Origin of the sequence: Stutzerimonas stutzeri (assembly GCF_002890915.1) — a bacterium.
GTDB classification, from domain to species: domain Bacteria; phylum Pseudomonadota; class Gammaproteobacteria; order Pseudomonadales; family Pseudomonadaceae; genus Stutzerimonas; species Stutzerimonas stutzeri_AF.
Genome location: NZ_POUT01000009.1, coordinates 166,143 through 221,905, shown reverse-complemented (window position 1 = coordinate 221,905; position 55,763 = coordinate 166,143). Strand labels below are relative to the sequence as shown.

56 protein-coding genes (2 of these 56 cut by a window edge) are annotated in these 55,763 nt (G+C 64.6%); 37 read left to right on the top strand and 19 right to left on the bottom strand.

Annotated features, from left to right (window positions below; genetic code table 11):
- The 6 genes in view from CXK94_RS16790 to CXK94_RS16765 are tightly spaced (at most 16 nt apart) and all read right to left on the bottom strand, a layout consistent with a single transcriptional unit that may run on beyond the window.
- A protein-coding gene (locus CXK94_RS16790) for a DUF58 domain-containing protein (RefSeq protein ID WP_102895183.1) crosses the window boundary here: on the bottom strand, positions 1-244 show its 5' portion. It extends 1,088 nt beyond the left edge of the window; only the first 244 of its 1,332 coding nucleotides appear in the window; the start codon lies at positions 242-244; its stop codon lies beyond the left edge, outside the window.
- A 16-nt stretch (positions 245-260) separates the two neighbouring features.
- The gene (locus tag CXK94_RS16785; protein ID WP_102895182.1) at positions 261-1,274 is read right to left on the bottom strand and encodes an AAA family ATPase; all 1,014 of its coding nucleotides are present in this window, start codon (positions 1,272-1,274) and stop codon (positions 261-263) included.
- On the bottom strand, positions 1,271-2,443 hold the full coding sequence (locus tag CXK94_RS16780; protein WP_102895181.1) for a DUF4350 domain-containing protein: 1,173 nt from the start codon (positions 2,441-2,443) through the stop codon (positions 1,271-1,273). Before CXK94_RS16780 ends, CXK94_RS16785 begins: the two co-directional genes overlap by 4 nt.
- On the bottom strand, positions 2,440-3,993 hold the full coding sequence (locus CXK94_RS16775; protein WP_102895180.1) for a DUF4129 domain-containing protein: 1,554 nt from the start codon (positions 3,991-3,993) through the stop codon (positions 2,440-2,442). The genes CXK94_RS16780 and CXK94_RS16775 overlap by 4 nt, the downstream gene beginning before the upstream one ends.
- Positions 3,980-4,960, bottom strand: coding sequence for a stage II sporulation protein M (locus tag CXK94_RS16770; protein ID WP_037043036.1), 981 nt, complete (start codon positions 4,958-4,960; stop codon positions 3,980-3,982). The genes CXK94_RS16775 and CXK94_RS16770 overlap by 14 nt, the downstream gene beginning before the upstream one ends.
- Positions 4,957-5,664, bottom strand: a complete 708-nt coding sequence (locus CXK94_RS16765; protein WP_102895179.1) for an RDD family protein — start codon at positions 5,662-5,664, stop codon at positions 4,957-4,959. Before CXK94_RS16765 ends, CXK94_RS16770 begins: the two co-directional genes overlap by 4 nt.
- 244 nt (positions 5,665-5,908) lie before the next feature.
- On the opposite strand from CXK94_RS16765, the gene sbcB reads away from it, so the two are divergent.
- Positions 5,909-7,339 carry an exodeoxyribonuclease I gene (gene sbcB / locus CXK94_RS16760; protein ID WP_102895178.1) on the top strand — a complete coding sequence of 477 codons (1,431 nt, stop codon included), beginning with the start codon at positions 5,909-5,911 and terminating at the stop codon, positions 7,337-7,339.
- Positions 7,340-7,540: 201 nt separating this feature from the next.
- On the opposite strand, the gene mvaT is transcribed toward sbcB, so the two are convergent.
- Positions 7,541-7,921 (bottom strand): histone-like nucleoid-structuring protein MvaT, encoded by a 381-nt coding sequence (gene mvaT, locus CXK94_RS16755; protein ID WP_037043032.1) that lies wholly within the window; start codon positions 7,919-7,921, stop codon positions 7,541-7,543.
- Between the two features lie 379 nt (positions 7,922-8,300).
- On the opposite strand from mvaT, the gene purU reads away from it, so the two are divergent.
- From purU to CXK94_RS16740, 3 genes are read left to right on the top strand one after another with little or no spacing between them, the layout of a single operon-like run.
- Positions 8,301-9,152, top strand: coding sequence for a formyltetrahydrofolate deformylase (gene purU / locus CXK94_RS16750; RefSeq protein ID WP_037043030.1), 852 nt, complete (start codon positions 8,301-8,303; stop codon positions 9,150-9,152).
- A gap of 12 nt (positions 9,153-9,164) precedes the next feature.
- A complete protein-coding gene (locus CXK94_RS16745; RefSeq protein ID WP_037043028.1) occupies positions 9,165-9,365 on the top strand; it encodes a hypothetical protein in 201 nt (66 codons plus the stop codon).
- Positions 9,366-9,390: 25 nt separating this feature from the next.
- The gene (locus tag CXK94_RS16740; RefSeq protein ID WP_102895177.1) at positions 9,391-10,863 is read left to right on the top strand and encodes a helicase HerA-like domain-containing protein; all 1,473 of its coding nucleotides are present in this window, start codon (positions 9,391-9,393) and stop codon (positions 10,861-10,863) included.
- Between the two features lie 152 nt (positions 10,864-11,015).
- Here CXK94_RS16740 and CXK94_RS16735 read toward each other — a convergent pair whose 3' ends face one another.
- The 3 genes from CXK94_RS16735 to yaaA all read right to left on the bottom strand — a co-directional run bounded on the left by CXK94_RS16735 (position 11,016) and on the right by yaaA (position 14,598).
- On the bottom strand, positions 11,016-11,234 hold the full coding sequence (locus tag CXK94_RS16735; protein WP_102895176.1) for a hypothetical protein: 219 nt from the start codon (positions 11,232-11,234) through the stop codon (positions 11,016-11,018).
- 370 nt (positions 11,235-11,604) lie between these two features.
- Positions 11,605-13,047: a mannose-1-phosphate guanylyltransferase/mannose-6-phosphate isomerase gene (locus CXK94_RS16730; RefSeq protein ID WP_102895175.1), complete on the bottom strand. Its 1,443-nt coding sequence runs from the start codon at positions 13,045-13,047 to the stop codon at positions 11,605-11,607.
- A 762-nt stretch (positions 13,048-13,809) separates the two neighbouring features.
- Complete coding sequence (yaaA, locus tag CXK94_RS16725; RefSeq protein ID WP_037043022.1) at positions 13,810-14,598, bottom strand: peroxide stress protein YaaA; 789 nt, start codon at positions 14,596-14,598, stop codon at positions 13,810-13,812.
- Positions 14,599-14,735: 137 nt separating this feature from the next.
- Between yaaA and dmeF the strand changes: the two genes are divergently transcribed.
- The 5 genes from dmeF (at position 14,736) to moaE (ending at position 18,647) form a co-directional block, all read left to right on the top strand.
- Positions 14,736-15,719 carry a CDF family Co(II)/Ni(II) efflux transporter DmeF gene (gene dmeF, locus CXK94_RS16720; protein ID WP_102895174.1) on the top strand — a complete coding sequence of 328 codons (984 nt, stop codon included), beginning with the start codon at positions 14,736-14,738 and terminating at the stop codon, positions 15,717-15,719.
- A gap of 257 nt (positions 15,720-15,976) precedes the next feature.
- Positions 15,977-17,365, top strand: coding sequence for a PhoH family protein (locus CXK94_RS16715; RefSeq protein ID WP_037043018.1), 1,389 nt, complete (start codon positions 15,977-15,979; stop codon positions 17,363-17,365).
- 105 nt (positions 17,366-17,470) lie between these two features.
- Entirely contained in the window at positions 17,471-17,941 is a 471-nt protein-coding gene (gene moaC, locus CXK94_RS16710) for a cyclic pyranopterin monophosphate synthase MoaC (protein WP_037043016.1), read from the top strand.
- Positions 17,938-18,186 carry a MoaD/ThiS family protein gene (locus tag CXK94_RS16705; protein WP_102895173.1) on the top strand — a complete coding sequence of 83 codons (249 nt, stop codon included), beginning with the start codon at positions 17,938-17,940 and terminating at the stop codon, positions 18,184-18,186. Before moaC ends, CXK94_RS16705 begins: the two co-directional genes overlap by 4 nt.
- A 2-nt stretch (positions 18,187-18,188) precedes the next feature.
- Positions 18,189-18,647: a molybdopterin synthase catalytic subunit MoaE gene (gene moaE / locus CXK94_RS16700; protein ID WP_102895172.1), complete on the top strand. Its 459-nt coding sequence runs from the start codon at positions 18,189-18,191 to the stop codon at positions 18,645-18,647.
- A 4-nt stretch (positions 18,648-18,651) separates the two neighbouring features.
- Here moaE and CXK94_RS22460 read toward each other — a convergent pair whose 3' ends face one another.
- From CXK94_RS22460 to CXK94_RS16685, 4 genes are all read right to left on the bottom strand, one after another.
- Complete coding sequence (locus CXK94_RS22460) at positions 18,652-18,816, bottom strand: hypothetical protein (RefSeq protein WP_180984442.1); 165 nt, start codon at positions 18,814-18,816, stop codon at positions 18,652-18,654.
- A gap of 121 nt (positions 18,817-18,937) precedes the next feature.
- Entirely contained in the window at positions 18,938-20,383 is a 1,446-nt protein-coding gene (gene rhlB, locus CXK94_RS16695) for an ATP-dependent RNA helicase RhlB (protein ID WP_102895171.1), read from the bottom strand.
- A gap of 91 nt (positions 20,384-20,474) precedes the next feature.
- Positions 20,475-21,410: a GGDEF domain-containing protein gene (locus CXK94_RS16690; protein ID WP_102895170.1), complete on the bottom strand. Its 936-nt coding sequence runs from the start codon at positions 21,408-21,410 to the stop codon at positions 20,475-20,477.
- 161 nt (positions 21,411-21,571) lie between these two features.
- Complete coding sequence (locus CXK94_RS16685) at positions 21,572-22,231, bottom strand: alpha/beta hydrolase (RefSeq protein ID WP_102895169.1); 660 nt, start codon at positions 22,229-22,231, stop codon at positions 21,572-21,574.
- A gap of 332 nt (positions 22,232-22,563) precedes the next feature.
- Here CXK94_RS16685 and CXK94_RS16680 point away from each other — a divergent pair, with 332 nt between their 5' ends.
- The 6 genes from CXK94_RS16680 (at position 22,564) to CXK94_RS16655 (ending at position 31,507) form a co-directional block, all read left to right on the top strand.
- Positions 22,564-23,592, top strand: a complete 1,029-nt coding sequence (locus tag CXK94_RS16680) for an amino acid ABC transporter substrate-binding protein (RefSeq protein WP_037043005.1) — start codon at positions 22,564-22,566, stop codon at positions 23,590-23,592.
- A 92-nt stretch (positions 23,593-23,684) separates the two neighbouring features.
- A complete protein-coding gene (locus CXK94_RS16675; RefSeq protein ID WP_102895168.1) occupies positions 23,685-24,869 on the top strand; it encodes an amino acid ABC transporter permease in 1,185 nt (394 codons plus the stop codon).
- Positions 24,870-24,873: 4 nt separating this feature from the next.
- The gene (locus CXK94_RS16670) at positions 24,874-25,971 is read left to right on the top strand and encodes an amino acid ABC transporter permease (protein ID WP_037038598.1); all 1,098 of its coding nucleotides are present in this window, start codon (positions 24,874-24,876) and stop codon (positions 25,969-25,971) included.
- A gap of 9 nt (positions 25,972-25,980) precedes the next feature.
- Positions 25,981-26,748 carry an amino acid ABC transporter ATP-binding protein gene (locus tag CXK94_RS16665; protein ID WP_037038601.1) on the top strand — a complete coding sequence of 256 codons (768 nt, stop codon included), beginning with the start codon at positions 25,981-25,983 and terminating at the stop codon, positions 26,746-26,748.
- A gap of 331 nt (positions 26,749-27,079) precedes the next feature.
- Entirely contained in the window at positions 27,080-30,976 is a 3,897-nt protein-coding gene (gene purL / locus CXK94_RS16660) for a phosphoribosylformylglycinamidine synthase (protein WP_102895167.1), read from the top strand.
- Between the two features lie 213 nt (positions 30,977-31,189).
- Entirely contained in the window at positions 31,190-31,507 is a 318-nt protein-coding gene (locus CXK94_RS16655; protein ID WP_037038603.1) for a YqfO family protein, read from the top strand.
- 174 nt (positions 31,508-31,681) lie between these two features.
- Here the strand turns inward: CXK94_RS16655 and CXK94_RS16650 are convergent, their stop codons facing one another.
- Both CXK94_RS16650 and CXK94_RS16645 read right to left on the bottom strand, forming a co-directional pair.
- On the bottom strand, positions 31,682-32,185 hold the full coding sequence (locus CXK94_RS16650; protein ID WP_037038605.1) for a L,D-transpeptidase family protein: 504 nt from the start codon (positions 32,183-32,185) through the stop codon (positions 31,682-31,684).
- 26 nt (positions 32,186-32,211) lie between these two features.
- Positions 32,212-32,760: an NUDIX hydrolase gene (locus CXK94_RS16645; protein ID WP_037038607.1), complete on the bottom strand. Its 549-nt coding sequence runs from the start codon at positions 32,758-32,760 to the stop codon at positions 32,212-32,214.
- Between the two features lie 175 nt (positions 32,761-32,935).
- Between CXK94_RS16645 and CXK94_RS16640 the strand changes: the two genes are divergently transcribed.
- From CXK94_RS16640 to purT, 4 genes are all read left to right on the top strand, one after another.
- Positions 32,936-33,553: a CoA pyrophosphatase gene (locus CXK94_RS16640; protein WP_037038611.1), complete on the top strand. Its 618-nt coding sequence runs from the start codon at positions 32,936-32,938 to the stop codon at positions 33,551-33,553.
- A gap of 67 nt (positions 33,554-33,620) precedes the next feature.
- A complete protein-coding gene (locus tag CXK94_RS16635) occupies positions 33,621-34,142 on the top strand; it encodes a gamma carbonic anhydrase family protein (RefSeq protein WP_102895166.1) in 522 nt (173 codons plus the stop codon).
- On the top strand, positions 34,139-34,330 hold the full coding sequence (locus CXK94_RS16630) for a DUF1289 domain-containing protein (protein ID WP_102895165.1): 192 nt from the start codon (positions 34,139-34,141) through the stop codon (positions 34,328-34,330). The genes CXK94_RS16635 and CXK94_RS16630 overlap by 4 nt, the downstream gene beginning before the upstream one ends.
- 44 nt (positions 34,331-34,374) lie before the next feature.
- The gene (purT, locus tag CXK94_RS16625; protein WP_102895164.1) at positions 34,375-35,556 is read left to right on the top strand and encodes a formate-dependent phosphoribosylglycinamide formyltransferase; all 1,182 of its coding nucleotides are present in this window, start codon (positions 34,375-34,377) and stop codon (positions 35,554-35,556) included.
- A gap of 34 nt (positions 35,557-35,590) precedes the next feature.
- Here the strand turns inward: purT and CXK94_RS16620 are convergent, their stop codons facing one another.
- Positions 35,591-36,877 (bottom strand): HlyC/CorC family transporter, encoded by a 1,287-nt coding sequence (locus CXK94_RS16620; RefSeq protein WP_102895163.1) that lies wholly within the window; start codon positions 36,875-36,877, stop codon positions 35,591-35,593.
- A 17-nt stretch (positions 36,878-36,894) separates the two neighbouring features.
- Positions 36,895-37,695, bottom strand: coding sequence for a cytochrome C assembly family protein (locus CXK94_RS16615; protein ID WP_037038620.1), 801 nt, complete (start codon positions 37,693-37,695; stop codon positions 36,895-36,897).
- 236 nt (positions 37,696-37,931) lie between these two features.
- Here CXK94_RS16615 and ffh point away from each other — a divergent pair, with 236 nt between their 5' ends.
- The 10 genes from ffh (at position 37,932) to thrC (ending at position 46,972) form a co-directional block, all read left to right on the top strand.
- A complete protein-coding gene (gene ffh, locus CXK94_RS16610) occupies positions 37,932-39,308 on the top strand; it encodes a signal recognition particle protein (protein WP_102895162.1) in 1,377 nt (458 codons plus the stop codon).
- Positions 39,309-39,509: 201 nt separating this feature from the next.
- Entirely contained in the window at positions 39,510-39,761 is a 252-nt protein-coding gene (gene rpsP / locus CXK94_RS16605) for a 30S ribosomal protein S16 (RefSeq protein WP_102895161.1), read from the top strand.
- 5 nt (positions 39,762-39,766) lie between these two features.
- The gene (gene rimM, locus CXK94_RS16600) at positions 39,767-40,303 is read left to right on the top strand and encodes a ribosome maturation factor RimM (protein WP_102895160.1); all 537 of its coding nucleotides are present in this window, start codon (positions 39,767-39,769) and stop codon (positions 40,301-40,303) included.
- A 4-nt stretch (positions 40,304-40,307) separates the two neighbouring features.
- Entirely contained in the window at positions 40,308-41,060 is a 753-nt protein-coding gene (trmD, locus tag CXK94_RS16595; RefSeq protein WP_102895159.1) for a tRNA (guanosine(37)-N1)-methyltransferase TrmD, read from the top strand.
- Between the two features lie 42 nt (positions 41,061-41,102).
- Entirely contained in the window at positions 41,103-41,453 is a 351-nt protein-coding gene (gene rplS / locus CXK94_RS16590; RefSeq protein WP_102895158.1) for a 50S ribosomal protein L19, read from the top strand.
- 177 nt (positions 41,454-41,630) lie between these two features.
- Positions 41,631-42,527 (top strand): site-specific tyrosine recombinase XerD, encoded by an 897-nt coding sequence (gene xerD, locus CXK94_RS16585; protein ID WP_102895157.1) that lies wholly within the window; start codon positions 41,631-41,633, stop codon positions 42,525-42,527.
- 112 nt (positions 42,528-42,639) lie between these two features.
- On the top strand, positions 42,640-43,368 hold the full coding sequence (locus tag CXK94_RS16580) for a thioredoxin fold domain-containing protein (RefSeq protein ID WP_037038631.1): 729 nt from the start codon (positions 42,640-42,642) through the stop codon (positions 43,366-43,368).
- A 108-nt stretch (positions 43,369-43,476) separates the two neighbouring features.
- Positions 43,477-43,968, top strand: coding sequence for a GFA family protein (locus CXK94_RS16575; RefSeq protein ID WP_037038633.1), 492 nt, complete (start codon positions 43,477-43,479; stop codon positions 43,966-43,968).
- A 105-nt stretch (positions 43,969-44,073) separates the two neighbouring features.
- Entirely contained in the window at positions 44,074-45,378 is a 1,305-nt protein-coding gene (locus CXK94_RS16570; RefSeq protein ID WP_102895156.1) for a homoserine dehydrogenase, read from the top strand.
- 184 nt (positions 45,379-45,562) lie between these two features.
- Positions 45,563-46,972 (top strand): threonine synthase, encoded by a 1,410-nt coding sequence (thrC, locus tag CXK94_RS16565; RefSeq protein WP_102895155.1) that lies wholly within the window; start codon positions 45,563-45,565, stop codon positions 46,970-46,972.
- Positions 46,973-47,168: 196 nt separating this feature from the next.
- Here thrC and CXK94_RS16560 read toward each other — a convergent pair whose 3' ends face one another.
- The gene (locus tag CXK94_RS16560; protein ID WP_102895154.1) at positions 47,169-47,855 is read right to left on the bottom strand and encodes a GntR family transcriptional regulator; all 687 of its coding nucleotides are present in this window, start codon (positions 47,853-47,855) and stop codon (positions 47,169-47,171) included.
- Between the two features lie 208 nt (positions 47,856-48,063).
- Here CXK94_RS16560 and CXK94_RS16555 point away from each other — a divergent pair, with 208 nt between their 5' ends.
- The 8 genes from CXK94_RS16555 to CXK94_RS16520 all read left to right on the top strand — a co-directional run.
- Positions 48,064-48,525 (top strand): GlcG/HbpS family heme-binding protein, encoded by a 462-nt coding sequence (locus tag CXK94_RS16555; protein ID WP_102895153.1) that lies wholly within the window; start codon positions 48,064-48,066, stop codon positions 48,523-48,525.
- A 340-nt stretch (positions 48,526-48,865) separates the two neighbouring features.
- The gene (locus CXK94_RS16550) at positions 48,866-49,843 is read left to right on the top strand and encodes a TRAP transporter substrate-binding protein (RefSeq protein WP_037038650.1); all 978 of its coding nucleotides are present in this window, start codon (positions 48,866-48,868) and stop codon (positions 49,841-49,843) included.
- A gap of 70 nt (positions 49,844-49,913) precedes the next feature.
- Positions 49,914-50,447, top strand: a complete 534-nt coding sequence (locus CXK94_RS16545) for a TRAP transporter small permease (RefSeq protein ID WP_102895152.1) — start codon at positions 49,914-49,916, stop codon at positions 50,445-50,447.
- A gap of 49 nt (positions 50,448-50,496) precedes the next feature.
- Positions 50,497-51,780 (top strand): TRAP transporter large permease, encoded by a 1,284-nt coding sequence (locus CXK94_RS16540; RefSeq protein WP_180984441.1) that lies wholly within the window; start codon positions 50,497-50,499, stop codon positions 51,778-51,780.
- A gap of 22 nt (positions 51,781-51,802) precedes the next feature.
- Positions 51,803-52,597: an enoyl-CoA hydratase/isomerase family protein gene (locus CXK94_RS16535; RefSeq protein ID WP_102895201.1), complete on the top strand. Its 795-nt coding sequence runs from the start codon at positions 51,803-51,805 to the stop codon at positions 52,595-52,597.
- 29 nt (positions 52,598-52,626) lie between these two features.
- Positions 52,627-53,814, top strand: coding sequence for a CaiB/BaiF CoA transferase family protein (locus tag CXK94_RS16530; protein ID WP_102895151.1), 1,188 nt, complete (start codon positions 52,627-52,629; stop codon positions 53,812-53,814).
- A gap of 75 nt (positions 53,815-53,889) precedes the next feature.
- The gene (locus CXK94_RS16525; RefSeq protein WP_102895150.1) at positions 53,890-55,098 is read left to right on the top strand and encodes a pyridoxal-phosphate-dependent aminotransferase family protein; all 1,209 of its coding nucleotides are present in this window, start codon (positions 53,890-53,892) and stop codon (positions 55,096-55,098) included.
- A 33-nt stretch (positions 55,099-55,131) separates the two neighbouring features.
- Positions 55,132-55,763: the 5' end (the start) of an FAD-binding and (Fe-S)-binding domain-containing protein gene (locus tag CXK94_RS16520; protein WP_102895149.1), read on the top strand. Its footprint extends 2,368 nt past the window's final position; only the first 632 of its 3,000 coding nucleotides appear in the window; its start codon is at positions 55,132-55,134; its stop codon lies off the right edge, out of view.

Genomic DNA, 55,763 nt, shown 5'->3' with positions numbered 1-55,763 from the left:
GCACCGTGCTCCAGCGCCCCAGCGGCAGGCTGCCGGAAAGGCGGCGCTGCAGCGGCGGGGTGGGCAGGCGCCGCAGCCAGAATGCGTCGATCAGCGCCACTATGCCCAGGGCCAGCAGCAGCCCCCACCAGATGGGGTGCCAGGCAGCGGCACGACCGCCATCGAGCACGCTGAGCGCGCCGAGCGGCAAGGCCAGCAGCAACAGCGTGGCGAGCGCGACGAGCAGGCGGAAGGATGGCGTCATGTGCAGGCGGCTCTGGTCATAGCCGCGGCGCTGCGACCTGGTCGAGCAGTTGCTGCAGCACCTGGTCGACCGACAGGCCTTCGATGTCCAGTTCCGGCGACAGTCGTACCCGGTGCCGCAACACCGCCAGCGCGCAGGCCTTGATGTCGTCCGGGGTGACGAATTCACCGCCGCGCAACAATGCGTGGGCGCGCCCGCCGCGGACCAGGGCGATCGATGCCCGTGGCCCGGCGCCCAGCGCCAGGCCCGGCCAGCCACGGGTGGCGCGTGCCAGCCGCACGGCGTAGTCCAGCACCTGTTCATCCAGTGGCAGGTCGCTGGCGATCTTCTGCAGGGCCAGCACGTCCTTGGCCTGGACCAGCTGGCGCAGGGCGCTGACGTCGAGCATGTCGGCGCGGGCCGAGCGGGTCACCTGGCGCACCAGTGTCAGTTCCTCGTCGGCCTGCGGATAGTCCATGCGCAGCATCAGCATGAAGCGGTCGAGTTCTGCCTCCGGCAGCGGGTAGGTGCCTTCCTGCTCGATGGGGTTCTGCGTGGCCATCACCAGGAACGGCTGCGGCACCGGCAGGGCGCGCCCTTCGAGCGTGACCTGGCGTTCCTGCATGACTTCCAGCAACGCCGCCTGGGTCTTGGCCGGCGCGCGGTTGATCTCGTCGGCCAGCAGCAGGTTGGTGAACACCGGACCCTTGCGCAGCTTGAACTGCTCGCTCTGCAGGTCGTAGACGGCGTGGCCGGTGACATCGCTGGGCATCAGGTCGGGGGTGAACTGGATGCGCGAGAAATCGCCGCCGAAGCAGCGCGCCAGGGCGCGTACCAGCAGGGTCTTGCCGAGCCCGGGCACGCCTTCGACCAGCACGTGGCCGCCGCCGATCAGCGCGACCAGCACGCCGTCGATGACCTCGTCCTGGCCGATCACGGCCTTGTGCAGTTCGTCGCGCAAGGCCTGGGCCAGCTGGCTGGCACGCTGGCGCTGGCTCGCCGGATTGACGGCCGGTGCGGGGCTGTTCGGTTCTGGCATCTGTTCGCTCATAGGGCGTTCCTGAGGCTTTGCAGGCGGGCTACCTGGCGGGTGAATTCGGTGGCGGGCATGCGGCGTGGAGGCAGGGCGCGCATGGCTTGTTCGACGCTCGCCACCGGCAGGCGGGCAAGTTGGGCGAGTATCTGCAACTGGCTGTCGGCCGGGAGCTGCTCGAAGCCGGGCTGGCGGTGGCCGGCCCGGCGCTGGATGTCGTGTTGCAAGCGCAGCATCAGGCTGCGCTGGCCGCCCTGGCGCAGGAGGAATTCCGCCGCGCCGCGCAGATGCTCGCGTAGTTGGCGGCGCGCCGCACTGGTGGGAGCCTGCCGGGGGCCGAAACGCTGTCCGGCATGCCAGAGCCCCAGCAGTGCGAACAGCGCCAGCGCGGTCAGCGCCTCGGGGAAATGGCTCCGCAGCAGCGTGAACAGCCCTGGCCGATCGTTGCGGTGCACCAGGGTTACGGCGCTGTCCTGGGTCAGGTACCAGAGCAGCCAGGCGTGGTCGTAGGCATCGATATGCGAGGTCTGCCAGATCCAGGCGTCGGTCAGTGCGGTGATCAGGCCGTCGCCGTGCTGCAGTTGCAACATGTGCGTGGCGCCGGCGCTGTTCGCCCAGGCATGGGCGCGATTGTCGGCGTCGTAGAGGTGGAAGGCGGTATCGAAGGCCAGATAGGCCGGCGCGCTTTCATTCTCAAGGTACAGCTTGGTCAACTGCGGGTGCTGCTCGGCGGAGGTCGCTGTCGCCGCGGCATCGCCGTGATCCCGTTCGTCGGTCGCGAACTGTTGCAGGTTCAGGCGATCCAGCAGCAGGTCTCCGCTTTTTCCGGCTTCTTCGTCCCACAAGCGTTCCGCGACGAAAACCAGGTGGCCACCGGCAGCGGCCCATTGCAACAGCCGATCGCTCTGGCGCGGCGACAGCTGGCTGCGATCGCCAAGCAGCAGCAAGGTCTGGCCGTGGCTGGGCAGCGCTTGCAGTCCGGCGAGACCTTCATGGTGGGCTACCTGCAGGCCGAGCCCGCGTAGAAACAGCTCCGCGGCCAGGTAGGGGTTGGCCCGTGCCTCTGGCGCGGGGCCGTGGTCGACGACGTCCGCGTAGGGATGCAGCTTGCCGGCCAGCCAGTAGCCCAGGCTGGCCGTCAGCAGTGCGGCGAGGGCCGCGAGGAGCAGTGAGCGGCGCCGGGTCATGCGTGGCGCTCCTGCGCGAACAGCGCGCGCCAGCCGGCGCACAGTTCAGCACCTGTCGCCGCGGCCGCGTTCCGGTGCCCGTAGGCCTGGGCCTGCCAGTGGCGGGTCAGTGTTTCCGTGAAGCGGGTAAGTTCGGCACGTTCGAGCCTACGCACCTGCCGCAGGACTTCCCCTTCGGTATGCGCGGCCTTCAACGGTAGCTGGAATTCGTGCAGCAGCCGGCTGAGCAGGGCGCGGTAGAGCAGGCCGAGCGCTTCGCGCGGATGCTCCTGCCAGAGCCGTTCGGCTTCGGAGGCGACATCGAGCGGCAGGTTCTCGGGTGCAACGTCCAGGCCGAACAGCTGGTTGGTTGCCGACTTCGGACGAATGCGCGGCCGCGGCAGGCGGACGCCGAAGGTGCGTAGCCAGTCGCGATAACGCCACAGCAACAGGGCGACCAGCAGCGCGAGCGCCGTCCACAGCAGTATTTCCAGCACCTGCGCCAGCCTTTCCAGGCCTTGCCAGAGCTTGCCGCCCTGCAGCAGGGATTCCAGCAGGCGCGCCAGTGCGCCGGGCTCCTGTTCGCCGGCGGTGTTGCCGAAGCGCCAGCGGGTGACCGTTTCGCGATGCTGGAACGGCGGCTGCTCCAGCAGTTCGCCGATCCGCTGGCGCGCCGCCTCGCTGGTCAAGGGCTGATTGAGCAGGCGCCGGGTCTCGGGGCCGGCCTGTGCTGCGTCTGGTGCAGGCGCGGGTGCTGCCCAGGCCGCGTCGTCCGACGACCACAGGGCCAGGCCGCAGACGAGCAGCAGGACGGGCACGGCATCCGACAGACGTTGGCGTAGGCGGCGGAAGGCCAGTTCGATATCCCAGGCCTCCAGTTGGGTGCGCCGGTTGAGGTAGAGACTGAAGCCGCAGGCGACATAGATCGGCTCCCAGACGACCAGCACCAGCGCATAGAGCAGGTTGGACAGGTGTTCCAGCCAGAGCCATTCACTGCCGAGCCCGAGCAGCTCCTGCCAGTTCCAACTCTGCACCAGTTGTGCCGGCAGCATGAGGTAGAGCAAGCCGAGCAGACCGAGCCAGAGTGCGCCTTCCAGATGCACGCCGACCACGGTCAGCCAGCTGGCGGCACGCCCGCTGCGCAGGCCCAGCGTCACCAGGCGTTGACGGCGTGTCGTGCCGCCGAGCCCTTCGAGTTGCTGCACCGGCAGATCGAAGCTGCGCGTGGTGCTCAGTCGGCGCCAGGTCAGGCTGGCGAACCATTGCGGGCGCAACAGGCCGGGCACCGCTCTCAGGCTTTCGCCCAGGGTGGGGATGTCGCCGAACAAAGCGCGCGAGAGAATATGCAGTGGCAGCCGTTCGTACAGCGGTTTGAGCCACCAGAACAGCAGCAGCGCCAGACTCGGATAGCGCCAGAGCAGCAGGCTGAGGGCGGCGAAGAGCGGCAGGGTGGCGAGCGCCCAGCTCGCCATCAGCAGGCCGGCATGGCGCTGGGCGAGCAGAATGCCGAGGTCCAGTGCTTCCCAGGGGCTGCGCGGGCGAATCGACACGCTGGCGTCAGTCAGCTGCATGGTGGCTCCGGCCGGTGAGGGCGAAATAGCCGGCGACGAGCAGCCAGAGCAGGGCGCCGACGATGTACTTGGTCGTGGGCGAGACCGTCGTCATGGACGACCAGTAGGCCTCGACGAAAGCCGCGATCAGCAGCAGCCCGATGGCCCCGCAGACCAGACGGATGCCGAGGGCGGCGGCCCGACGCAGTGCCGCGCCGCGCGTCAGCCGCCCGGGGGCGACCAGTGCGCAGCCGAGCCTCAGGCCTGCCGCGCCGGCCAGGGTGATGGCCGTCAGTTCGAAGGCGCCATGGCCGATGACGAACGACCAGAACGGCTGGTCATAGCCGATTTCGGTGAGGTGGCCGGCCACGGCGCCGATCGTCAGGCCATTGAACAGGAGAAAGAACAGGCTGCCGAGCCCCAGCAGCAAGCCGCTGGCGAATGTCTGGAAGGCGATGCCGATGTTGTTCATCACGTAGTAGCCGAACATCAGCCAGTCGTCTCCGGAGCCGCGTTCGGCGAAGCGGCCGAGGCGGCTGGCATCCGGGTCGTACATCTGTTCCATCTGTGCCACCTGCTCGGCTGGCAGCAGGCTGTAGACCAGTTCGGGAAACGCATGGACCAGTACCGCCGTGCCGATCAGGCTGCCATAGAACAGCAGGCTGGCCGCCAGCACATAGCGCCATTGGGTCCTTGCCGAACGGGCGAAACCGCCCAGGACGAAACCCAGCAGCCGTCCGAGCAGCGGGCTGCGGTGCCGGTAGAACTGCTGATGGCCGCGCAGAGCCAGCTGCTGCAACCGTTCGACCAGGTGGCTGCTGTAGCCGCGCGACTCGGCCAGGGCCAGTTGCTGGCAGATCTGTCGATAAGCCGCGGGAAAGGCGTCGGCCTGCATCGGTGCCGCTTTGCCGCGCTCGAGTGCATCGAGCTGCGCGGCGAAGGCGAGCCATGCGGGTTGATTCTGGCGTTCGAAGGCGGCCTGTTTCATGGCGGCCCCAGCAAGCCACGGGCGATGCCATGGATTCTGGCCTCGGCATCCTCGCGGGTGGTTCGCAGCGGCTCGGCGAGAATCGCAGCCAGTTCGAGGCGCCGCTCGGCGGAAAGGCTCGACTGGCGTTCGGCGAAGCCGATCAGCGCGCGCTGCTCGGCCAGGCTGAGACCGAACGGCGGTCGCTGAGCCGCGACTGGCGGCAGCTCCGGACGCGGCTGTGGTCTTTCCCGGTAGACCACCAGGGTGCCGGCGGCGAGATCGCCCAGGCGTTTGAAGCTCGGGTGGGCCAGGCAACTGAGCGCGCCGAGGAAATAGCCGAACGGCAGCATGTCGACGAAGCGCAGCAGGTTGCGGGTCAGCGACGAGGTCCAGCCGACCGGGGTGCCATCGTCATGCACTACGCACAGCCCCAGCCATTGCTTGCCCGGCGTGCGGCCCTGGTTCAGCACCTCGAACAGCACCATGTACCACCACTGCACGAGAAACAGCAGCAGGGCGGCGAGCCCCATGCCGAACGTGCCCAGCAGGCCGAGGCCGATGAACAGCGCAAGCAGGATCGCCGCGCGAATCACCAGGTCCAGGGTAAAGGCGAGGGCGCGCGGCACGAGCCCGGCCGGCCGCAGGAGCAGGTCGATGCCTTCGGGCGTTTCCACCCGGTGGCAGTTGTCCAGCGGTGGCTGGTGAGCGAATGCTGAGGGCAATGGTGAAGTCGTCTGGGTTCGAGCAAAGGCCGATGCTATGCGCCAACGGCGCCTGGGGCAATGTGCCAGGGCAAGTCCGCCATGGCGGTCTGAATGCGATTATGGCGAAATGCTGGCGTCGTGGTGGGACCCGGCGCGCAAAGGCCGTGTCTGGGATGCTGTGCTGTGAGGTGCTTCATATTCGCCCGGACCGGTGTGAGACATGGCTGCTAGACTGGCCGCCGCTATCGAGAAGGATCTTTACGTGACTCCGAGCATTTTCTGGTACGACTTCGAGACCACCGGCATATCCCCGGGCCGTGATCGCCCCTTGCAGGTCGCCGGCATTCGCACCAACGAGGCGCTTGAGGAAATAGGCGAGCCGCTGAACATATATTGTCGTCTTGCGGACGACATCCTGCCCCATCCGGCGGCTTGCCTGGTCACCGGCATCACACCGGCGACCCTGCAACAGCAGGGCCTTTGCGAGGCCGAGTTCATCCAGCGCCTGCATCAGGAGCTGGCCGCACCCGGGACCTGTGGTGCCGGCTACAACAGCCTGCGTTTCGACGACGAAGTGACCCGTTACACCCTGTACCGCAATTTCTTCGATCCTTACGCACGGGAATGGCAGGGCGGCAACAGCCGCTGGGACCTGATCGACCTGGTGCGCACCGCCTATGCGCTACGCCCCGAAGGGCTGGTCTGGCCGGAGGAGGACGGGCGGGTCACGCTCAAGCTCGAACGCCTGAGCGCCGCCAATGGGCTGGAGCACCTGCAGGCTCACGATGCGTTGTCCGACGTGCGCGCCACCATCGCCCTGGCGAAGCTCATTCGCAGCCGCCAGCCCCGGCTGTACGACTATCTCTACAACCTGCGGCGCAAACATGCGGTGCTCGAGCAGATCGCGTTGCTCGAGCCGCTGGTCCATGTATCCGGACGCTTCTCGGCGGCCCGGCATTTTCTTTCCATCGTCCTGCCACTGGCATGGCACCCGCGCAACCGCAATGCGCTGATCGTCTGCGACCTGCAGGCCGACCCCGGGCCATTGTGGCAGGAAACCGCCGAGACCCTGCGCCAGCGTCTCTATACCCGTCGTGAGGAACTCGCCGAGGGTACGTTGCCGGTGCCGCTGAAGCTGGTGCACGTCAATCGCTGTCCGGTCCTGGCGCCGCTCAAGGTGTTGCGTCAAACCGATGTCCAGCGCCTGGGGCTGGACCTGGATGGTTGCCAGTCGCGCGCCGCGACATTGCGTGAAAACCGCCAGGGTTGGAGTGACAAGCTGGAAGAAATCTACCGGGAGGAGGGCTTCGCCGCGAGCGAAGATCCCGAGCAGCAGTTGTACGACGGCTTTCTCGGTGAGCGGGACAGGCGTTTGTGCGAGCGTATCCGCAGCCTGTCCCCGGCAGAACTGGCTAGGCAAACATGGGCGTTCGACGATGCCCGCCTGGCCGAGTTGCTGTTTCGCTACCGTGCGCGCAATTTCCCGGAAGCATTATCCGAGCAAGAACAGTTACGTTGGCATCAGTTCTGCCAGCGTCGGTTGAGCGAGCCCGGATGGGGCGCGCCTAATACCCTGGTGCAGTTCGAACAGGAAATGCAGCAATTCTTGGCCAGTGCCACTGCGGAGCAACAGGAACTCTTGCAACAGTGGCTTCACCATGGGCAGCGTCTGCGTACGCGTTATGCGACCTGAGCATTAGCGGTTGGCTGTCAAGTGTGCGGCTCACCTGGTCTTTTTAACGCAGGTGGCCTGCCGCATCGAAGAGGGGGTGCCTGGCCTTGGCCCGGTTGCTTTTTCAATTGCTGCAAATGGCTGATACAAAAAAACGCCGTTTCTCGACGCACGTGCTGAACGTCGAGAAACGGCGTTTCGTTATAAAACGAGCGGTGTCGCTTAGCCGAGCAGGGTGGCCCAGCTTTCCACGGTTTCAGAGCCCCACTGAGCTTTCCACTCTTTCAGCGTCTTGTGATTGCCGCCTTTGGTTTCAATCACTTCGCCGGTGTGCGGGTTCTTGTACTGCTTGACGCGACGGGCACGTTTGCTGGCAACCGGGGCTTTGGCCGAACGCGGTGCTTTACCGCTGCGCGAGGCATCCGGGTCGAGCAGGGCAATGATGTCACGCAGCGACTTCTGGTATTCGCCCATGAGTTCGCGCAGTTTACCTTCGAACTCCAGTTCTTTTTTCAGCTTGTCATCTTCGGAGAGCGACTTCAGCCGCTCCTGAAGTTCCTTGATGGCCTCTTCAGTGGCGCGATATTCATTGATCAGTGACATGTGACTTCCTTGGGGATAGGTTTTGAACGCAAGTGTCAGCAATCATAGTCCTGCGTAATGCGCAAGTAAATATAGGGCAGTAAAAAACCATGGCAAGTATTTAACGGGATAAATCCGCAGCCGGTCGCTGCGCAGCGTCGTGTGCGAACTAATACCGTGGACGATATCTGGTTTATTGGACAAGTTTTAGCGCACGCCTCCCCATCCACATGAAAACAATGGTTTTTAGCGTGATCGCCCGTTTGGCTGGCCCCGGACGGACTGCTTCCGCCTTTATTGCTTGCCGTGAGTTGCCGCGGCTGCGTTCAAGTCGATGGCTGTGCTTTTGTTTGCTGGGCTAGAATGCGGCGTCCTATTTTTTGAGCCGGAGCAACCTTTAATGCGCACTTTCAGGCTGGTCATCGCCTGTCCCGATGGCGTTGGCATCGTCGCCAAGGTCAGTAATTTCCTCGCTACCTATAATGGCTGGATCACTGAAGCCAACCATCACTCCGATCACCAGAGTGGCTGGTTCTTCATGCGCCACGAGATTCGTGCGGACTCGCTGCCCTTCGATCTGGATGGCTTCCGCCAGGCCTTCGCGCCGATCGCTCGCGAGTTTTCGATGGAGTGGCGCATTACCGACTCCGAGCAGCGCAAGCGCGTGGTGCTGATGGCCAGCCGCGAATCGCATTGCCTGGCCGATCTGCTGCACCGCTGGCACAGCGGGGAGCTGGATTGCGATATTCCCTGTGTGATTTCCAACCACGACGACCTGCGCAGCATGGTCGAATGGCACGGCATTCCCTATTTCCACGTCCCGGTCGACCCGGCGCACAAGCAGGAGGCTTTTGCGCAAGTCACCCGCCTGGTGCGTGAGCAGCGTGCGGATGTGATCGTGCTGGCGCGCTACATGCAAATCCTGCCGTCGGAGCTGTGCGACGAGTTCGCCCAGCGCGTCATCAATATCCATCACAGCTTCCTGCCGTCCTTCGTTGGCGCCAAGCCCTACCATCAGGCCTCGCTGCGTGGTGTGAAGCTGATCGGCGCGACCTGCCACTATGTCACCGAAGAGCTGGACGCCGGGCCGATCATCGAGCAGGACGTGGTTCGCGTCAGCCATCGCGACAGCGTCGAGGACATGGTTCGCCTCGGCAAGGATGTGGAGAAGATGGTGCTTTCCCGCGGGCTGCGCTATCACTTGCAGGACCGCGTGCTGGTGCACAGCAACAAGACGCTGGTATTCAACTGAGTAGGAGCCGTCATGGGCGATCCCCGCGAGCGAGCCGTTTCGAAAGCGCTGCCAGTCATCGGCGACGGTTGTACGCGGCGTTACGATCCCGCTGCGCTGACGGCGGAACACGGCGCCGCGTTCGCCGATGCCGCGGCGCTCTGGGCCCGCCTGCAGAGCGCGCGGGAAAGAGCCGAGCCTGCGTTAACTGACGGTACTGGCGATACGCGCTGACGCTGTACGACATGGAGAGGGGCTGATGAAGGCATTGATCGACCGCCTGGTGCTCGGCGCCGAGGCCAGTGGCGAACCCAACACCCAGTCCCTGCGTCTGACCAACCGGCACGGGTTGATCGCCGGTGCCACCGGCACCGGCAAGACGGTGACCCTGCAGCGCCTGGCCGAGCAGTTCAGCGATGCTGGCGTTGCGGTATTCGCCGCCGACATCAAGGGGGACCTCTGCGGCCTGGGTGCCGTGGGCGAACCGCAAGGCAAGATTGCCGAGCGCATCGCCAGCATGCCCTGGCTGGAGCATCGGCCGCAGGCCTACCCGGTTACCCTGTGGGATGTGCACGGTCGCAGCGGTCATCCCTTGCGCACCACCCTGAGCGAAATGGGGCCGCTGCTGCTGGGTAACCTGCTCGAACTGACCGATAGCCAGCAGGCAGCGCTCTATGCCGCATTCAAGGTGGCTGACCGGGAAGGCCTGCTGTTGCTCGACCTCAAGGATCTCAAGGCGCTGCTCGCCCATCTCAAGGCCGATCCGCGGATGCTCGGCGAGGACGGCGCGCTGTTTACCAGTGCATCGGCCCAGGCGTTGCTGCGGCGCCTGGCGACGCTGGAGCAGCAGGGCGCCGAGGCCTTGTTCGGCGAGCCGGCGCTGCAGCTCGAGGATCTGTTGCATCCGGACAGTGACGGCAGGGGCCGTATCCACCTGCTCGATGCCAGCGTGCTGGTGCACGAGGCGCCGAAGGTTTACGCCACGTTCCTGTTGTGGCTGCTGGCCGAGCTGTTCGAGCAGTTGCCGGAGCGCGGCGATGCCGATAAGCCACTGCTGGTGCTGTTTTTCGATGAGGCGCACCTGCTGTTCGGCGATACGCCCAAGGCGCTGCAGGAACGCCTGGTGCAGGTAGTGCGGCTGATTCGCTCGAAGGGCGTGGGAGTCTATTTCGTGACCCAGTCGCCGGCCGATCTGCCGGATGTGGTCCTGGCGCAGCTTGGGCTGCGTATCCAGCACGGCCTGCGGGCCTATACGGTCAAGGAGCAGAAGGCGCTGCGTTCGGTCGCCGACGGCTTTCGCGCCAATCCCGCGTTCTCCACGCTCGACGTGCTGACTCAGTTGGGTATCGGCGAGGCTCTGGTCGGTGGATTGGAGGAGAAGGGGACGCCGGCGATGGTCCAGCGCGTGGCGATTGCGCCGCCGCAGTCGCGCGTGGGGCCATTGAGCGAAGGCGAGCGTGCAGGCCTCGTCGCCCAGTCGGGGCTGCGCGGCCGCTACGACAAGCCCATCGATCGCGAGTCGGCTTACGAGCTGCTCAATGCCAGGGCCGAACAAGCAACAGAGCGTAGTGCCGAGGCGCCCGCGAAGGCTACGCGCGGCCAGGACAGCGATGGCGGTCTGGGGGAACTGGCCGGGCGAGTGGTGAAAAGTGCGTTGAATCAGGCTGCCAGCCAACTGGGGCGACAGTTGGTCAGGGGCTTGCTGGGTTCTCTGCTGGGCGGGAAGCGCTGATCGGTACTTCGGCAACTGCTGCCTGAACTCGGCGGCTACCGTGAGCGCATCGATTATTTAATGCGCGAGGGCGGTCGAGTTCAGGCCTGTAATGCTTATGTCACTTGTTACGGGGCGCTAACCATATGGATCGCCTGTTGGGGCAGGCGCGGTCAGGCTTGTTCCGAGGCGGGACTATCCAGGTCGGAGCGTTCCTTTTCCATTTTCTGCAGTTCTTGTTGGAACACTTGATCCTGTAGCGATGGTTTCTTGCGCCATGGCTTGCGCTCGGGTTCCCGCTCGGCTGCGTAAGTCGTTATCTCCCCACCGTAAACAGTGGTGAAGCGCTGCGCCTGGCGCTCAAGTTCGGCGCGCAGTTCGTCTTTCGTCACGTAGTTGACCTGTATTGATGGTTCGCGATGGGCGTTTGCAGTGCGAGTCACGCGCTCGCAGCAAATCGAAGTTTGCAAGAATCCGGCTAAGGCGTTGTGGTTATACGACGCGATTAGAATGAAAAAGGTTTATGCGCGCTGGCACAAGCTGAAACACGCAGGAAACGGGTAGTGGTTCAAAAGCACAGGCCAATGCAATGCATTTTCCTGCGGCTTGTGTGGGCAGGCGAAGCCTGGCATTGCGGCAATGCAACAAGTTGCACAAGTATGCGCCGCCCGGCTGTATGAGGCAAAGACCCGGCCTGTTCCATATAAAGAAAAACCCGCGACGAAGCGGGTTTTCTTAATGCAGGTCCCGGTTCGTGCCGGTTCAGCGAGCTATCTTGGCTTCATTGGCATGTTCGGCGCGGCCGTAAACATCATCGAATCGCTCGATATCGTCTTCGCCCAGGTAGCTGCCGGATTGCACTTCGATGATTTCCAGCGGGATCTTGCCGGGGTTGGCCAGGCGGTGCACCGAGGTGATCGGAATGTAGGTCGACTGGTTTTCCGTGAGCAGGAAGGTTTTTTCGTTGCAGGTGACCTGTGCCGTGCCGGAGACCACGATCCAGTGCTCTGCGCGGTGGTGGTGCATCTGCAGCGAGAGGCTGGCCCCGGGGTTCACGCAGATGCGCTTGACCTGGAAGCGGCCGCCCATGTCCACCGAGTCGTACCAGCCCCATGGGCGGTATACGGCGCAATGGTTCTTCGTTTCGCTGCGGCCTTGCGCATCGAGTTCGTTGACCAGCTTCTTGACGTCCTGGACCTTGTCCTTGTGCGCCACCATCATGGCGTCCTTGGTTTCCACCACCACGATGTCTTCCAGGCCGAGCACGGTGACCAGCTTGCCGTTGCCGTGTACCAGGCAGTTACGCGAGTCTTCGGCGATCACATCACCCTTGAGGACGTTACCGTTCTGGTCCTTCTTGTGCACGTCCCAGATCGAAGCCCAGGAGCCAACGTCGCTCCAGCCGGCGGACATCGGTACCACGCAGGCCAGCTGGGTCTTTTCCATGACCGCATAGTCGATGGAGTTGTCCGGGCAGCAGGCGAAGGTAGCTGGATCGATGAGCACCTCCTCGCCATTCTTGATGCTGCGTTCGAGGGCGAGCCAGCAGGTATCGTAGATGTCCGGGTCGTGCTTCTTCAGCTCGTCCAGGAAGACGCTGGCACGGAACAGGAACATGCCGCTGTTCCAGTAGTAATCACCCGATTCGACGTAGCTCTGCGCGCGGGCCTCGTCCGGTTTTTCGACGAACTGGGCCACTCGCTTGATGCCTTCCGGCAGGTCCATGTCGCTGAGATCGCATTTGATGTAGCCGTAACCGGTTTCGGGGCGGGTGGGTGGTACGCCGAAGAGCACCATCTCGCCGTTCTCGGCGGCATTGGTAGCCAGTGCCAGAGAACGCTGGAATGCTTTCTGGTCTTCGATCACATGGTCGGCCGGCAGTACCAGCAGCAGTTCGTCGCGCCCTTCTTCGATGAGTTGCATGGCGGCAATGGCGATGGCCGGTGCGGTATTGCGGCCGAAGGGTTCGAGGAGCAGGCCCTGGACGCCGAGTTTGCGCGCCGCCAGTTGCTCCTTGACGATGAAGCGATGTTCCTTGTTGCACACCAGCAATGGCTGTTGCATGCCTTCGAAGGCCAGGCGTTCGAGGGTTTGCTGGAACAGGGTCTGCTCGCCGGTGAGCGCAAGGAACTGCTTGGGAAACAGCTTGCGGGACAGGGGCCAAAGCCGGGAGCCGCTACCACCTGAAAGAATAACCGGGATCATATGGGGTTCTCCTGAATCGTTTCGAAGATCGTTCTACTTGTCTGTTGGCGCCAGCGCTGTATCGCGCCTCGATTTGTCCTGTTCGGAGCGGGGAGCCCGGTTGGCTGCAACGAAAACCCGCTCCCTCGCGAGGCAGGCCTCGAGAGTGAAAACTGCTGTCGGAATCGGTTAGCCGTGCATGGCTCGCTCGGCGCTATGCCCGGTTTGTGGCCATGGATGAAGGGGGGCTGGGCACGTCGGCGATACGTCGCTCCATCGTCGTTGTGGGCCCGCTGCCGTGCGCTTCGTGTGCGCCTCTGGCTGGGCAAGGACAGTGCCTTCGCATGGCCGGAGTCCTCCGTTGGTGCCTTGCGCGGTGCCGGTCATCGGACCGTATGCCGTGCGGGTTGTGGCTGGCGCCCCGGCTGCTGATCGCCGGCGCTGCAGTGTCATCGCCCGAGCTTGCGGTGCCCCGGCGGTGGCTTTCCGGCTGGGGGCGGAGTGGTTTGCAGCATCCATCGAAATCCAATGCACGTTCATGTGCGACGTCCCTTTCCAACTGGAATTGTCGGTACGCGCCTTATGATTGCGACGGTTGCGCGATAGTTCCCGCGCCGGCTGCCGTTGATCGGCGAGTTTTTTCGAAAGGCATTCTGTGCCGGATGGGCGTGGCGCTCGGGTTGATCGAAGCGCCGCTCCGGCGTGATGGGCGGAACCCGCATGGGCTCCGCGTCGGCCGTTGCGCTGGATGCGCGTCGCCGAGGGCGGTTCAGCGCATGGGCTTCACGATGAGGCCGAACCGCTGCTGTCGCGCAGGAACACCAGGCGCTGCGCCGAAGAGTCGGCGGGGCTGTAGCGATAGCCGTCGTAGTCGAACGCCGGCAGTCGATCGGGCGTTTCGATGCGCTCCTTGATGATCCAGCGTGCCATCAGGCCCCGGGCCTTCTTCGCATAGAAGCTGATGATCTTGTACTGGCCGTTCTTCAGGTCCTTGAAGTCGACGTCGATGACATGGGCATTCAGCGCCTTGCGCTGGACGGCGCCGAAATATTCGTTGGAGGCGAGGTTGAGCAGCACCTGGTCGCCCTGTTCGGCGAGTGCTTCGTTCAGCCAGTTGCTGATGCGTGGGCCCCAGAAGGCGTAGAGGTCCTTGCCGCGCGGATTGGCCAGCTTGGTGCCCATCTCCAGACGATAGGGTTGCATCAGGTCGAGTGGGCGCAATATCCCGTAAAGCCCGGACAGCATGCGCAGGTGGCGCTGGGCGAAGTCCAGGTCGGCCTCGGAAAAGTCCTCGGCATTGAGGCCGGTATAGACGTCACCCTTGAAGGCGAGCAGGGCCTGCTTGGCATTCTGCGGCGTGAATTCGGGCGTCCAACTGCCGTAACGGGCGACGTTGAGCGCCGCCAGTTTGTCCGACAGGTGCATCAGCTCGCTGATCCGTGCCGGCGAGAAGGTGCGCAATTGTTCGATCAATAGCTGCGAATGCTCGAGGTGCTGCGGTTGGGTAAAGCGTGGGGTAATCGGTGGCGTGTCGTAATCGAGGGTCTTGGCTGGGGAAATCACCATCAGCATGTGCTGGTCTCCTTTGTGATGGCGCGATTGTAGGCGTCATCCATGAGCGGGCTCCAGCTATGGGGGCGATTGATCAAGGGTGTTGACCTTGCCCCGGCAGACAGGCACAAGGTGTCCTTTCGACGAAAGGAGTTCCCATGCCCGACTGCAACCACGCGCAGTGGCAACCGCCCCACGATTATCGACCGCTCGAACACGGCGCGGAGCGCCAGACCTGGATGGTGGCGATCCTGACGGGGCTGACGATGGTGGTGGAAATCATCGCCGGCTACTGGTTCAACTCGATGGCCTTGCTGGCAGACGGTTGGCACATGGCCTCGCACATGGTCGCCATCGGCCTCGCTGCCCTGGCCTATCTGTTGGCGCGACGCTATGCGGCGGACCACCGCTTCGCCTTCGGTACCTGGAAGATCGAGGTGCTGGCCGGATTCGCCAGCGCGCTGCTGCTGGTCGTCGTGGCGCTGACGATGATCGGCGAGTCGCTGCTGCGTTTCTGGTCGCCAGCGGCGATCGGATTCGACGAGGCGTTGCTGGTCGCCCTGCTCGGCCTGATGGTCAACCTGATATCCGCCTGGCTGCTGCGCGATCAGCATGGCCACAGCCACAGCCACAGCCACAGCCACAGCCATGGCCATGGCGAGCCGCACGGCCACCACCACGCCGGCGGCGGGCGGGACCTGAATCGGCATGCGGCATTCATACATGTGCTGACCGATGCCTTGACCTCGGTCGCGGCGATCCTGGCCCTGCTGGGCGGCAAGCTGTTCGGCTGGAGCTGGCTGGACCCGACCATGGGGATCGTCGGTGCCGTGGTCATTCTCGTCTGGGCCCGCGGCCTGCTATGGGATACGGGCAAGGCGCTGCTGGATCGGGAGATGGACGATCCGCTGGTGCAGAAGATTCGCGAGGCGCTGGAAGACGTGCCGGATACCGAGGTCACGGACCTGCACCTGTGGCGCGTAGGACGTGCGCAATACAGCTGCATCCTGAGCGTTGTGACGCATCAGACCTATAACGCAGACCACTACAAGGCAGTGTTGCAGCGCTTCCCGCAACTGGTGCATGTCACCGCCGAGGTGAACCGCTGCGACGAAAGCGCACACCCCGAATGCGGACTGTAGCTTGCGTGAAACGTGCATGCCAAGGCCGTTCTGTCGATTTGCAAAAATAATCCGCATCCAACAGAAAAGTCTTTTGTCTGTCATAAGTTTTACGGTATTACCGAATCCAGACCGCCGAATCCTGCGACACAGGTGGCGGCTCCTGGGCAGCCCCGAAGCCACCGGCTGCCCTCGTCCGCTCACCTCGCTGCACGGCGGTTCTCTGCGGCGGAGTGCCATCGGCACTTCGTTTCTGGCCCTAGAAGAAGGTGATCGGTATGGATGACTATGGCAGACCTCGTGCTACCCAGCCCACGCTCTATGTCCTCGACACGAATGTCCTGATCCACGATCCCAACGCGTTGTTGAATTTCCAGGAACACCAGGTCGCGATCCCCATGACCGTGCTCGAGGAACTCGATCAACTCAAGACCGGCAAGCACAGCGTGGCGGCCGAGTGCCGCCAGGCGATCCGTCTGATCGACAAGCTGCTGGGCAATGCCACGCCGGAAGAAGTCGAGGTGGGCGTGCCGATCCAGCGGGGCAAGAGCGGGCCGCGCGGCAGCCTTTCGATCCTCATGAGCCGGCGCACCGAGCCCAACGGGCTGCCGGAAGACCTGAACGACAACAAGATCATCAACCAGGTCGTCGAACTCAGCAAACAGCGGCCCGGCGTGCCGGTGGTGCTGGTCACCAAGGACATCAACATGCGCCTGAAGGCGCGTGCCTGCGGCGTGGCGGCGGAGGACTACCACACCGACCAGCTGGTCGACGACGTGGGGCAGTTGTCACCGGGCTACCACAGCGTCAGCGGCTCGTTCTGGGACCGGGTGAGCAAGGTGGAGACCCACCAGGGCCATGGGCGTACCTGGCACAGGGTGTTGCTGACCGATAACCTGCCGGCGGTGCACATCAACGAGTTCATCATCGACGAGCAGGGCTTCGTTGGCTGGATCAAAGGCATCAAGGGCGACGAGCTGCTGCTGCTCGATCTGCACCAGGAGCCGCTGCTGCACCAGGAGGCCTGGGGCCTGCGGCCACGCGACATCCACCAGGCCCTGGCGCTGTTCACGCTGCTCGATCCGGACATCCACCTGGTCAATCTTTCCGGCGCGGCGGGTTCGGGCAAGACTATCCTGGCCCTGGCCGCGGCCATCGAGCAGACGGTGGTGAGCAAGCGCTACCGGCGCATCATCGCCACCCGCAGCGTGCAGGGGCTGGACGAGGACATCGGCTTCCTGCCCGGCACCGAGGCAGAGAAGATGGAGCCCTGGCTCGGCGCGATCACCGACAATCTCGAAGCCCTGCACATGGATGACGAGAATACCCACGGCAGCATCGACTACATCCTGCAGAAGGTGCCCCTGCAGTTCAAATCGCTGAACTACATCCGCGGGCGCAGCTTCCAGCAGAGCCTGATCCTGATCGACGAGTGCCAGAACCTCACGCCGCACCAGATGAAGACCATCATCACCCGCGCCGGCAACGGCTCCAAGGTGGTCTGCCTGGGCAACCTGGCGCAGATCGATACGCCCTACCTGTCGGCGACCAGTTCCGGCCTGACCTACCTGACCGAGCGCTTCAAGGATTTCCCCCATGGCGTGCACATCACCCTGCAGGGGGTGCCGCGTTCGGTGCTCGCCGAGTACGCCGAGGCGCATATGTAGCGGCGGTGCGGCTGCCGGATGGTGGGCCCGGTAGTACCTCTTCGGGGGGCGGGCTCATCGCCGGCAGCTGGGGTAGACTCGTGATTTTCCGATCAGGAGTGCCGAATGCTCACTCATCTCGATTCCCAGGGCCGCGCCAGCATGGTCGACGTTACCGACAAGGCCGTCACCGCACGCGAGGCCGTGGCCGAGGCGCGCGTGCGGATGCTGCCGCAGACCCTGCAGATGATCCAGCAGGGCGGGCATCCCAAGGGCGACGTCTTCGCCGTGGCGCGCATCGCCGGCATCCAGGCGGCGAAGAGAACCCATGAACTGATTCCGCTCTGCCATCCGCTGCTGCTGACCAGCATCAAGGTCGAGCTCGAGGCCGATGGCGAGGACTGCGTCCTGATCCGTTCGGTGTGCAAGCTGGCTGGGCAGACCGGGGTGGAGATGGAGGCGCTGACCGCCGCCAGCGTGGCGGCGTTGACCATCTACGACATGTGCAAGGCAGTGGATCGCGGCATGGTCATCGAAGGCGTGCGGCTACTGGAGAAACTCGGCGGCAAGAGCGGCCACTGGCAGGTGCAGGCATGATCTCGATCCAGTATTTCGCCCGTTATCGGGAAACCCTCGGCAGCGAGGGCGAGCGCCTCGAGTGGGATACTTCGCTCGCCTGCGTGGACGACGTGCGCCAGCGCCTGCTGGCTCGCGGCGGCGAATGGCAGGTGCTTGGCGAGCGGAACCTGATGTGCGCACGCAACCAGGAACTCTGCGGCCTCGATGAAGCCGTGGCCGATGGCGACGAAGTCGCCTTCTTTCCGACCGTGACCGGAGGCTGAGCATGGGCGTTCGCGTACAGCAGGCGGCGTTCGATCCCGGCGCCGAACTCAATGCGCTGCATGCGGCCAACCTGGGCATCGGCGCGGTAGCCGGGTTCGTCGGCTACGTGCGGGATTTCAACGATGGCCAGGAGGTCGCCGGCATGTTCCTCGAGCACGCACCGGGCATGACCGAGAAGGCCTTGGCGAAGATCATCGCGCAGGCCGAGCAGCGCTGGCCGCTGCTGCGGCTGGACGTGTTGCATCGCGTCGGGGCGCTGGAGCCCGGCGAGCCGATTGTCTTCGTCGGCGCCGCCAGCGCGCATCGCGATGCGGCATTCGACGCCTGCCGCTTCGTCATGGACTACCTGAAAACGCAGGCGCCGTTCTGGAAGAAGGAAAACACGCCTGCCGGCCCGCGCTGGGTGGAAGGGCGCGCGAGCGATCAGGTCGCCGCCGAACGCTGGCGCGAAGGGGGCTGAGGATTCAGTTGAAGGTGATGTAGAGCTTGAACGCCACGGTGGAGAACATCGTCAGCATGCCGGCCGCGATCATGCCGACACCCCAGCCGCGGTCGCGGAAGTTGTAACCGAAGCCCAACAGGACGAAGCCCGTCCCGATCAGGATGATCAGCCAGTCGATATGCTGCATGGGCGAACTCCGTTTTCTGCTGGAAATGCTGTCAATCTAGCCCCTTCGAAGCCAGGCGTACTGACCTGTATCACAGCCCTTGGCCGAGCGGGCCGAAGGCAGCCCGCTTTCCCGCAGGCGCTCAGCGGTGCGCGCGCGGCGTCGGCACGAGCAGTTCGGCGGGCGGCATCTCGCACTGGATCTTGCGGCCGATCAGCGCCTCGATCGGCGGCAGGGCGAAGGCGTCGTCCTCGCCGGCGAAGCTGATCGAGGTGCCGCTGGTGCCGGCACGGCCGGTGCGGCCGATGCGGTGCACGTAGTCGTCCGGGTCTTCCGGCAGGGTGAAGTTGATCACGTGGCTGATGCCCTCGACGTGGATGCCACGGCCGGCGACATCGGTGGCCACCAGCACGCGGATCTTGCCTTCGCGGAAGCCTTCCAGCGTCCTGATGCGCTTGTGCTGCGGCACGTCGCCGGACATCTGTGCGGCGCTGACGCCGTCCTTGGTCAGGCGTTCCTCGATCCGCCGCACTTCATCCTTGCGGTTGGCGAAGACCATCACCCGGGTCCAGTCGTTCTGGGTGATCAGGTTGTACAGCAGTTTGTACTTGTCACTGCCGGCGACGGCGTAGACGTGTTGTTCGACGGTATCGCTGGCGACGTTCTCCGGCTCGATCTCGACCACGGCCGGGTTGATGGTCCATTGCCGGGCCAGGTTCATCACGTCGTCGGTGAAGGTGGCGGAGAACAGCAGGGTCTGGCGTTCGCTCTTGGGCGGCGTCTGCCGGATGATCTGGCGTACCTGCGGGATGAAGCCCATGTCGAGCATGCGGTCGGCTTCGTCCAGCACCATCACCTCGACCATGTCCAGGTGCACTTCGCCACGCTGGTTGAAGTCCAGCAGGCGGCCGGGGGTGGCGACCAGAATGTCGCAGAATCGGGATTCCAGCTGCTTGAGTTGCTTGTCGAAATCCATGCCGCCGACGAAGCTCATCACGTTCAGGCCGGTGTACTTGGTCAGCGCCAGGGCGTCATTGGCGATCTGCACCACCAGCTCGCGGGTCGGCGCGATGATCAGTGCGCGCGGCTCGCCCATGTAGCGATCCTTCGGCGGCGGCGTCTCGAGCAATTGGGTGATGGTGGAGATGAGGAAGGCGGCGGTCTTGCCGGTGCCGGTCTGGGCGCGGCCGATGGCGTCCTGGCCCTTGAGGGTGTAGCCGAGCACCTGTGCCTGGATCGGCGTGCAGTAGGGGAAGCCCAGGTCGTGGATCGCGTGCATCAGCTCGGGCGCGAGCTTGAAGTCGTGGAAGCGGGTCTTGCCTTCGGCCGGTTCGACCACGAAGTCTTCCAGTTTCCAGGCCGGTGCGGCCGGCTTGGCGGGTTTGCTGCTGCGCTGGCGCCGCGGTTTGTCGGCGGTGCGCTCGGTCGGTGCCGCCTGTTGTGCGGTGGCGGCGGCCTTTTCGGCCGGCTTCTGCGGGGCCGGTTTGCTGCGCCGTGGCGCCTCGTCGTGGTTGCGGGTGCTGCTGGCCGGCGCGCTGGGCTGTTCGCCCGGGCCCTTGCCGAAGATTTTCTTGAGTGCTTTGAGCACGGTCTTCTCGTCGTCAGGTAGGAAAGAGTCGCGCGTCAGTGTAATGCAAGATGCATGCAGGGCGAAGCCTTGCCCGCCCTCATGCGGGCGTTCAGCCGCAAAGGCAGTTGCGGCCGCGTTCCTTGGCCTGGTACAGCGCCTGGTCCGCCCGGTTGATCAGGTCTTCGAGTGTGTCGTGCGGCCGCAGCTGCGCCAGGCCGATGGAAATGGTGACGTCTGGCAGGGCGCCGACCGACGCGTCGCCCGACGCGGCCTGCTCGACGCTCTGGCGCAGCCGCTCGGCGATCCGCCGCGCTTCGTCCAGCTCCAGCTCCGGCAGCAGGATGACGAACTCTTCGCCACCGAAGCGCACCAGGCTGTCCTTGGGCCGCAACTGGCTGCCCAGGGTGCGCGCCACCAGGCACAGGGCGCGATCGCCGGTCAGGTGCCCGTGGCTGTCGTTGTAGCTCTTGAAACGGTCGATATCGAGCATGAGCATGCTCAGCGGTCGGTGGTTGAAGGCGCAGCGGGTGCTTTCGCGCTCGAAGATGTGTTCCAGCCAGCGGCGATTGAAGACGCCGGTGAGCATGTCGATGTTGGCATTGTGCTCGCTACGGACGATCACCTGGTCGCACAGACGTACCCGTTCGCAGAGCAGGGTCGCCAGGTTCTGCATGACCTGTGGCGAGCGCGCCAGGCAGGCGAACTCGCGGCAGTGCAGGCGCAGCAGCCGGCTGGGCCGGTGGGCGACCACGTAGGCCGAGGGAAAATGCTGATCGCAGAAGCTCACTTCGCCGACGCAGTCGCCGGTTTCGATGACGCGCAGCGGCTGGTTGTCCATGGAGTCCAGGTGCACGGTCAGCTCGCCATGCAGCACCAGGTAGAGGTGGCGGTTGGGCTTGTGCGGAGAAAGCAGCACTTCGTGCGCATCGATATCGCAGGTTTCGAATTTGTCGAGCAGCGCCGCGAGGCATGGTTCATCCACATGCTGTAGCAGCCGCATCTGGCGGATCTGCTGTAGATCCGCCTTGCCCTGGACCCGTTTCATGGCAAGCGCCAGTTTCCGGATTGGTACGCACCGAATGTGGTCATCGCAATCCTTCCTCCCGCCGAGACGCGGGGCCGAATCGCCCATGCGGACGCGGCCCCGCCACGCTCTTGTCTTTTATAAACAAGCGTAGCCGCAAATGGCCGGATGAGCGGTATGCGTCAGGACTTTTGCAGGGCGACCAGCCAGTCGCTGATGTCGCGGATTTCCTCCGGCAAAACCTCGTGGCTCATCGGGTACTCGCGCCAGGTGGCCTTGACGCCAGCCGCCTGCAGGCTCTGGTACGCCGCGCGGCCCATCGCCGGCGGCACCACGTCGTCGCGATTGCCGTGCAGGCACAGCACCGGGTAGCGCAGGGCCTCGGCGCAGAAGCTGGGATGCTCGCCGAAGGTCGGCGCGTAGGTGGAAAGGGCGATGACGCCGCCCAGCGGCCCCTGCCAGCGGAAGAAGGCGGTGTGCAGCACTACGGCGCCGCCCTGGGAAAAGCCGGCGAGGACGATCCGCGCCGGGTCGATGCCGGCGTCACGTTGCGCCTCGGCCAGTGCGATCACCTGTTGCGCCGAGGCTTCCAGCTGTTCGCTGTCGATCGCCCGCGCCGGGCTCATGGCGAGAATGTCGTACCAGCTCGGCATGCTCCAGCCGCCATTGATGGTCACCGGGCGCGTCGGCGCCTGCGGCAGGACGAAGCGGGTGCTGTGCAGGCGCTGCTGCAGCGCTTCGGCTACCGGCAGGAAGTCATAGCGATCGGCACCCAGGCCATGCAGCCAGATGACGCAGGCGTCGGCGACGTCGGTGGGCTCGAGAATCAGCGGTTCGCTCATGGTTCGGCTCCAGTAGGGGGCGGGTCGCCTCGTCCTGGGGCATGCCGCGCGCCACAGCCGAGGGAATGGCGCGAGGTTACCCGGTCTCGGGTGGCGATAGAACCCGTGCCAGCGTCCGTTGTTGCTTTTCTCCGCAAGCTGGTACGCCGCTTGCTTTGTCCCTGGGCCGACTCGGTTCGATGAGCCGCGGGATCGTGCATCGGAAATTGCCGATCATCCACGGGCGACTAGACTCAGGTTGGATACTGCTCTGTTGCGGTGCGCATCGCTCGCGAGGGTGCCGGGGCAGGGCAGGTCAGACCCGAGAATAAGAAAGCAAACTGGAGGTTTCGATGATTAGGGTGAAATCCACACTGGCCGTGCTGGGCGCCGCGACGATGCTGGGCCTCAGTGGGCTGGCGCAGGCGGGGGCGACCCTCGATGCGGTGCAGAAGAAAGGATTCGTGCAGTGCGGTATCAGCGACGGCCTGCCGGGCTTCTCCTTCGCCGATGCGAAGGGGCAGTATCGGGGGATCGACGTGGATGTCTGCCGCGCGGTGGCGGCCGCGGTCTTCGGCGACGCCGGCAAGGTCAAGTACAGCCCGCTGACGGCCAAGGAGCGCTTCACGGCCCTGCAGTCCGGCGAGATCGACATGCTGTCGCGCAACACGACCTGGACCAGCTCGCGGGATGCGGCGATGGGACTGAACTTCACCGGCGTGACCTACTACGACGGGCAGGGCTTTCTGGTGAACAAGGAACTCGGCGTCAGCAGCGCCAAGGAACTCGATGGCGCCACCGTCTGCATCCAGGCAGGCACCACCACCGAGCTGAATCTCTCCGACTATTTCCGTGCCAACGGCCTGAAATATACCCCCATCACCTACGACACTTCCGATGAAAGCGCCAAGTCGCTGGAATCCGGCCGCTGCGACGTGCTGACCTCGGATCAGTCGCAGCTCTATGCCCAGCGCATCAAGCTGGCCAAGCCCGATGACTACGTGGTGCTGCCGGAAGTGATTTCCAAGGAGCCGCTCGGCCCGGCGGTCCGCCAGGGCGACGAGGAATGGTTCGACATCGTCCGCTGGAGTCTGTTCGCCATGCTCAACGCGGAGGAACTGGGCATCACTTCGGCCAATGTGGAAGACATGGCCAAGACCACCAAGAATCCCGACGTGGCGCGCCTGCTGGGTGCCGAAGGGGAATACGGCAAGGACCTGAAGCTGCCGAAGGACTGGGCGGTACAGATCGTCAAGCAGGTCGGCAACTATGGCGAGATCTTCGACCGCAACGTCGGTGCCGGCAGTGAGCTGAAGATCGAACGCGGCCTCAATGCCCTCTGGAACAACGGCGGCGTGCAGTACGCACCGCCGGTGCGTTGACCGAACGGGGCCGGCGATACCGGCCCCGTTTCCACAGGGAGAAGTGCCGCCGGTGCGCACAACGCGTCGGCGGTGCGGTATGAGGAATTTCGATGCGAACCATCGACAATCTCAGGCCGGCCGGCGGATCGTTAGTGAACGATCCCAAGGCGCGGGCATGGCTGTTTCAGATTATTGCCGTCATCGCCGTCGTGGCATTCGGCTGGTACCTGTTCCACAACACCCAGACCAATCTTACCCATCGCGGCATCACCTCCGGCTTCGGTTTCCTGAACAGCGCCGCCGGTTTCGGTATATCCCAGCACCTGATCGACTATAGCGAGAGCGACTCGTACGGACGGGTATTCTGGATCGGGCTGCTCAATACCTTGCTGGTCAGTGTGGTCGGCATTTTCTTCGCCACCATCATGGGCTTCATCCTCGGTGTCGGGCGGTTGTCGAGCAACTGGCTGATTCGCCAGCTGGCGACGCTCTACATCGAGACATTTCGCAATATTCCGCCACTGCTGCAGATATTCTTCGTCTATTTCGCGGTGATCGGCCCACTGCCGGGGCCGCGCAACAGCCTGAACCTGCTGGACATCATCTTCATCAACAACCGCGGGGTGCAGATGCCGGCGCCCAGCGCCGCCGACGGTTTCTGGGCATTCTGGCTGTCGCTGTTCGCCGCGCTGCTCGCCGTGGTCGTGCTCAATCGCTGGGCGCGCGCACGGCGCCATGCCACCGGCCAGACGTTCCCGGTGTTCTGGTGCAGCCTCGGCCTGTTCATCGCGATTCCCTGGCTGGTCACGCTGGTCACCGGCGCGCCGTTCCTCTGGGAAGTCCCGCAGTTGCAACGTTTCAATATCCGCGGCGGCTGGGTGGTGATTCCCGAACTGGTGTCGATCGTGGTGGCGCTGTCGGTCTATACCGCGGCATTCATTGGCGAAACCGTGCGTGCGGGTATCCAGTCGGTCAGCCATGGTCAGACGGAGGCCGCGGCGTCCCTCGGCTTGCGCCCCGGCCAGGTGCTGCGGCTGGTGATCGTGCCGCAGGCGCTGCGGGTGATCGTGCCGCCGCTGACCAGCCAGTACCTGAACCTGGCGAAGAACTCGTCGCTGGCCGCGGCCATCGGCTACCCGGACATGGTCTCGCTGTTCGCCGGCACGGTACTCAACCAGACCGGCCAGGCCATCGAGACCATGGCCATCACCATGAGCGTCTACCTGGCCATCAGCATCAGCATCTCGCTGCTGATGAACTGGTACAACAAGCGCATTGCGCTGATCGAACGGTGAGCGCATGACTCTGCATACCTTCAAGCCCGACCTGCCACCACCGACGATCAGCATCGGTGCCCTCGGCTGGCTGCGGGCCAACCTGTTTTCCAGCTGGTTCAATACCCTGCTGACGCTGCTGGGGCTGTACCTGGTCTGGCTGATCCTGCCGCCGGTGCTGGAGTGGGCGATCTTCAAGGCCGACTGGAGCGGGGAAACTCGCGCCGACTGCAGCCGCGAGGGCGCCTGCTGGGTATTCGTGCAGGTCCGCTTCGGCCAGTTCATGTACGGCTTCTACCCGACCGAACTGCGTTGGCGCGTGGATGCCGCGGCCTGGCTGGCGATCATCGGCGCCGCGCCGTTGTTCCTGCGGCAGATGCCGCACAAGCTGCGCTACGGCCTGGGCTACCTGCTGGCCTATCCGTTGCTGGCCTACTGGCTGCTGCACGGCGGCTTCTTTGGCCTGCAGACGGTGTCCACCAGCCAGTGGGGCGGCCTGATGCTGACCGTGGTGATCGCCGCGGTGGGCATCGCCGGAGCGCTGCCACTGGGCATCCTGCTGGCGCTGGGGCGGCGCTCGGACATGCCGGCGATCCGCGTGCTCTGCGTGACCTTCATCGAGTTCTGGCGCGGCGTACCGCTGATCACCGTGCTGTTCATGTCGTCGGTGATGCTGCCGTTGTTCCTGCCCGAGGGCATGAACCTCGACAAGCTGCTGCGGGCGATGCTGATGGTGGTGTTCTTCGAGGCCGCCTATATCGCCGAGGTGGTGCGCGGCGGCCTGCAGGCGATCCCCAAGGGCCAGTACGAGGCCGCGGCGGCGATGGGGCTGGGCTACTGGCGCAGCACGCTGCTGGTGATCCTGCCGCAGGCGCTGAAGCTGGTGATCCCGGGCATCGTCAACACCTTCATCGCCCTGTTCAAGGACACCAGCCTGGTGATCATCATCGGCCTGTTCGACTTCCTCAACAGTATCAAGCGCGCCACTGCGGACCCGGCCTGGTTGGGCATGTCCACCGAGGGCTACGTGTTCGCCGCGCTGGTGTACTGGATGTTCTGTTTCGGCATGTCCCGCTACTCGATGCGCCTGGAGCGCAAGCTGGACACTGGCCACAAGCGTTAGGAGCTTCATATGAACGAGACCAGCAGACAACCCGAGCAAGCGAGCGGGCCGATCATCCAGATGCAGGGCGTGCACAAGTGGTTCGGCCAGTTCCACGTGCTCAAGGACATCAACCTGAGCGTGCGCCAGGGCGAGCGCATCGTGCTCTGCGGCCCCTCCGGCTCCGGCAAATCCACCACCATCCGCTGCCTCAACCGGCTGGAGGAGCACCAGCAGGGGCGTATCGTCATCAACGGCGTGGAACTGACCAACAATCTCAAGCAGATCGAGGCGATCCGCAGTGAAGTCGGCATGGTCTTCCAGCATTTCAATCTGTTCCCGCACCTGACCGTGCTGCAGAACTGCACGCTGGCGCCGATGTGGGTGCGCAAGTTGCCACGGCGCCAGGCCGAGGAGATCGCCATGCACTACCTGGAGCGCGTGCGCATTCCGGAGCAGGCCGGCAAGTTCCCCGGCCAGCTCTCCGGTGGCCAGCAGCAGCGGGTGGCGATCGCCCGCGCGCTGTGCATGAAGCCGAAGATCATGCTGTTCGACGAGCCTACCTCGGCGCTCGACCCGGAAATGGTCAAGGAAGTGCTCGACACCATGATCGGTCTCGCCGAGAGCGGCATGACCATGCTCTGCGTGACCCACGAGATGGGCTTCGCCCGCACGGTGGCCGACCGGGTGATCTTCATGGACAAGGGCGAGATCGTCGAGCAGGCCGAGCCGGAGACGTTCTTCAACAACCCGGTCAACGACAGGACCAAGCTGTTCCTCAGCCAGATATTGCATTAAGGGCAGCTTGAAGCCGGAAGCCTGGAGCTGGAAGAAAAAAGCGGGAAAGTGCTTGGCGAGACTTTGGTGTCGGCCCGCACACTGTTTTCCAGCTTCCAGCTTCCAGCTTCCAGCTTCCAGCTTCCAGCTTCCAGCTTCCAGCTTCCAGCTTCCAGCTTCCAGCTTCCAGCTTCCAGCTGTAGGCCGGGTCACGCTTCACCGACCCGGCGAGCAGAGCCACGGTGGATGTAAAAAGCGACATCCACCCTACGCCAGCTTCCAGTGCCCTTCGGCTGCCGTCATGAGCTAGAATACGCGGCCCGACTGCTCCCCCTCCGAGGCTGTTCCGACGATGTTGATCCTGCGCGGCGCTCCCGCTCTTTCCGCCTTCCGTCACGGCAAGCTCCTGGCACAACTGACCGAGAAGGTCCCCGCGGTGAGCGGGTTGTATGCCGAGTTCGCTCATTTCGCCGAGGTATCCGGCGCGCTTGGCGTCGATGAGCAGCACGTGCTGGCCCGTCTGCTGAAGTACGGCCCCAGCGTACCGGTGCAGGAACCCGCCGGCCGGCTGTTCCTGGTGGTACCGCGCTTCGGCACCATCTCGCCCTGGTCGAGCAAGGCCAGCGACATCGCCCGCAACTGCGGCCTGGACAAGATCCAGCGCCTGGAGCGCGGCATCGCCTACTACGTGCAGGGCGATATCGCCGACGCCGACGTGCCGCTGGTCGCCGCCGCGCTGCACGACCGCATGACCCAGCTGGTACTGGGCCGCTTCGAGGAAGCCGCCAACCTGTTCAGCCATGCCGAGCCCCGGCCGCTCACCGCCGTGGACGTGCTCGGCGGCGGCCGCGTCGCGCTGGAGCGGGCCAACGTCGAGCTGGGCCTGGCCCTGGCCGAGGACGAGATCGACTACCTGGTGCAGGCCTTCACCGGCCTGGGACGCAACCCGCACGACATCGAGCTGATGATGTTCGCCCAGGCCAACTCCGAGCATTGCCGGCACAAGATCTTCAACGCCAGCTGGGACATCGACGGCGAGAGCCAGGACAAGTCCCTGTTCGGCATGATCAAGAACACCTACCAGTTGCACAACGAAGGCGTGCTGTCGGCCTACAAGGACAACGCCGCGGTGATCGTCGGCCACCCGGCCGGGCGCTTCTACCCGAATCCCGCAACCGGCGAGTACGCGGCGAGCCAGGAGCCGGTGCACATCCTGATGAAGGTGGAAACCCACAACCACCCGACCGCCATCGCCCCGTTCCCCGGTGCCTCCACCGGCTCCGGCGGCGAGATCCGCGACGAGGGCGCCACCGGCCGCGGCGCCAAGCCCAAGGCCGGCCTGACCGGCTTCACCGTCTCCAACCTGAACATTCCCGGTTTCGAGCAGCCCTGGGAAAAGCCCTACGGCAAGCCGGAGCGCATCGTCACGCCGCTGGACATCATGATCGAAGGCCCGCTGGGCGGCGCCGCGTTCAACAACGAGTTCGGCCGTCCAGCGCTGACCGGCTATTTCCGCACCTTCGAGCAGGCGGTCGAGACTCCGCGCGGCGACGAGGTGCGCGGCTACCACAAGCCGATCATGCTCGCCGGCGGCATGGGCAACATCCGCGAAGACCATGTGCAGAAGGGCGAAATCTCGGTTGGCGGCAAGCTGATCGTGCTCGGCGGCCCGGCCATGCTGATCGGCCTGGGCGGCGGTGCGGCTTCTTCCATGGCCACCGGCACCAGCTCGGCGGACCTGGACTTCGCCTCGGTGCAGCGCGACAACCCGGAAATGGAGCGCCGTTGCCAGGAGGTCATCGACCGCTGCTGGCAGCTGGGCGAGCAGAACCCGATCAAGTTCATCCATGACGTCGGCGCCGGCGGCCTGTCCAACGCCTTCCCGGAGCTGGTCAACGATGGCGGCCGCGGCGGGCGCTTCGAGCTGCGCAACGTCCCCAACGACGAACCGGGCATGGCGCCGCTGGAAATCTGGTGCAACGAGTCCCAGGAGCGCTACGTGCTCTCGGTCGACGCTGCCGATTTCGAGCGCTTCAAGGCCATCTGCGAGCGCGAGCGCTGCCCGTTCGCGGTGGTCGGCGAGGCCACCGAAGAGCCGCACCTGACCGTCGCCGACAGCCATTTCGGCAACAAGCCGGTGGACATGCCGCTCAACGTGCTGCTCGGCAAGGCGCCGCGCATGCACCGCAGCGCCAGCCGCGAAGCCGAGCTGGGCGATGACTTCAAGGCCGCCTCGGTCTACCTCGACGATGCCGTGTCGCGCGTGCTGCGCCACCCGGCCGTGGCCAGCAAGAGCTTCCTGATCACCATCGGTGACCGTAGCATCACCGGCCAGGTGGCGCGCGACCAGATGGTCGGTCCCTGGCAGGTGCCGGTGGCCGACTGCGCGGTGACCGCCACCAGCTACGACGTGCATACCGGCGAAGCCATGGCGATGGGCGAGCGCACCCCGCTGGCGTTGCTCGATGCCCCGGCGTCCGGGCGCATGGCCATCGGCGAGACGCTGACCAACCTCGCCGCCGCGCGCATCGAGAAGATTTCCGACATCAAGCTGTCGGCCAACTGGATGGCCGCCGCTGGCCACCCCGGCGAGGACGCGCGGCTGTACGACACCGTGCGCGCCGTCGGCATGGAGCTCTGCCCGCAACTGGGCATCACCATCCCGGTGGGCAAGGACTCGATGTCGATGAAGACCCGCTGGCAGGATGGCGATGCGGAGAAGAGCGTGACCTCGCCGCTGTCGCTGATCGTGTCCGGCTTCGCCCCGGTCGTCGACATCCGCCAGACGCTGACCCCGCAGCTGCGCCTGGACAAGGGCGCCACCGACCTGATCCTGATCGACCTCGGCCGCGGCCAGAACCGCATGGGCGCCTCGATCCTCGCCCAGGTCTACGGCAAGCTCGGCCGCCAGGCGCCGGATGTCGACGATGCCGAGGACCTGCAGGCGTTCTTCGCCGTGATCCAGGGGCTGAATGCCGACGGCCTGCTGCTGGCCTACCACGACCGTTCCGACGGCGGCCTGCTGACCACCGTTCTGGAAATGGCCTTCGCCGGCCATTGCGGCCTGAACCTGAGCCTGGACGGGCTGCTGGACGACGCCGACGACATCCCGGCCGTGCTCTTCAACGAGGAGCTGGGCGCGGTCATCCAGGTGCGCCAGGACGACACCGAAATCGTCCTTGCGCAGTTCAGCGCGGCCGGCCTCGGCGATTGCGTCGCGGTGATCGGCCAGCCGGCCAACAATGGCTATGTGTCGGTGCGGCTCGACGGGAATGACGTCTTCAGTGGCGATCGCCGCCTGCTGCAGCGCCAGTGGGCCGAGACCAGCTACCAGATCCAGCGCCTGCGCGACAACGCCGAGTGCGCCGACCAGGAATTCGACGCGCTGCTGGAGGAAGACAATCCGGGCCTGAGCGCCAAGCTCAGCTTCGACGTCAACCAGGACGTCGCCGCACCCTACATCAAGCGCGGCGCCCGCCCGCAGGTGGCGGTGCTGCGCGAGCAGGGCGTCAACGGCCAGGTGGAGATGGCGGCGGCGTTCGACCGCGCCGGCTTTAGCGCGATCGACGTGCACATGAGCGACATCCTTTCCGGCCGTGTCAGCCTGGATGCGTTCAAGGGCCTCGTCGCCTGTGGCGGCTTCTCCTACGGCGACGTGCTCGGCGCCGGCGAGGGCTGGGCCAAGTCGATCCTGTTCAACGCCCGTGCCCGCGACGGCTTCCAGGCCTTCTTCGAGCGCAACGACAGCTTCGCCCTCGGCGTGTGCAACGGCTGCCAGATGATGAGCAACCTGCATGAGCTGATCCCGGGCAGCGAGTCCTGGCCGCACTTCGTGCGCAACCGTTCGGAGCAGTTCGAGGCGCGCGTGGCGATGGTCCAGGTGCAGGATTCGCCGTCGATCTTCCTCCAGGGCATGGCCGGTTCGCGCCTGCCGATCGCCATCGCCCACGGCGAGGGGCATGCCGAATTCGAAAGCGAGGAAGCCCTGCTGCAGGCCGACCTGTCCGGCAGCGTGGCGCTGCGCTATGTCGACAACCACGGCAAGGTCACCGAGCGCTACCCGGCCAACCCGAACGGCTCGCCGCGCGGCATCACCGGCCTCACCAGTCGCGACGGCCGCGTGACCATCATGATGCCGCACCCGGAGCGGGTGTTCCGCGCCGTGACCAACTCCTGGCGCCCGGACGAGTGGCAGGAGGATGGCGGTTGGATGCGCATGTTCCGCAATGCGCGAGTGTGGGTGGGTTGATCGGCTGAAACCCGGCTCGTTCCCCGCAGGCCCGCTGATGCGACGTATCAGCGGGCCTTTTCAATTCGCCCATGCGCTGCCCGTGAACCGGCCCCGGTTGCCGATGTCTCAGTTTTGATTTGCAACACTTTTTGCCGTGAGCGTAAATGGCAAAATGCCATCTCATTCTTGCTCGATGCGCTAGCGCCGGGTTTCTTCCGCACGGAGAGGTCGATGTACAAGCTGTGTTTCTATGTTCCGGAAAGCCATCTGGAAGCAGTCAAGAAAGCAGTCTTCGCCGCTGGGGCTGGCCGCATCGGTGCCTATGACAGCTGCTGCTGGCAAGTGCTCGGGCAGGGGCAATACCGCCCGCTGGAAGGCAGCCAGCCGTTTCTGGGCCAGTTGGGGCAGGTGCAGCACGTGGCCGAATGGAAGGTGGAAATGGTCGTCGCCGACGAACTGATCCACGACAGCGTCAAGGCGATGAAGAAGGCGCATCCCTACGAAACGCCAGCCTTCGATGTATGGCGGCTGTCGGACATGCAATTCTGAGCGACGGCGTCGCAACATGCAGGAACCCGATCGGAGCGGACCGATCGGGTTTTTTTCTTGTGCTTCAGGCGGCGACGTTCAGCTTCACCTGAGTAGGGGCAGGCTTCGTGGGCGGTGGCTACCAGCGCCTCGGCTTTTTTCGGCAAAAAGCAACCAGTGGCCCGCTGCTTCGGGCTACGGGCGAATCTCGATCAGGGTGCCGTCCTTGACCAGTGTCCAGATTTCGCGCATGTCGTCGTTCGTCAGCGCGATGCAGCCCTCGGTCCAGTCCAGGGTGTGGAAGAACCACTCCGGATATTCCTCGTCCCGCGGGGTACCGTGGAGCATGATCATGCTGCCGGGGGTTACGCCTTGTTCCTGGGCGCGGGCGAGGTCGCGGGCATTGGGATAGGAGATGTGCATGGCCAGGTTGTACTTGTCGCTGGTCTTGCGCCAGTCCACCCAGTAGAAGCCCTCCGGCGTGCGCTGATCGCCTTCGCGCAGCTTCGCCCCCCGGGGCTGCTTGCCCAGCGAGACACGGTAGCTTTTCAGGGCCTGGCCGCGGCTGATCAGGTGCAACTGCCGCTCCGACTTGATCACCAGGATCTTGTCGATGGATGTTTCTTCCAGGCTGGGCGTCGCGTTGGCGTGGGAGAGCGCGGTGAAGGTAAGACAGAAAAGGGCGAACAGCCAACGCATCGAGGCTTTTCCTGAAGTGGACTGCATCAGACCTGTGTTTTGCGCATGGGAGGCATGGCCTCGTTGCGTACCGGGAAGGTCTGCTGCACCCGGTCGGCAAAGAAGCATTCTAGGGTACGGCCGATGGTCGGAAAAGCCAGCTCGGACCAAGGGATGTCCTGTTGTTGGAAGAGCCTCACTTCCAGGCTCTCGTCGCCGGCGCAGAAGTCCAGGTCGACCAGTTCGGCACGGAAGAACATGTACACCTGGTTGATGTGCGGCAGGTCGAACAGCGTATACAGCTGCAGGTTCCGGACCCTGGCACAGGCTTCCTCCAGGGTTTCGCGCTGCGCGGCCTGCTGCAGGGTTTCGCCGTTCTCCATGAAGCCGGCTGGCAGGGTCCAGTAGCCAAGGCGTGGTTCGATCGCGCGTCGGCAGAGCAGGATGCGGTCTTCCCAGACGGGCACGCAGCCGGCGACGATACGCGGATTCTGATAGTGCACGGTCTGGCAGCTGTCGCAGACGAAGCGCGGTCGGTTGTCGCCGTCGGGAATGCGCACAAGCACCGGGCTGCCGCACAGGTTGCAGAATTTCATGGACGATTCCTGTGGCCTCTGGCGAATCTTGGTTCGTGCGTGGCGATTCGGCAAGGCGCGTCGCGGCCGGCGTTGGCTGAAGATGTCATGCCGGGGTCGATAGGTTTCCGGGGAGGCCTTGGGCGGTTGCGCCTTTCATGCCATGATTCCGGTCAAAGACGAAACGAGAATATTCATGCTGGAGACAATACTCCAACGGGTGCGCGACTATTCCCCGCATCTCCTGGAGCCGGAGGGGCGCTTGCCCGAAGCGGCCGTGCTGATGCCGATCACGCGCAGCGAGTCGCCGGAGCTGGTGCTGACGCTACGCGCTGCCGGCTTGTCCACCCATGGCGGAGAAGTGGCCTTTCCCGGTGGACGGCGCGATCCGGAAGACCGCGACCTGCTGCAGACCGCTTTGCGCGAGGCCGAGGAAGAGGTGGGCCTGGCACCGGGAATGGTCGAGGTGGTCGGCCCGCTGAGCAGCCTGGTTTCGGTGCATGGCATCCACGTCACGCCATACGTGGGGCTGGTTCCGGATTACGTCGAGTACCGGGCCAACGATGCCGAGATCGCCTCGGTATTCTCGGTACCGCTGAGCTTCTTCTGCCAGGACCCGCGCGAGGTCACCCATCGCATCGATTACCTGGGGCAGAGCTGGTACATCCCTTCCTACCGTTATGGCGAATACCAGATATGGGGGCTGACGGCGATCATGATCGTCGAGCTGGTCAACCTGGTATACGACGCCGGTATCGAAATGCGCCGCGCGCCGGACTCCTTCATCGACCTGTCCGGCCGCGGCAAGCCCTGAGCGGCGCCATGCCGAGGCGTTTTCCGGTCTGCCGGCGTTCCATTCATCTGAGAGAGAGGTCCGCTTTGTGAAATATCGTCTGGGAGAGTCGCGTGTCGAGGCCCATCCGCAGAGCTGGGTCGCGCCCAATGCCACGCTGGTGGGCAAGGTCCGCCTGGATGCGGGCGCCAGTGTCTGGTTCGGCGCGGTGCTGCGCGGGGACAACGAGCTGATCCATATCGGCGAGAACAGCAACGTCCAGGATGGCAGCGTGATGCACACCGACATGGGCCACCCGCTGACGTTGGGAACGGGGGTGACCGTCGGTCACAACGCCATGCTGCACGGTTGCACTGTGGGTGACTACAGCCTGATCGGCATCAATGCCGTGGTGCTCAATGGCGCGAAGATCGGCAAGCACTGCATCGTCGGCGCCAACACCCTGATCGCCGAGGGCAAGGAAATTCCCGATGGCTCGTTGGTGGTGGGCTCGCCCGGCAAGGTGGTGCGCGAGCTGAGCGAGGAGCAGAAGAAGATGCTCGAAGCCAGTGCGGCCCATTACGTGCACAACGCCCAGCGCTACGCCCGTGACCTGGAGCGCGATGAGTGACCGCCGCGGATAAACCGGTTGCTTCGCCCTGCGTCAGCCTCTGTGCGCTGGACGAGGACGATGTCTGCGTGGGTTGCCAGCGCAGCGCCGACGAGATCCGGCGCTGGGGGCTGATGGATGACCAGGAGCGCCGCGAAGTGCTGCGGCGCTGCAGCGAGCGGGCCCGTCTCGGCGGCCTGCTGATGTGAGGCGTACTGCGCGCCCGGCTTTACTTCAGAAAACGAGGAATCCCATGCCACGAATAGGCACCCCGCTGTCCGCCAGCGCCACCCGTATCCTGCTCTGTGGCTGCGGCGAGCTCGGCAAGGAACTGGTCATCGAACTGCAACGCCTGGGCGTGGAGGTGATTGCCGTCGACCGCTACGCCAACGCGCCGGCCATGCAGGTCGCGCATCGCAGCCACGTGATCGACATGCTCGACGGCGCCGCGCTGCGGGCGGTGATCGAACAGGAGCGGCCGCATTGCATCGTGCCGGAGATCGAGGCGATCGCCACCGCCACGCTGGTGGAGCTGGAGGGCGAGGGCTATACGGTGATTCCCACCGCCCGCGCGGCGCAGTTGACGATGAACCGCGAAGGCATCCGGCGCCTGGCGGCCGAGGAGCTCGGCCTGCCGACGTCGCCCTATCGGTTCGCCGATTCGCTGGAGGAATGCCGCGCCGCGACGCAGGCGCTGGGCTTTCCGTGCCTGGTCAAGCCGGTGATGAGCTCCTCCGGCAAGGGCCAGTCGGTGCTGCGCAGCGCCGCCGATGTCGAGGCGGCCTGGGATTATGCCCAGGCCGGTGGACGGGCAGGCCGAGGGCGGGTCATCGTCGAGGGCTTCATCGACTTCGATTACGAAATCACCCTGCTGACCGTGCGCCATGCGGGCGGCACCAGCTTTTGCGAGCCGGTCGGGCACCGCCAGGAGAAGGGCGATTACCAGGAGTCCTGGCAGCCCCAGCTCATGGCCCCGGCGGCCATGGCGGAGGCGAGGCGGATCGCGCTGGCGGTCACCGATGCGCTGGGTGGGCGTGGCATCTTCGGCGTCGAGCTGTTCGTCAAGGGCGACCGGGTGTGGTTCTGCGAGATCTCGCCGCGGCCGCACGATACCGGGCTGGTGACCCTGGTTTCCCAGGACCTGTCGGAGTTCGCGCTGCATGCACGGGCGATCCTCGGCCTGCCGATCCCGGCGATTCGCCAGCTCGGCCCGGCCGCTTCGGCGGTGATCCTGGTGGAGGGTGAGTCGAGCGAGGTGAGCTTCGGCAACCTGGCCGCTGCGCTGGGCGAGCCGGATACCGCATTGCGCCTGTTCGGCAAGCCGGGCGTCAGCGGGCAGCGGCGCATGGGCGTGGCGCTGGCACGGGACGTATCGATCGAAGCGGCGCGGGAGAAGGCGCTGCGGGCAGCAGGGGCGGTGCAGGTTCGGCTTTGATCGGGGGGGGAGTCGGCGGTCATGCCGGCTCCCGTCACTCCGCTTCCCGTTCGTCCGTCCGGGTGTCGCCGATGGTCCAGGCACGCACGCTCTTAACGCGATTGTCGGCCGCCTGGAGGATCTCCAGGCGGTAGTCGCCGATCTGCAGGCAGATGCCGCTGTCGGGAATATGCTCCAGCGCCTCGGTGATCAGGCCGTTGAGGGTCTTCGGGCCGTCGCAGGGCAGTTTCCAGCCCAGTGCGCGGTTCACTTCGCGAATGTAGGCGGCGCCATCGATGACCAGCGTGCCGTCGTCCTGCGGGTGAATGTCCGGGCTGCGCAGGGCGTCCTGGTTGCTGAATTCACCGACGATCTCCTCGAGGATGTCTTCCAGCGTGACGACGCCGCGCACGTCGCCGTATTCGTCGACGACGATGCCGATCCGGCGCTTCTGCTTCTGGAAATTCAGCAGCTGGGTGGAGAGCGGCGTGTTTTCCGGCACGAAGTAGGGGGCGCTGCAGGCCTCGAGCAGGCTGTCCTTGGTCAGCTGATCGTGGCTGAGCAGGCGGGCGATCTGTCGCATGTGGACGATGCCCTCGATCTGGTTGATGTCGTTGCGGAACACCGGCAGGCGCGTGTGAGGGGTGGTGCGCAGCTGGCTGACGATCGATTCCAGGTCGTCGTCGAGGTCGATGCCGGTGACCTCGTTGCGCGGAATCATGATGTCGTCGACCGTGACGCGCTCGAGGTCGAGAATGCCCAGCAGCATGCTCTGGCGGTTCAGCGGCAGGTCGCTGCCGGATTCGCGTACCACGCTGCGCAGCTCCTCGGTGGAAAGGCTGTCGCTGCCCTTGTTGGAGAGATCGAGGCCCAGCAGCCTGAGCAGGCCGTTGCTCACCCAGCTGAGCAGGGCGACCAGCGGATAAAGAACCTTCTGCAGCAGCTTCAATGGCAGGCTGACCGGATAGGCGACGATCTCCGGGCGCAGCGCCGCGAGGGTCTTGGGCGTGATCTCGCCGAAGATCAGCAGGATCACCGTCAGGCCGATGGTGGCGATGGCGATGCCCGCCTCGCCCCACAGTTGCATGGCCAGCACGGTGGCGATGGAGGAGGCGAGGATGTTGACGAAGTTGTTGCCGAGCAGGATGGTGCCCAGCAGGCGATCCGGGTGGGCCAGCAGCTCGCTGGCGCGTCGCGCGGCCCGATGCCCTTCCTTGGCCTGGTGGCGCAGGCGATAGCGGTTGAGGCTGAGCATGCCGGTCTCGGAACTGGAGAAGAACGCCGAGCACAACAGCAGAAAGACCAGCAGTCCGACCAGAAAGCCGGGATGTAGATTTTCCACGAGTGAGCCTGTTCGGGTCAGATGTGCAGGATGAATTCGCGGACCAGCTTGCTGCCGAAATACGCCAGCATCAGCAGGCAGAAACCGGCCAGCGTCCAACGGATGGCCTTGTAGCCACGCCAGCCGAGCTGGTGCCGTCCCCACAGCAGCAGGCCGAAGACGACCCAGGCGATGACCGAAAGCAGCGTCTTGTGGACCAGATGCTGGGCGAAAAGGTCATCGAGAAACAGCCAGCCCGAGAGCAGCGAGGCGGACAGCAGTATCCAGCCGGCCCAGAGGAAGCCGAACAGCAGGCTTTCCATGGTCTGCAGTGGCGGGAAGTTGCGGATCAGGCCCGAGGGATGCTTGTGCTTGAGGTGGTGGTCCTGCAGCAGCAGCAGCAGGGCCTGGAACACGGCGATGGTCAACATGCCGTAGGCCAGGATCGACAACAGGATGTGCGCGAGTATGCCGGGTGCTTCGGCGATCGCCGGCGCCGTGCCGGAGGGCGCGAACTGGGCGAAGAGTACGGTCAGGCAGCCCAGCGGGAACAGCAGCAGCAACAGGTTCTCCACTGGCATCCGGTACAGCGCCAGGAGGATCAGCAGGATGACTGCGGCGGCGATCAGGCTGGAGGCGGTGAAGAAGTCGAGATGCAGGCCGCTTGGCGACAGCAGCTGGATGAAGAGGCTGAAACTGTGGGCGAGCAGCGCGAGTACGCCGATGACGAGCAGCAGGCGTTTGTCCGGCACGGCGCGTTGCGCCAGACGCAAACTTTGGTAACCCGTGACGCCGGCGTAGAGGGCGGCGGCGGCAAGGCTGGGTAACAGAGGGTGCATAAGTTCTGGTAACGAGCTCGAAAGGCCGTGAGTGTGGCACAAAGACTGGAGCCGCAAAAGCGGCTGCTGGGGTCTGTTTCGCCTACTTGCGACACTTCGCCCCGGCCCGGTCGCCTTCCGGGGCGGATGTGACGAGGCCGTGCTTGCTGGACGAAAAGCATTGCCGGCGGGGTACCGGCCTGGCCCGTCCACCTTCTATAATCGCGCCCTTCAGCACATCCAGCGTGGAATGGCTCATGTTCGAAAACCTAACCGATCGCCTCTCACAAACGCTTCGCCATGTCACCGGCAAGGCCAAGCTGACCGAGGACAACATCAAGGACACCCTGCGCGAGGTGCGAATGGCCCTGCTCGAGGCCGATGTCGCGCTGCCGGTGGTCAAGGAGTTTGTCAACAGGGTCAAGGAGCGCGCCGTCGGCACCGAGGTCTCGAAGAGCCTGACGCCTGGCCAGGCGTTCGTGAAGATCGTGCGCGCCGAGCTGGAAGAATTGATGGGGGCGGCCAACGAGGACCTCGCGCTGAATGCCGCGCCGCCGGCGGTGGTGCTCATGGCCGGCTTGCAGGGTGCGGGCAAGACCACCACGGTCGGCAAGCTGGCGCGCTTCCTCAAGGAGCGCAAGAAAAAAACGGTGTTGGTGGTCTCCGCCGACGTTTATCGCCCGGCGGCGATCAAGCAGCTGGAAACCCTGGCCGCTGAAGTGGGGGTGACCTTCTTCCCTTCGGACATCAGCCAGCAGCCGGTGGAGATCGCCCAGGCAGCGATCCGCGAGGCCAAGCTGAAATTCATCGACGTGGTGCTGGTCGATACCGCCGGTCGCCTGGCCATCGATGCCGAGATGATGGCCGAGATCCAGGCCGTGCATGCGGCGATCAAGCCTGTCGAGACACTGTTCGTGGTCGATGCCATGACCGGCCAGGATGCCGCCAACACCGCCCGCGCGTTCGGCGAGGCGCTGCCGCTGACCGGCGTGGTGCTGACCAAGGTCGATGGCGATGCCCGTGGCGGTGCCGCGCTGTCGGTGCGCCATGTCACCGGCAAGCCGATCAAGTTCCTCGGCATGGGCGAGAAGAGCGACGCGCTGGAGCCCTTCCACCCGGACCGGATCGCCTCGCGCATCCTCGGCATGGGCGACGTGCTGAGCCTGATCGAACAGGCCGAGCAGACCCTCGACCGCGAGAAGGCCGAGAAGCTCACCAAGAAGCTGAAGAAGGGCAAGGGCTTCGATCTCGAGGACTTCCGCGACCAGTTGCAGCAGATGAAGAACATGGGCGGCCTCGGCGGGCTGATGGACAAGCTGCCGTCCATCGGCGGGGTCAACCTGTCGCAGATGGGGCATGCCCAGGGCGCGGCGGAGAAGCAGTTCAAGCAGATGGAAGCCATCATCAACTCGATGACCCCGGCCGAGCGACGCAACCCGGACATCATCAGCGGCTCGCGCAAGCGCCGCATCGCCATGGGTTCCGGCACCCAGGTGCAGGACATCGGCCGGCTGATCAAGCAGCACAAGCAGATGCAGAAGATGATGAAGAAAGTCACCGGCAAGGGCGGCATGGCCAGGATGATGCGCGGCATGGGCGGCATGTTCCCGGGCGGCGGGATGCCGAAGTTCTAGAAAAACGGCCTCAGGCTGCAAGTCGTAAGCTTCAAGAAAGAGCGGACAAGCGCTTGGTGGCGCTTCGTTGTCCGCTCGGACCCTGATTCGCTTCCAGCTTGCAGCCTTCCTCTTTTACTCGTAAAATGCGCGGCCTTTCGGGCCCAGGCCCATTTTAAGTGTGTGCCTTAAGTTAGCACCGACTACAGGAACGATGTTCACATGGTAACTATTCGTCTCGCCCGTGGCGGCTCCAAGAAGCGCCCTTTCTACCACCTGACCGTGACCAACAGCCGCAATGCGCGTGATGGTCGCTTCGTCGAGCGCATCGGTTTCTTCAATCCGATCGCCACCGGTGCGGAAGTGAAGCTCTCCGTCAACCAGGAGCGCGCTGCCTATTGGCTGAGCCAGGGTGCACAGCCGTCTGAGCGCGTTGCTCAGCTGCTGAAGGAAGCTGCCAAGGCTGCTGCCTGAATCGCATGAACGCAGCCTCTGCTCCGGTCGATGAGCTGATCGTCATCGGCAAGATCGTTTCGGTGCATGGCGTGCGCGGTGACGTGAAGGTCTATTCCTTTACCGATCCGATCGACAATCTGCTGGATTATCGCCGCTGGACGCTGAGGCGAGGCGACGAGGTCAAGCAGGTCGAGTTGGTCAAGGGGCGCCTCCAGGGCAAGATCCTGGTGGCAACGCTCAGGGGCTTGAATGATCGCGAAGTGGCGCGTACCTACGCCGACTTCGATATCTGCGTCCCGCGTAGCGATCTGCCCGCCTTGGTCGACGGTGAGTACTACTGGTATCAGCTCCAGGGTTTGAAGGTGATCAACCAATCCGCGCAACTGCTCGGCCAGGTCGACCACCTGCTGGAAACCGGAGCCAACGACGTCCTGGTGGTCAAGCCCTGCGCTGGAAGCCTGGACGATCGTGAGCGACTGCTGCCTTACACCGATCAATGCGTATTGAAGATCGATCTGGACGCAGGCGAGATGCAGGTCGATTGGGATGCGGATTTCTGACGGCATGGCCGCTTTGCGTGTTGAAGTCATCAGTCTCTTCCCGGAGATGTTCGCGGCGATACGCGACTTCGGGATTACCAGTCGTGCCGTGAAGCAGGGGTTGTTGCAGCTCAATTGCTGGAATCCCAGGAGCTACACCGAAGACCGTCACCAGACGGTGGACGACCGCCCGTTCGGCGGAGGTCCCGGCATGGTGATGAAGATCGAACCGCTGGAGCGCGCGCTGGCCGATGCCAAGCGGGCCGCTGGCGAGACGGCGAAGGTGATCTACCTGTCGCCGCAAGGGCGTCAGCTGAAACAGGCTGGCGTTCGCGAGCTGGCGAAGGAGGAGGCGCTGATCCTCATTGCTGGCCGCTACGAAGGTATCGACGAGCGCTTCATCGAGGCGCACGTGGATGAGGAATGGTCGATCGGCGACTACGTATTGTCCGGTGGCGAGCTGCCGGCGATGGTGCTGATCGATGCCGTGACCAGGTTGCTTCCGGGTGCTCTGGGTCATGCTGATTCCGCCGAGGAGGATTCGTTTACCGACGGCCTGCTCGACTGCCCGCATTACACGCGACCGGAAGTGTATGCGGATAAATGTGTTCCTGAGGTGCTGCTTAGCGGCAACCATGAACACATCCGGCGCTGGCGCTTGCAGCAGTCCCTTGGAAGGACCTGGGAGCGCAGGGCCGATCTTCTGGATAGCCGCTCGCTTTCTGGAGAAGAACAGAAGCTGCTGGCGGAATACATCCGTCAGCGGGACGATAGTTAACGTATCGATGGCAACCCGGTGGGTTGGCCTTAGGAGCACAGCATGACCAACAAGATCATTCAGCAGCTCGAAGCCGAGCAGATGAACAAGGAAATCCCGTCGTTCGCCCCGGGCGACACCGTGATCGTCCAGGTGAAGGTGAAGGAAGGCGACCGTCAGCGTCTGCAGGCCTTCGAAGGCGTGGTGATCGGCAAGCGCAACCGCGGCCTGAACAGCGCCTTCACCGTGCGCAAGATCTCCAACGGCGTGGGCGTGGAGCGTACCTTCCAGAGCTACAGCCCGATGGTCGACAGCATCAGCGTCAAGCGTCGCGGCGACGTGCGCAAGGCCAAGCTGTACTACCTCCGCGCGCTGTCCGGCAAGGCCGCCCGCATCAAGGAAAAGCTGGTCTGAGGATCGCCCCTCGGAACAGGAAAAAAGCAGCCTTCGGGCTGCTTTTTTGTTTGGGCCGGTGCGTTTCGTGGATTCGTTGCGAATTCCAGCCGCCTGTTGCGGGATGGGTGAGTCGGCGCTGGCCGTAGGCTGGCTCGCTATGGAACACTGTCGCGCCCGTTTCTGGTGAGGCTGCCCATGTCCGCACTCGACGATCCCGTCATCGACCGCTTTCTCGATGCTCTCTGGCTGGAGAAGGGGCTGGCGGACAATACCCGCGAGGCCTATCGAAGCGACCTGGCACTGTTCAATGGCTGGCTCGACGAACGCGGCGTGCGCCTGGCCGCTGCCGGGCGCGAGATCATCCTCGATCATCTCGCCTGGCGCCTGAACAATGGCTACAAGGCACGCTCCACGGCCCGCTTCCTGTCGGGGCTGCGCGGCTTCTATCGCTACCTGCTGCGCGAAGGCGAGATCGCGGTCGACCCGACCTTGCGGGTCGACTTGCCACGCCTCGGCCGCCCGTTGCCGAAGGCGCTGTCCGAGGCGGACGTGGAGGCGTTGCTGGCTGCGCCGGATATCGGCGACCCGCTCGGCCTGCGTGACCGGGCGATGCTCGAAGTGCTGTATGCCTGTGGCCTGCGGGTGACCGAGCTGATCAGCCTGACGCTGGAGCAGGTCAGCCTGCGCCAGGGCGTGCTGCGAACCTTCGGCAAGGGCAACAAGGAACGGCTGGTGCCGCTGGGCGATGAGGCGCTGCACTGGCTGGAGCGCTACCTGCGCGATGCGCGCGAGCTGCTGCTTGCCGGCAAGCCCGGCGACGTGTTGTTTCCCAGCCTGCGTGGCGAGCAGATGACGCGCCAGACCTTCTGGCACCGGATCAAGCTGCATGCGCAGGTAGCGGGCGTCGCCACGTCGATTTCCCCGCATACCCTGCGGCACGCCTTCGCCACGCACCTGCTCAACCATGGGGCCGACTTGCGCACGGTGCAGATGCTGCTCGGCCACAGCGACCTGTCGACCACGCAGATCTATACCCACATCGCCCGGGCACGTTTGCAGGAGCTGCATGCAGCGCACCATCCGCGTGGCTAGGCCCGATGTATGCGGCATGCGTCGCGCCTGCCGGTGAAGCAGCCGGCAGTTTGCCGGGCGGGGCTGTGGTAATCTGCATGCCTTCCCTCGATCGTCGCTGCCAGGAGTTCCCATGGGCGTGATTCGTTTGTTCGCTGCCGCCGCCGTTGCCGGTCTGGCCAGCACCGTTGTCATGGCTGCCGATCCCGACCAGGCGATTCGCCAGTCGCTGCAGAAGATCCAGCCGGACATGCCCATCGAGGCCGTCGCCGAAAGTCCGATGCCGGGTGTCTATCAGGTCCAGCTCCAGGGCGGCCGCCAGCTGTACGCCAGCGCCGATGGGCAGTTCGTGATCCAGGGCTACCTGTATCGGTTCCAGAACGGCCAGGCCATCAACCTGACCGAGCAGGCGCAGAGCGAGTCGATCGCCAAGGAAATCAATGCGATCCCGGTGAGCGAGATGGTGGTGTTCGCGCCGAAGCAGCCGAAGACACATATCACCGTCTTCACCGACACCGATTGCGGCTATTGCCAGAAGCTGCACAGCGAGGTGCCGCAGCTGAACCAGCTCGGAGTGGAGGTGCGCTACGTCGCCTTCCCGCGCCAGGGCATGGGAAGCCATGGCGCCAACACCCTGGCCAGCGTGTGGTGTGCCAAGGATCGCCAGGCGGCGATGAACAAGGCGAAGGCCCGCCAGGAACTCGCCGCCGCCAACTGCGAGACGCCAATCGCCAAGCAGTACGAGCTGGGCCAGATGATCGGCGTACAGGGCACGCCGGCCATCGTCCTCGCCAACGGGCAGATGATTCCCGGCTATCAGCCGGCCGCGCAGCTGGCCGAGGTCGCACTCAAGGCCGAATGATCCCTGGCGCCGTCGGTCCGATGGCGCCAGGCCGGTCGCGGAACGCTGGAACTGGCCGGCTCGCTGCGTTCAAACCCTGTGATGAGGGTTCGAACGAGGAGGGTCGCGATGAAACTCGAAGGTTCCTGTCACTGCCAGGCCGTGCGGTTCAGTCTCGAATCCGCACAGCCCTATCCCTTCATGCGCTGCTATTGTTCGATCTGCCGCAAGACTGCGGGAGGCGGTGGCTATGCGATCAATCTCGGCGGTGATTACCGTACGTTGCAGGTCGAGGGCCGGGAGCATATCGGCGTCTATCAGGCGCGGCTGACCGATCCGCAAACCGGCGAGGTCAGGATCAGCGAAGGGCGTCGTCATTTCTGCCGGCAGTGCGGCAGCGCCTTGTGGTTGTGGGACCCGACCTGGCCCGAACTGGTACACCCGCACGCCTCGGCGATCGACAGCGAATTGCCGGTGCCGCCGGAGCATACGCACCTGATGCTCGGCTCCAAGGCGGGGTGGGTGGAGCCGCAGGTCGGCGCACGCGATCGCTGCTTCTCCGAGTACCCCGACGAGTCGCTCGCCCAATGGCACCAGCGCCTGGGGCTGGATGGTGCATAGCCGGATGGCCCGGCCGATTGACTAAAGCCCGCTCCCTTCGTAATGTGCGACTCTTTTGTCGGTCGGCAGGTCTCCGGCCGTTTCGCTGTGAAGGGGGAGTTCAGCTTGAAACCGGTGAAAGTTGGCATCTGTGGGCTGGGAACCGTCGGTGGCGGTACCTTCAATGTGCTCGAACGCAACGCCGAGGAGATTGCCCGCCGTGCCGGGCGCGGAATCGAGGTTGCGCAGATTGCCACCCGTCAGCCGAATCCCAAGTGCAATACCGGTGCTACGCCCATCACCGCGGACATCTTCGATGTCGTCAACAACCCCGACATCGACATCGTCGTCGAGCTGATCGGTGGCTATACCCTGGCCAAGGAACTGGTGCTCAAGGCCATCGACAACGGCAAGCACGTGGTCACCGCCAACAAGGCGCTGATCGCCGTGCATGGCAACGAGATTTTCGCCAAGGCGCGCGAGAAGGGCGTCATCGTCGCCTTCGAGGCCTCCGTCGCCGGGGGCATTCCGGTGATCAAGGCGATCCGCGAGGGCCTGGCGGGCAACCACATCAACTGGCTGGCCGGCATCATCAACGGCACCGGCAACTTCATCCTCACCGAAATGCGCGAGAAGGGCCGCACTTTCGATGACGTGCTCAAGGAGGCGCAGGCGCTCGGCTACGCCGAGGCCGACCCGACCTTCGACGTCGAGGGCATCGATGCGGCGCACAAACTGACCATCCTGGCGTCCATCGCCTTCGGCATTCCGCTGCAGTTCGACAAGGCCTACACCGAGGGCATCACCCAGCTGACCACCGCCGACGTCAATTATGCCGAGGCGCTGGGCTATCGCATCAAGCACCTGGGCGTGGCCCGCCGCACCGATGCCGGGATCGAACTGCGCGTGCATCCCACGCTGATTCCCGCCGACCGGCTGATCGCCAACGTCAACGGCGTGATGAACGCGGTGATGGTCAATGGCGATGCCGTCGGCAGCACGCTCTACTACGGTGCCGGTGCCGGCATGGAGCCGACCGCCTCGGCGGTGGTGGCCGACCTGGTGGACGTTGCGCGCGCGCTGACCACCGATCCGAACAACCGGGTGCCGCACCTGGCGTTCCAACCCGATTCGCTGTCCGACCATCCGATCCTGCCAATCAGCGCCTGCGAGAGCGCCTACTACCTGCGCATCCAGGCCAAGGACCGTCCGGGCGTGCTGGCGCAGGTGGCGACCATCCTTTCCGAACGCGGGATCAACATCGAGTCGATCATGCAGAAGGAAGTCGAAGAGCAGGACGGTCTGGTGCCGGTCATCCTGGTCACGCACCGGGTGATCGAGCAGCGCATCGACGACGCCATCGCCGCGCTGGAAGCGCTCGACGACGTGGTGGACAAGGTCGTGCGGATTCGTGTCGAACAATTGAACTGAGGGCAGCCGCAAGCTGCAAGCTTCAAGCTGCAAGCAAAGAGCGCCAGAGGCTCGCTGCTCGCTTGATGCGATGAACTTGAACATGGCGGCAAGGTACGGTGATACGCGGCAGGCGGAGGCGGTTTTGCTTTTGCTTGCCGCTTGAAGCTCGTGGCTTGCAGCTCAAACCAAAGGTTTGAATCCAATGCGTTACATCAGCACCCGCGGCCAGGCGCCGGCCTTGAATTTCGAAGATGTCCTGCTGGCCGGCCTGGCCAGCGACGGTGGTCTCTACGTGCCGGAGAACCTGCCGCGCTTCACGGTCGAGGAGATCGCCTCCTGGGCCGGCCTGCCGTACCACGAGCTGGCCTTCCGGGTGATGCGCCCGTTCGTCGCCGGCAGCATCCCCGATGCCGACTTCAAGAAAATCCTCGAAGAAACCTATGGCGTCTTCGCCCATGCTGCCATCGCCCCGCTGCGCCAGCTGGACGGCAATGAATGGGTGCTCGAGCTGTTCCACGGCCCGACCCTGGCCTTCAAGGACTTCGCCCTGCAATTGCTCGGCCGCCTGCTCGACTACGTGCTGGCCAAGCGCGGCGAGCGCGTGGTGATCATGGGCGCCACTTCCGGCGACACCGGCTCGGCCGCCATCGAGGGCTGCCGCCGCTGCGAGAACGTCGACATCTTCATCCTGCACCCGCACAACCGCGTATCCGAAGTGCAGCGTCGGCAGATGACTACCATCCTCGGCGAGAACATCCACAACATCGCCATCGAAGGCAACTTCGACGACTGCCAGGAGATGGTCAAGGCCAGCTTCGCCGACCAGGGCTTCCTCAAGGGCACCCGGCTGGTGGCGGTCAACTCGATCAACTGGGCGCGGATCATGGCCCAGATCGTCTACTACTTCCACGCCGCGCTGCAGCTCGGCGGGCCGGCCCGCTCGGTGGCCTTCTCGGTACCGACCGGCAACTTCGGCGATATCTTCGCCGGCTACCTGGCGCGCAACATGGGGCTGCCGATCAACCAGCTGATCGTCGCCACCAACCGCAACGACATCCTGCACCGCTTCATGTCCGGCAACCGCTACGACAAGGACACCCTGCACCCGTCGCTGTCGCCGTCGATGGACATCATGGTCTCGTCCAACTTCGAGCGCTTGCTGTTCGACCTGCACGGGCGCAACGGCCGGGCGGTGGCCGAGCTGCTGGACGCCTTCAAGGCCAGCGGCAAGCTGTCGGTGGAAGAGGACCGCTGGACCGAGGCGCGCAAGCTGTTCGACTCGCTGGCGGTGGACGACGAGCAGACCTGCGCGACCATCGCCCAGGTATTCGCGCAGACCGGCGAAGTGCTCGATCCGCATACCGCCATCGGTGTACATGCCGCCCGTGAATGCCGTCGCAGCCTGAGCATCCCGATGGTCACCCTGGGCACTGCGCATCCGGTGAAATTCCCCGATGCGGTGGAAAAGGCCGGCATCGGCAAGGCGCTGGAGTTGCCGGCGCATCTGGCGGACCTCTTCGAGCGGCCCGAGCGCTGCACGGTGCTGGCCAACGAGCTGAAAGCCGTGCAGGCCTTCGTCGGGCAGTACGGCAACCGCGGCAAGCCGCTGTAAGGCGGCTATAAGCGGCAAGCTACAAGCTGCAAGTGGAAGCCGTCAGACTGTGCTCTGGCGGCTTTTTCTTATGCGTCCAGTACAGGTGAAGCTTGAAAGCATCGCCCCGGGGTCGGGGCTCCCACAAAAAGCGGCCGGCAACACCGAATCCTGAAACGCAGGTTGCGGGCTACACCGGGCATTCGGCGACTCGTCGTCAATCGGGGCTGATCACGCCGGCTAGGTTGACCGCCTCGAGCTTGTGGCTCAGGTGCCCCCTGAGGATGTCTCCCAGGCGTTTCCCGTCCCGATCGCGCAGCGCCTCGATCATCTCCTCGTGCTCGTTCATCGCCTTGCGCCAGAACGCCTCGTGCATTTCCATTGTGTAGCGGATCCGTTTGATGCGCTGGCTGAGGTTGTTGTACATCTCGAGCAGGATGGGGTTGCGCGATGCCTGGAGGATGCACTCGTGGATCTGCTGGTTGGCCTGGAAGTAGGCCTGCAGTTCCTTGCGCTGGTAGTGTCCGACCATTTGCTGGTGGAGCGCGCAGATGTGCGCCAGTTCGTCGTCGTCCAGATGGCGGCAGGCCGTCTCGCCGGCAAGCCCTTCCAGAGCGCCCATCACGTCGTAGGTGTGCTCGACGTCGCTCAGAGTCAGTAGGCTGACGCGCGCCCCGCGGTTCGGCAGGATTTCCACCAAGCCCTCGGACGTCAGCACCTTCAGGGCTTCGCGTAGCGGCGTGCGCGAAATGCCGAATTTCTCGCAGAGCCGCTTTTCCGAGATCTTTTCACCGGCCACAAGTCCCCCATGCTCGATCAGATCACGGATCCGGTTGGCGGCTTCCAGATAGAGAATCTTGTGCTGGATCTTTTCCACACTGGTTTCCTGGACGGGTAACGTCATATCGGCACCTGCTGGATGGCTGGGACGGCGGATTGGCTAGGCTGTGCTAGCTTTTGTATTAAGAATTCAAAATAGCGCAAAGCGCCGCCGGCGGAAACTTTCTCGCGATCCTGCGTGCCGGCCGGTTCATCCTGTGCACCGGCCGTCGCGCGGCGAGCCGGTGCGCAGGACGACGTGGAAGACCATCACAGCCGAGAGGAACCAGGGCATGGCCGGAAAAGTTTATCGTGCAAGCGTAGTCATCTCCCGCAGTCAGGCGCGCCGTATCCTCGATGCGGCCTTCGCCGAGGCGAGGGCCCAGGAACTGGAGCCACTGACCGCATACGTCATGGACGGCGGCGGCAATCTCGTTGTCGCCGAGCGCGAGGACGGTTGCGCACCGCTGCGCCTGCCGGTCGCCCGGGGCAAGGCGTTCGCCGCGCTGGGCAACGGCGTCTCCAGCCGGACGGTGGGTGAGCGTAATGAACTGCGTCCGGCATTCCTCGCATCGGTCGCCGCGGCTTCCGACGGGCATTTCATTCCCGTGCCCGGCGGCGTGCTGATCCTCGACGAGCGCGATCAGGTCATCGGGGCGGTGGGGGTCAGCGGTGCCTCATCGGACGAAGACGAGCACGTGGCCATGGTCGGCATCGAGGCGGCCGGTTTCAAGGCCGGTATCTTGCCGGCCTGAACGGGCCTCGCGACCCCCTTTCTCACGAAGCGTACCCGCCACTCGAGCGAGCGGCGGGGCGCCCGGTAGCGCCTGCACCGGGACCCTGCCGAATGCGCAGCTCGCGGCACCTTTCCCCGTACGGACCGTTGGTCTTGCGAGAACGGAAAATTTTTCCTTCCAGGTTGGCGCAGGGAAAAAAGCTGAACTACTGTCTGTTTCTGGAAATGAATAATGAATTCATTTTCTGCGATGGCTGGCCTTGGTTCGTGCGGTCTCAACGCATCTGCTGGCGGCAGGGCGGCCTGAACGACGGGTAATTGCGGTACCACCTCATAAGAACAAGAGTGGAGGCAGCAGCATGAAAATCTTCAAATCGGTGTTGATCGGGTCGCTGTTGGGGCTCACCGCCTCGGTGGTGCAGGCCGCGGAGATCCAGATCAAGTTCGGCCATGTCGGTGGCCCGGGCTCCCTGTTCGAACTCTCGGCCAACGAGTTCGCGCGCATCGCCAATGAAAAGCTCGAAGGCAAGGCCAAGGTCGTGGTCTATGGCTCCAGCCAGCTCGGCGACGACTCGCAGATGCTCAACAAGCTCAAGCTCGGCTCGCTCGACCTGGCGCTGCCCTCGACCGTGATGAGCAGCGTGGCGCCGGAATTCTCGCTGTTCGAAATGCCCTACCTGATCAGCGATCGCGAACACATGAAGCGTGTGCGTGACGGGCTGGTCCGCGACGTGATGTACAAGGCCGCGGAAAGCAAGGGCTACACGATCATCGGCGTCTGGGAGAACGGCGTCCGGCAGATCACCAACAACACCCGCCCCATCGTCGTGCCGGGCGATCTGAAAGGCCTGAAACTGAGAACGCCCAACGGTATCTGGCGCGTCGAGATGTTCAAGAGCTACGGCGCCAACCCCGCCCCGATGGCGCTCTCCGAAGCGTTCGTGGCGTTGCAGACCGGTGCGATGGATGGCCAGGAAAACCCGCTGGTACAGAGTTATTCGCAGCGCTTTCACGAGGTGCAGAAGTACCTCTCCATGTCCAACCACGTCTACACCCCCGCCTTCGTACTCAGCGGCGCCAGCTGGAAGCGCTTCCCCGAGGACGTGAGGCAGGCGCTGAGCGAAGCCGCCGAGCAGGTGGAAGCCTATGCCCTGGAGCAGGGGCAGGCACTCGACGAGAGCCTGGTGGCGAAGATGGAAGCCGCCGGCATGCAGGTGAACGAGGTCGACCAGCAGGCCTTCATCGATGGCTCCGCCGCGATCTACGCCAAGTTTGCCGCGGAAGTCGAAGGCGGCCAGGCGATGCTCGACAAGGTGAAGCAACTTCGCCAGATGTGACCCCCACCTGCCTCCGCATCGCCGCATCGGGTCCGATGCGGCGATGCCCCAGATAGAGCGGAGAGAGCTGATGAATTCCATCGCTGCTTTCAGAAAGGTTTTTTCCCGGTTTCTCGAAGCCATCGTGGTGCTCAACGTCGTGGCATTGGCGCTGGTGGTCACCATCGGCTTCGTCTCGCGACTCGCCGGTTCGCCCTTCAGCTGGTACGACGAGGTGGCCTCGGTCGGGCTGGCCTGGCTGACCTATTACGGCGCGGCGCTGGCCGCCGCCAAGGGGGCGCACATCGGCTGCCCGAGCGTGGTGAATTACTTTCCCCCCAAGCTGCGCCTGCCGATCGCGCTGGTCGCCGAGGCGATCACCATCGGCTTCTTCGTGCTGCTGGCCTATACCGGCACGCAGGTGCTCATCATCCTGGAGGGATCGACGCTCGTCAGCCTGACCAGCGTGTCGTTGCAACTGACCCAGTCCGTGCTGCCGATCGGCTCGGCGCTGTTCATCCTCGCCGAGCTGTTGCGCTTGCCGGAGGTGATCGAGAGTGCCAAGGGCGACGGGTTCGTCGATCACGAGCTGGAAGAGGCCGGTATCAAGCTTGCCAAGGCCTGAGTTCCGAATGGGTACAGAGCGCCCGGACGGGCGCTCGGGAGAATAAGAAATGACCATCCTCTACATGTTTCTCGGCCTGATCCTGCTGATACTGATCAACGTCCCGGTGGCCATCGCCCTGGGCGTGGTCGGTGCGGTCGCGATCTTCCTGAGCTACGGCGAACTGGCACTCCCCAATATCGGGATGGTCATGTACGACGGCACCACCAGCTTCCCGCTGATCGCCATCCCGCTGTTCATCCTGGCCGGCGCGATCATGAACGCCTCGAGCATTTCCAGGCGCCTGATCGACCTGGCCTCGGCCATGCTCGGCTTCATCAAGGGCGGGTTGTCGATGGTGACCATCGGCGCCTCGATCTTCTTCGCGGAAATCTCCGGCTCCGCCGTGGCCGGCGTCTCGGCCATCGGCAGCATCATGATCCCGGCGATGAGGAGCAAGGGCTACTCGAAGGAATTTTCCGCCGCGTTGTCGTCCTCGGCGGCGAGCCTGGCGATCATCCTGCCGCCGTCGATCCCGATGATCCTCTATGCGGTGATGTCCGGTGAATCGGTGGTCAAGATGTTCGTCGCCGGCATATTCCCGGGCCTGCTCGGCGCTCTTGGCCTGGCGTGCATGTGCTATTACCTGGCGCGCCGGCACGGTTTCCCTTCGGAGGGCCGCTTCCAGGCCAAACGGCTGTGGGAGGCCTTCAAGGGAGCGATCTGGGCGCTGTCGATCCCGGTGATCATCCTCGGCGGCATTTTCGGCGGGATCGTGACGGCTACCGAGGGCGCTGCGCTGGCGGTGGTGGTGGCGATCTTCATCAGCGCCGTGGTGTATCGGGAATTCACCCTCGCCACCTTCTACAAGGCCTGCCTCGACGCCGGCGTGCAGACGGCGGTGGTGATGCTGCTGGTGGCGAGTTCGGCGGTGGTCGGGCTGTACCTGACCGAAACGCAACTGCCGCAGCAACTGGCCAGTTCGATCGGCGAGCTGACCAACAACAAGTACGTCATCCTGGCGTTGCTCAACATCATCTTCCTCATCCTCGGCATGTTCCTGCACTCGGCGGCGGCGATCATCCTGGTGGTGCCGATCGTGCTGCCGCTGGTGCTCGCCGTCGGCATCGACCCGATCCACTTCGGCCTGATCGTCACGCTGAACCTGGCCATCGGCCAGCAGACGCCGCCGGTGGCCAGCGTGCTGATCGCCTCCTGTTCCATCGCCAAGGCGGACATCTGGGCCACGACCCGGACCAACCTCTGGTTCCTCGGCGTGCTGGTACTGATCCTGCTGATCAACACCTACGTGCCGGCCTTCGCCATGGCCCTAGTGAATGCCATCTATGGCTGACGGTTTCGACGGAGGCAAGAACATGACCGATATATCCAAGGGGCAGGTCGACTGCCGTATCGAGCAGGGCGTCGCCTGGATCGGCTTCAACCGGCCGCAGAGCCGCAACGCCATGACCTGGGAGATGTACGACGCGCTGGCCCGACTGTGCCGGGAAGTGGAGGCCGATCGAAGCATCGTCGCCGTGGTGTTCCATGGTTGCGGCGGCCAGGCGTTCGTCGCCGGGACCGACATCCGCCAGTTCGCCGACTTCGGGGATGGTGAGGCGGGGGTGGCCTACGAGCGTGGGATCGACAGCGCCATCGCCGGGCTGGAAGGCCTGCGCAAGCCGACCATCGCCCTGCTGGAGGGCTTCTGCGTCGGCGGCGGGGCGGCCATCGCCCTGGCCTGCGATTTCCGTTATTGCACGCCGTCGCTGAAATTCGGCGTGCCGATCGCCGAGACGCTCGGCAACTGCCTGTCGGTGAGCAACGTCTCGCGGCTGATGGACCTGCTGGGCGTTGCGCGGACCAAGGAAGTCCTGATGGCGGCGAAGCTGATCGAAGCTCCCGAAGCCGCGGCCATGGGGCTGGTCAGCGGGGTATTCGAGCCGGAAGCGATCTACCACGAGGTCGCGCACAAGGCGCAGGCGTTCGCCGGCCGGGCGCCGCTCACCGTGCAGGCGTCCAAGGACCTGATCAACCGGGTGCTGGAGCACCGGCGCACGGCGGCGCAGGCCGGCGACGACTGGATACGGGCCTGCTACGGCAGCCAGGACTTCAAGGCCGCCGTCGAGCGCTTCGTCAGCAAGACTCCCTTCCAATGGAGCGGTGAATGACATCGCCACTCACTGCCTGGAGAACACCCATGCTTGCACTGCAGAACATGAAAGTCCTCGATATTTCCCAGATCATGGCCGGGCCGTACTGCACCATGGTGCTGGGCGACCTGGGCGCCGAGGTGATCAAGGTCGAGAAGGCCAACGGCGGCGACGATAGCCGGCAGATGGGGCCCTACGTCAATGGCGAGTCCAGCTGCTTCTTCCAGATCAACCGCAACAAGAAGAGCATCTCGCTGAACCTCAAGGACAGCCGCGCCCGGGACATCTTCTATCGCCTGGCCCGCGAGGCCGACGTCATCGTCGAGAACTACCGGCCGGGCGTCACCCGTTCGCTGGAGATCGACTACGAGACCATCAGCCGGATCAACCCCGGCATCATCTACTGCTCGATCTCCGGCTACGGCCAGACCGGGCCGTACCGCAACAAGGGCGGTTTCGATCTCGTCGCCCAGGGCATGAGCGGGTTGATGTCGATGACCGGCGAGCCGGGCCGCAGCCCGTTGAAGACCGGGGTCGCGGTCTACGACATCGGCGGCGGCATCACCGCGATCTACTCCATCCTGGCCGCCTACATCCACAAGCTGAACACCGGCGAAGGGCAGCACATCGACATCGCCATCACCGAATGCGGCCTGCCCTGGTTCAGCTGGGAGGCGGCGGCCTATTTCGCCGAGGGCAGGGTGCCGCAACCCACCGGCTCGCGCCATAGGGTCTCGGCCCCGTACCAGGCGATCAAGGCCCAGGACGGCTACCTGATGCTCGGCTGCGCCAACCAGCGCACCTGGGAGCGCCTGTGCCGCGACGTGATCGGCCGCGACGACCTGCTGGCCGACGAGCGCTTCGCCACCAACAGCGACCGGGCGCGCAACGTCGAGGCGCTCGAAGACATTCTCCAGGACATCCTGTCCCGGCAACCGATCGCGCACTGGCTCGAGCGCTGCGACGAGGCCGGCGTGCCGGCCGGGCCGATCAACGACTTCGCCCAGGCCATGCAGGACGAGCACTACCTGGCCCGGGGAATGGTCCAGCAGATCGAGCACCCGGTGATCGGCACCATGAAGACGATCGGCTTCCCCAGCAAGTTCTCCCGCACGCCCTCGCAGATCCGCCGTCCGGCGCCGTTGTTCGCCGAGCATACCGACGAGGTGCTGCAGGGCATCGGCATCAGCGCCGAGGAGATCCTCGGCCTGCGCAACGAGGGCTGCATCCGCTGAACAGGCTTCTCGTTTTTTGAGTGATTTTGAATTCAAAACACAAAATACAAAATCAAGAACAATCGGAGAACCGCCATGTTGAAGCTCGACTTCCATCCATCCGGCCGCCATTTCCTGCAGATTCCCGGACCCTCGCCGGTACCGGATCGCATCCTGCGTGCCATGAGCCTCCCCACCATCGACCACCGCGGCCCCGAATTCGGCGCGCTGGGGCTGGAGGTGCTGCGCAAGATCCGCGAAATCTTCCAGACCCGGCATCCGGTGGTCATCTATCCCGCCTCCGGCACCGGCGCCTGGGAGGCGGCGCTGGTCAACACACTGTCGGCAGGCGACCGGGTGCTGATGTTCGAGACCGGTCACTTCGCCACGCTGTGGGAACGGATGGCCCGCCGCCTGGGGCTCGAACCGGAATTCCTCGGGCTACCGGGCTACGACGGCTGGCGCAATGGGGTGCAGGCCGACATGATCGAGCGGCGCCTGCGGGAGGACAGCGGTCACACGATCAAGGCCGTCTGCGTGGTGCACAACGAGACCTCCACCGGTGTGACCAGCGACATCGCCGCCGTGCGTCGCGCGATCGACGCGGCCGGCCACCCGGCACTGCTCATGGTCGATACCATCTCCGGCCTGGCCTGCGCCGACTACCAGCACGACGGCTGGGGCGTCGACGTGACCATTTCCGGCTCGCAGAAGGGCCTGATGCTGCCGCCGGGCATCAGTTTCAATGCCGTCTCCGACAAGGCCATCGAGGCCAGCCGTCGCGCGCAGTTGCCGAAGAGTTTCTGGGCCTGGGACGAGATCCTGGAAATGAACACGAGCGGCTACTGGCCCTACACGCCCAACACCAACCTGCTGTATGGCCTGAACGAGGCGCTGGACATGCTGCTCGAGGAGGGGCTGGCGCAGGTGTTCGCCCGCCACCAGCGCTGGGCGGCCGGTGTGCGCACGGCCATCGAATGCTGGGGGCTGGAAGTGCAATGCCAGGACCCGAGCGTCTACTCGCCGGTACTGACCGGCGTGGTGATGCCCGAGGGGATCGACGCCGACGCCGTGCGCCGGTTGATCTACCAGCGCTTCGATCTGTCGCTGGGCACCGGCCTGGGCAAGGCCAAGGGCAAGATGTTCCGCATCGGCCACCTGGGCGATTGCAACGACCTGACGCTGATCGCCACCCTCGGCGGCTGCGAGGCCGGCCTCAAGCTCTCCGGGGCCCAGCTCGAGGGCAGCGGCGTGCTTGCCGCGCTGGACTATTTCGCCGCGCATCCGCTGGACGGCGCGCGCTGATATTCCCCTCGACCGCTGACATGGGAGGTCATGATGACTTCGTTTACCGAACCCAGAATACCGGCGAGCAAGGTGCCGCCCGAGCGGGCCTCCGCGCTGGCGGCACGGCTGCGTCGCGAGATCGCCGGTGAGGTGCTGTTCGACACGGCGTCGCGCGGCCGCTATGCCACGGATGCCTCGATCTACCAGATCATGCCGGTCGGCGTGGTGATCCCGCGCCACCAGCACGACTTGCAGGTGGCACTGGATATCGCCCGTGACGCCAAGGTGCCGCTGCTGGCCCGTGGCGGTGGCACCAGCCAGTGCGGCCAGACCGTGGGCGATGCGCTGGTGGTCGATGCCAGCCGCTGGCTGAACCAGATCGTCGAGTTCGATCCGCAGGCGCTGACGGTGGTGGTCGAGCCGGGGATGGTGCTCGACGACCTGAACCGCTGGCTCAAGCCGCACGGCCTGTGGTTCCCGGTGGACGTCTCGACCTCCGCCCAGTGCACCCTCGGCGGCATGGCGGGCAACAATTCCTGCGGGTCGCGCTCGATCCGCTACGGCAACATGGTGCACAACGTACTGGGCATCGACGCGCTGCTGGCCGACGGCAGCGAGGGCCGTTTCGGCTTCCTCCACGAGCTTGCCCAGGGCGACCGGGTGCGCCAGATCGCCCGCGAAGT

Bases quoted from the DNA above. Each gene is read 5' to 3' on its own strand.
- CXK94_RS16785 (WP_102895182.1), bottom strand. From the start codon at position 1,274: ATGAGCGAACAGATGCCAGAACCGAACAGCCCCGCACCGGCCGTCAAT.
- CXK94_RS16780 (WP_102895181.1), bottom strand. From the start codon at position 2,443: ATGACCCGGCGCCGCTCACTGCTCCTCGCGGCCCTCGCCGCACTGCTG.
- CXK94_RS16775 (WP_102895180.1), bottom strand. From the start codon at position 3,993: ATGCAGCTGACTGACGCCAGCGTGTCGATTCGCCCGCGCAGCCCCTGG.
- CXK94_RS16770 (WP_037043036.1), bottom strand. From the start codon at position 4,960: ATGAAACAGGCCGCCTTCGAACGCCAGAATCAACCCGCATGGCTCGCC.
- mvaT (WP_037043032.1), bottom strand. From the start codon at position 7,921: ATGTCACTGATCAATGAATATCGCGCCACTGAAGAGGCCATCAAGGAA.
- purU (WP_037043030.1), top strand. From the start codon at position 8,301: ATGCGCACTTTCAGGCTGGTCATCGCCTGTCCCGATGGCGTTGGCATC.
- CXK94_RS16745 (WP_037043028.1), top strand. From the start codon at position 9,165: ATGGGCGATCCCCGCGAGCGAGCCGTTTCGAAAGCGCTGCCAGTCATC.
- CXK94_RS16740 (WP_102895177.1), top strand. From the start codon at position 9,391: ATGAAGGCATTGATCGACCGCCTGGTGCTCGGCGCCGAGGCCAGTGGC.
- CXK94_RS16730 (WP_102895175.1), bottom strand. From the start codon at position 13,047: ATGATCCCGGTTATTCTTTCAGGTGGTAGCGGCTCCCGGCTTTGGCCC.
- yaaA (WP_037043022.1), bottom strand. From the start codon at position 14,598: ATGCTGATGGTGATTTCCCCAGCCAAGACCCTCGATTACGACACGCCA.
- dmeF (WP_102895174.1), top strand. From the start codon at position 14,736: ATGCCCGACTGCAACCACGCGCAGTGGCAACCGCCCCACGATTATCGA.
- CXK94_RS16715 (WP_037043018.1), top strand. From the start codon at position 15,977: ATGGATGACTATGGCAGACCTCGTGCTACCCAGCCCACGCTCTATGTC.
- moaC (WP_037043016.1), top strand. From the start codon at position 17,471: ATGCTCACTCATCTCGATTCCCAGGGCCGCGCCAGCATGGTCGACGTT.
- CXK94_RS16705 (WP_102895173.1), top strand. From the start codon at position 17,938: ATGATCTCGATCCAGTATTTCGCCCGTTATCGGGAAACCCTCGGCAGC.
- moaE (WP_102895172.1), top strand. From the start codon at position 18,189: ATGGGCGTTCGCGTACAGCAGGCGGCGTTCGATCCCGGCGCCGAACTC.
- CXK94_RS22460 (WP_180984442.1), bottom strand. From the start codon at position 18,816: ATGCAGCATATCGACTGGCTGATCATCCTGATCGGGACGGGCTTCGTC.
- CXK94_RS16690 (WP_102895170.1), bottom strand. From the start codon at position 21,410: ATGAAACGGGTCCAGGGCAAGGCGGATCTACAGCAGATCCGCCAGATG.
- CXK94_RS16685 (WP_102895169.1), bottom strand. From the start codon at position 22,231: ATGAGCGAACCGCTGATTCTCGAGCCCACCGACGTCGCCGACGCCTGC.
- CXK94_RS16680 (WP_037043005.1), top strand. From the start codon at position 22,564: ATGATTAGGGTGAAATCCACACTGGCCGTGCTGGGCGCCGCGACGATG.
- CXK94_RS16675 (WP_102895168.1), top strand. From the start codon at position 23,685: ATGCGAACCATCGACAATCTCAGGCCGGCCGGCGGATCGTTAGTGAAC.
- CXK94_RS16670 (WP_037038598.1), top strand. From the start codon at position 24,874: ATGACTCTGCATACCTTCAAGCCCGACCTGCCACCACCGACGATCAGC.
- CXK94_RS16665 (WP_037038601.1), top strand. From the start codon at position 25,981: ATGAACGAGACCAGCAGACAACCCGAGCAAGCGAGCGGGCCGATCATC.
- purL (WP_102895167.1), top strand. From the start codon at position 27,080: ATGTTGATCCTGCGCGGCGCTCCCGCTCTTTCCGCCTTCCGTCACGGC.
- CXK94_RS16655 (WP_037038603.1), top strand. From the start codon at position 31,190: ATGTACAAGCTGTGTTTCTATGTTCCGGAAAGCCATCTGGAAGCAGTC.
- CXK94_RS16650 (WP_037038605.1), bottom strand. From the start codon at position 32,185: ATGCGTTGGCTGTTCGCCCTTTTCTGTCTTACCTTCACCGCGCTCTCC.
- CXK94_RS16645 (WP_037038607.1), bottom strand. From the start codon at position 32,760: ATGAAATTCTGCAACCTGTGCGGCAGCCCGGTGCTTGTGCGCATTCCC.
- CXK94_RS16640 (WP_037038611.1), top strand. From the start codon at position 32,936: ATGCTGGAGACAATACTCCAACGGGTGCGCGACTATTCCCCGCATCTC.
- purT (WP_102895164.1), top strand. From the start codon at position 34,375: ATGCCACGAATAGGCACCCCGCTGTCCGCCAGCGCCACCCGTATCCTG.
- CXK94_RS16615 (WP_037038620.1), bottom strand. From the start codon at position 37,695: ATGCACCCTCTGTTACCCAGCCTTGCCGCCGCCGCCCTCTACGCCGGC.
- ffh (WP_102895162.1), top strand. From the start codon at position 37,932: ATGTTCGAAAACCTAACCGATCGCCTCTCACAAACGCTTCGCCATGTC.
- rpsP (WP_102895161.1), top strand. From the start codon at position 39,510: ATGGTAACTATTCGTCTCGCCCGTGGCGGCTCCAAGAAGCGCCCTTTC.
- rimM (WP_102895160.1), top strand. From the start codon at position 39,767: ATGAACGCAGCCTCTGCTCCGGTCGATGAGCTGATCGTCATCGGCAAG.
- trmD (WP_102895159.1), top strand. From the start codon at position 40,308: ATGGCCGCTTTGCGTGTTGAAGTCATCAGTCTCTTCCCGGAGATGTTC.
- rplS (WP_102895158.1), top strand. From the start codon at position 41,103: ATGACCAACAAGATCATTCAGCAGCTCGAAGCCGAGCAGATGAACAAG.
- xerD (WP_102895157.1), top strand. From the start codon at position 41,631: ATGTCCGCACTCGACGATCCCGTCATCGACCGCTTTCTCGATGCTCTC.
- CXK94_RS16580 (WP_037038631.1), top strand. From the start codon at position 42,640: ATGGGCGTGATTCGTTTGTTCGCTGCCGCCGCCGTTGCCGGTCTGGCC.
- CXK94_RS16575 (WP_037038633.1), top strand. From the start codon at position 43,477: ATGAAACTCGAAGGTTCCTGTCACTGCCAGGCCGTGCGGTTCAGTCTC.
- thrC (WP_102895155.1), top strand. From the start codon at position 45,563: ATGCGTTACATCAGCACCCGCGGCCAGGCGCCGGCCTTGAATTTCGAA.
- CXK94_RS16560 (WP_102895154.1), bottom strand. From the start codon at position 47,855: ATGACGTTACCCGTCCAGGAAACCAGTGTGGAAAAGATCCAGCACAAG.
- CXK94_RS16555 (WP_102895153.1), top strand. From the start codon at position 48,064: ATGGCCGGAAAAGTTTATCGTGCAAGCGTAGTCATCTCCCGCAGTCAG.
- CXK94_RS16550 (WP_037038650.1), top strand. From the start codon at position 48,866: ATGAAAATCTTCAAATCGGTGTTGATCGGGTCGCTGTTGGGGCTCACC.
- CXK94_RS16545 (WP_102895152.1), top strand. From the start codon at position 49,914: ATGAATTCCATCGCTGCTTTCAGAAAGGTTTTTTCCCGGTTTCTCGAA.
- CXK94_RS16540 (WP_180984441.1), top strand. From the start codon at position 50,497: ATGACCATCCTCTACATGTTTCTCGGCCTGATCCTGCTGATACTGATC.
- CXK94_RS16535 (WP_102895201.1), top strand. From the start codon at position 51,803: ATGACCGATATATCCAAGGGGCAGGTCGACTGCCGTATCGAGCAGGGC.
- CXK94_RS16530 (WP_102895151.1), top strand. From the start codon at position 52,627: ATGCTTGCACTGCAGAACATGAAAGTCCTCGATATTTCCCAGATCATG.
- CXK94_RS16525 (WP_102895150.1), top strand. From the start codon at position 53,890: ATGTTGAAGCTCGACTTCCATCCATCCGGCCGCCATTTCCTGCAGATT.